The organism is Streptococcus sp. 27098_8_186 (assembly GCF_041432055.1).
GTDB classification, from domain to species: Bacteria; Bacillota; Bacilli; order Lactobacillales; family Streptococcaceae; genus Streptococcus; species Streptococcus dentalis.
The window spans coordinates 57,120-113,698 of the sequence record NZ_JAPVYV010000006.1; the positions used below are offsets into that span (position 1 = coordinate 57,120).

Consider the following 56,579-nt stretch of genomic DNA (forward strand, 5'->3'; position numbering starts at 1 on the left):
CGTAAACTCTTAGAAGAGGCCAAGGAAACCATCCTAAAAGAAGAGACTGCGCAAGAAGAGCGTTTGATCCAAGACAAACTCAATCAACGCTCCGAGCAGCTCAAGCGGATTCAACGTCAATTGCAACGTGAAACCCAACAAATCGAAAATAAAAAACGCCAATCAACCCTTGTCACCAAGCAACGAGTCTTAAAGGATCTCTTTGCAGATGCTTATGAAGCGATGGTGGCTTGGCCCCTTGAAAAGGAAATGCAGTTTGTAGATGCGGTCTTAGATCGCTATCAGGGACAAGTTGTGACCCTGACCTTCGGGGCGGTGAGCGCTGCTAAATTTGATTCAGCAGCTCTCGAGAGATTGAAGCAGACGCATCAGAATGTGACGGTTGCAGATGCAACAATCCCAGCTCAAGCAGGCTTTATCCTGTCGGTTGGGAAGATTGATGACAACTATCTCTACCGTGATTTGGTGGATTCCATTTGGGAGCAAGAAAGCTACCAGATGGCAGCCAGCATTTTCACAGATGAAGAGAACTAGGAGGTTGCAATGAGCGAACGGACCTATTCTCAAGTCAATACAGGAATCAGCGTACGTGAGGCTAGTTTTGTCAGTCCCAGTCAGTTCGAGCAGTTGCTTGCAAGTCCCTCCAGCGAGAGTCGAGAAGGCTTGTTGCAGGGGACGCCTTATGCTTTAGACAGCCACGAGATCAAGGATTTATCAGCTCTTGAAGCCCGCCTGATGGCAGCCTTGTTGGCAGAATACCAATGGGCTTTTGAGGTAAGCCCTCAGTCAGACCTGGTTAGCCTTTTTACCTTGAAATACACCTATCATAATCTCAAGGTTTATCTAAAACACAAGGCGACAGAGCGCAAGTTGGGGCACTTATTGATCCCTATCGGTCCTTATTCTCTCGATGTTCTCGAGCATTTGGTGGCGACCTTTTCTGCGGAGCATTGTCCGGCCTTTATGGCGGAAGAAGTGGCTGCAACCTGGCAAGAATTCCAAGATTATCAGGACTTGCGGGTTCTCGAAATCGGGATGGACTTAGCTTATTTTAAACACCTGCGATACTTAGGGGACAGCCTAGATCACCCGATTCTGAAGCAGTTGGTGGATGTGACCATTGACTTTTACAATGCGATTACGGTCAAGCGGGCCTTGGATCAGCAAAAACCGCATAGTTTTATGCACCAATTACTCTCAGATGAAGGGAGCCTCAGTGCCCATCAGGTGATCGACCTGCTAGAATCGGGTCAGTGGTTGACCTGGTTTTATCAAGTTAATCCGCTAGAGTACGATCTCGCCTTAGAAACTTATGAAGAAAAGATGCGCACCGGTCAATTAAAGACCGTGGAGTTGGAGTATTTAGAGAGTTTGGTGAAATTCAGTCTTCTAGACGCTGGCCGTTTTGAAGTCGATGGACCACTCCCTCTTGTTCGTTATCTTTACGGAAAAGAGTTAGAGGTGACCAACCTTCGTTTGGTCCTCTCTGGTTTGGACAATGGTTTTCCGCTAGCAGACATCAAAGAAAGGATGAGACCGATTTATGGACAAACAGACCTATAAGATCGCCGTTGTGGGTAATCGGGATGCCATCCTTCCTTTTCGACTGATTGGTTTTCAAACCTATCCGGTCACAGAGCCACAAGAAGCGATCAATACCTTGCGAAAACTCAGTCGGGAAAACTTCGGGATTATCTACCTGACAGAGGATATTGCTCAGGCCATTCCAGATACAGTGGCTTTTTACGACCAGCAGCTGACACCGGCTCTGATCCTTATCCCGACCCATAGAGGGACTACGGGACTGGGCCAACAGCGGATTCGTGATAATGTCGAAAAAGCAGTAGGACAGGATATTTTATGAGAACAAATGAATTTGGCCAAGCGATTGGCGATGCACTGCCGGAATTTACACCGGGTCGTCTACCAGCTATTGAGCGGATCGAAGGTCGCTATACCGTGATCGAGCGCCTCTCAAAAGAAAAACATGGAGCAGATCTTTATCAGGTCTACGGGCCGGACTCTCCAGCAGAGATGTGGACTTTTCTGTTCAAAGGCCCTGCCCGCAATGAAGAGGAGTGGGACTACCTATTAGATGATCTCATGACAGCCCAAGGTCGCTTTTACTATGCGATTGTAGACAAAGATTCAGGCAAGGCTTTGGGGACTTTCTCTCTCATGCGGATCGATCAAGCTAATCGGGTGATCGAAGTCGGAGCAGTGACCTACTCACCAGCGCTCCAAAAGACACGCATGGCTACGGAAGCCCAGTATCTGTTAGCGCGCTACGTGTTTGAAGATTTAGGCTACCGCCGCTATGAGTGGAAATGCGATGCCTTAAACCAAGCATCTCGCAAAGCAGCTGAGCGCTTAGGGTTTACCTATGAAGGCTGTTTCCGTCAGGCTGTTGTTTATAAAGGTCGTACCCGCGATACAGACTGGTTGTCTATCATTGACCAAGAATGGCCAGCTATCAAACAGCGACTAGAAGCTTGGTTGGATCCAAGCAATTTCGATGCCAATGGCCAACAAAAGCAAGCTCTAAGAGAGATAGCGCACAAGTAAAACAAAGAAACAAAGGATTCCCAGGAGGAATACATGACTCAAGGAAAAATTATCAAAGTTTCCGGTCCCTTGGTGGTTGCATCAGGGATGCAGGAGGCCAACATCCAAGACATTTGCCGGGTCGGCGATCTTGGTTTGATTGGCGAAATTATTGAGATGCGGCGGGACGAAGCCTCTATCCAAGTATATGAAGAAACGTCTGGAGTCGGACCAGGTGAACCGGTGGTAACAACCGGAGCTCCCCTTTCTGTTGAATTGGGACCAGGCTTGATCTCTCAGATGTTTGACGGGATCCAACGCCCCTTGGAACGTTTCCAAGAAGTGACTGCCAGTGACTTCCTCGTTCGTGGGGTGCAAGTTCCAAATCTAGATCGGGACACCAAATGGGCCTTCGAGCCAAGTGTGGCAGAAGGGACAGAAGTGGTCGCAGGAGACATCGTCGGTACGGTCCAGGAGACCAATATGGTGGAACACCGCATCATGGTACCCTTTGGTGTGAGTGGACGTGTAACCAAGATCGCAGCAGGTTCTTACACAGTAGAAGAGCCAGTCTATGAGATCGAGCAGGCAGATGGCAGTCTCTTTACTGGTACTTTGATGCAAAAATGGCCAGTTCGTCGAGGCCGTCCCTTTGCACAAAAACTGATTCCAGTAGAGCCTTTGGTCACCGGTCAACGGGTCATCGATACCTTCTTCCCTGTGACTAAGGGTGGAGCTGCAGCTGTTCCTGGTCCTTTCGGAGCTGGAAAGACAGTCGTGCAACACCAGGTGGCTAAGTTTGCCAATGTAGACATCGTAATTTACGTTGGTTGTGGGGAACGTGGAAATGAAATGACGGACGTTCTGAATGAATTTCCAGAATTGATCGATCCAACGACCGGTCAATCCATCATGCAACGGACCGTTCTGATCGCCAACACTTCGAACATGCCAGTAGCGGCGCGTGAAGCTTCCATCTACACAGGGATTACTATTGCCGAATACTTCCGTGATATGGGTTATTCCGTTGCCATCATGGCGGACTCTACTTCTCGTTGGGCAGAAGCTCTCCGTGAAATGTCTGGTCGTCTAGAAGAAATGCCAGGGGATGAAGGCTACCCAGCCTATCTTGGTAGCCGGATCGCCGAATACTACGAGCGTGCAGGTCGGGTCAAGACACTCGGAACCACTGCGCGTGAAGGCTCGATTACCGCTATCGGTGCCGTTTCCCCTCCGGGTGGAGATATTTCAGAGCCTGTAACGCAAAATACCTTGCGGATTGTCAAGGTCTTCTGGGGACTAGATGCTCAATTGGCGCAACGTCGTCACTTCCCGGCCATCAACTGGTTGAGTTCTTATTCCCTTTATCAAGATGAAGTCGGTCGCTATATCGATCTACATGAACAAATCAGCTGGTCTGAAAAAGTGACCCGCGCTATGAATTTGCTTCAAAAGGAAAGTGAATTGCAAGAAATCGTCCGCTTGGTTGGTCTAGATTCCTTGTCTGAAAAAGACCGCTTGACCATGAATGCGGCCAAGATGATCCGTGAAGACTACCTGCAACAAAATGCCTTTGATGAGGTCGATACCTATACCTCTTTCAGCAAGCAGGTGGCCTTGTTGACCAATATTTTGACCTTTGACCAAGAAAGTCAAAAAGCACTAGAATTAGGGGCTTACTTCACAGAAATCATGGAAGGAACCGTGGCTCTTCGAGACCGCATTGCCCGTAGCAAGTTCATCCATGAGGATCAGTTGGCAACCATTCAAGCCCTGAAAGAAGAAATCGTAGAAACCCTACACCAAATCGTCGCAAAAGGAGGAGTAGACAATGAGCGTGATTAAAGAATACCGTACTGTCAGCGAAGTTGTTGGTCCCTTGATGATTGTCGATCAGGTCGAAGGGGTTCACTACAATGAACTAGTAGAAATCAAGCTTCATGACGGAACGACCCGTCAGGGACAAGTCCTCGAAGTCCAAGAAGACAAGGCTATGGTCCAGCTCTTTGAAGGATCTAGCGGGATCAACTTGGAAAAAGCCAAAGTCCGCTTTACCGGACGTCCCCTAGAACTCCCTGTGTCTGAAGACATGGTCGGACGCATCTTTAACGGGATGGGCAAACCCATCGATGGCGGTCCAGAGATTATCCCAGAGAAGTACTTGGACATTGATGGGCAAGCTATTAACCCTGTTTCGCGGGACTATCCGGATGAATTTATCCAGACAGGGATCTCAGCCATTGACCATTTGAATACCTTGGTTCGGGGCCAAAAACTCCCAGTATTCTCAGGTTCTGGTCTTCCTCACAAGGAGTTGGCGGCTCAGATTGCTCGTCAAGCGACGGTTCTTAATTCTGAAGAAAACTTCGCCGTGGTCTTTGCGGCTATGGGAATTACCTTTGAAGAAGCCGAGTTCTTTATGAACGACCTTCGGGAGACAGGTGCAATTGACCGCTCTGTCCTCTTCATCAACCTAGCTAATGACCCAGCTATCGAACGGATTGCCACTCCTCGGATCGCCTTGACAGCCGCCGAATATTTGGCCTATGAAAAAGATATGCACGTCTTGGTTATCATGACGGATATGACCAACTACTGTGAAGCCCTTCGGGAAGTATCCGCTGCCCGCCGGGAGGTTCCAGGACGTCGGGGCTATCCAGGTTACCTCTATACTAACCTCTCAACCCTCTACGAACGTGCAGGACGCTTGGTTGGGAAGAAAGGATCTGTGACTCAGATTCCAATCCTCTCCATGCCAGAAGATGACATCACCCACCCCATCCCTGACTTGACAGGCTACATCACCGAAGGTCAGATTATTCTGTCCCGCGATCTCTACAATAGTGGTTACCGCCCACCGATCAATGTTCTTCCATCCCTTTCTCGTTTGAAGGACAAGGGTTCTGGTGAAGGCAAGACTCGGGAAGACCATGCGGCGACCATGAACCAGCTCTTTGCGGCCTACGCCCAAGGAAAACAAGCCAAAGAACTGGCTGTAGTACTTGGGGAGTCTGCCTTGTCAGATACGGACAAGCTCTATGTCAAATTTACCGATCGCTTTGAGCAGGAATACATCAATCAAGGTTTCACCACTAATCGTACGATTGAGGAAAGTTTGGATCTCGGTTGGGAACTCTTATCCATCCTTCCACGAACAGAGCTTAAACGGATCAAGGATGAGATGATTGACAAGTATCTGCCAAACAAAGAGGATTAGCCTATGGCACGATTAAATGTAAAACCAACTCGGATGGAGCTCAATATTCTCAAAGAGCGCCTCAAGACAGCAACCCGGGGGCATAAGTTGCTCAAGGATAAGCGGGATGAACTCATGCGCCGTTTTATTGAAGCTGTGCGTGAGAATAATCGTCTGCGCCAAAAGGTGGAGGCAGCACTGGTGGGCAATATGCAAGATTTCGTGATGGCCAAGTCCCTAGAGAGTGACCTCATGGTAGAAGAAATCTTTGCTGTACCCACTCGAGAAGTGATGCTCCATATCGAGGAAGAAAATGTCATGAGTGTGCGCGTGCCCAAGCTCCATGCCCGTATCGATAATCCATACGGAGATGATGAAGGGGACGTGGTTTATAGCTACCTTGCCTCCAATAGTCAAATGGACAGCACCATCCAAGAAATGGGGGATCTACTCCCAGATTTGCTCAAGTTAGCGGAAATCGAAAAAAGTTGCCAACTCATGGCAGATGAAATCGAGAAAACCCGCCGTCGAGTGAACGGACTCGAGTATGCGACCATCCCAGATCTCAAAGAGACTATCTATTATATCGAAATGAAACTCGAAGAAGCCGAACGCGCCAACCTCGTCAGAATCATGAAGGTGAAGTAAGATACAAAGCCCGTAAAATGCAAAGTGAAAATAGGAAATTCTTGCAGTGAGCGATGCTCACAAGAGAATTTATCTTTTTCACCCAGCATTTAGGGCGTGTTCAATTCATAAGATACAAAGCCGTTAAGCAACTCAAAGGAAAATAGGGAGCAGGACAGAAGCACTGTTGTATAGAATGCTTCGTTGTCCTGCCCCCACAAGGCTGATTAGGATTTTTCCGAGCTCTTAAAGCGAGAGAAAAATCCAATCAGCTAATGTGCCTTTGAAGTTAGTACTATTACAGTTTGCGTTTTTCACCCAGCATTTAGGGCGTGTTCAATTACTTAAAAAAGACAAGAACCTCATCAAGAAACCATTCCTAGATGAGGTTTTTTGCACCCTCGTACTCTTCTTCCACCACCCTCTTTTTATGTTACTAGTTTGTAACAATGTGACAAGAAAGACGAAATGTTACAAGAAAAATACAGTTTTGTTAAATAGCCCAAAAGTCCTTTTATTATTTTTTAATTGTGATAAGATAGAATAGTAGTTCATTTGTTCAAGAAAATCTTGAGCAAAAAACAAAGAAAAAAGAGGATAAAAGATGAAATTAAAAGTTAATACGAAAGCCTTGATCGCTTCAACAGTAGCTCTTGCAGTGATTCCATTTACAAAAGCCACTGCAGAAACACTTGAAGATTGGGTAGCTCGCTCAGTAGATGAAATCAAACATGATATCCAACAAAGCGGTGAAAACCAACAAACTTATACCATCAAATATGGTGATACATTGAGTTCGATCGCAGAAGCGCTTGGAATCGATGTTCATGTGTTGGCAAACTTGAACAACATCAGCAACATGGATTTGATCTACCCAGGTACTGTTTTGAAAACAACAGTGAATGATCAAAAAGAAGTAACTTCAGTTGAAATCCAAACTCCTCAAGCAGGTGCGACAGATGCAACCGTTGCAAGTGCTGACTTGACAACAAACCAAGTGACAGTTGATGACCAAACAGTTGCTGTCAACGATTTGTCAAAACCAGTTAACGAAGACAACAAAGCTGTTCCAGTTGCTCCAGCAGCGGAAACTCAAGAAGCCCCAGCGGAAGCTCCAGTAGTTGAAGTACCAGCAGCAGAAACACCAGCACAACCAGCTGTTCCAGAAACACCAAACTACGGTGCTCCAGCTGTCAATGTTGAAGTTCAAAATCAAGAAGTAGCGCCAGCTGCTCCTCAATCTGCTCCAGTAGCGGAAACACCTGCTGAAACACCAGCTTCTGCTCCTGAAGCTCCAGCAGAGGAAGCTCCAGCACAACCAGTAGCAGAAACGGCTGCTACACCTGAAGTGCAACCACTAGCATCAACTCCAACAGCTGCAAATGCCACTCCAACTGATCCACACCTTCAACCGCAAGCGGAAGCTTTCCGTCAAGAAATCGCTGCGAAATTCGGTATCACAAATATCGGTGGTTACCGTGAAGGGGATCCAGAAGACCACGGTAAAGGGCTTGCAGTAGACGTAATGGTTCCGACAAGTTCTGAACTTGGAGATCAAGTTGCCCAATATGCAATTGACAACATGGACCGTGCAGGTATCTCATACATCATCTGGAAACAACAATTCTACATGCCAGTCGACAACATTTACGGACCTGCTAACACATGGAACCAAATGCCAGACCGTGGTGGAGATACAGCAAACCACTACGATCACGTACATATCTCATTTAACGGATAATAAAATTTCGAACTAGGACAAGTGCCTAGTTCTTTTTTTGTATGCACAAAAAAGGCCGGAAGACGAATCTTCCAGCCAGACGATGGTTATAAAATATGATCAACTTTTTCCACCTGATAAAGGGCAATCGCCATGATAATGGTTAAGACCAGTAACATAAGAATGGCAGGTGTCCAAGAGTGGAAGAGAGATTTGCTATATCCAAAGAGGATGGGCCCAAAGGCTGCAAAGACGTAGCCTCCTGTTTGGGCAAGACCAGAAAGTTGAGCTGTTTTTTCAGGTGTACTGGATTTCATGGAGAAAGCGACCATGAGGTAAGGGAAGAGCGAACTAACGGAACTTCCAATCAGGGCATTTAATACCAACCAATAGAAGAAGTTGCTGGTCGGGATTAAGAGCATGGCTACCCCCAGAATCCCTGCTCCGACAACAATCGCAAGCATCAAGTGTCGATTGCGATCGGATAACCGTGTGGTTAAACTTGGGATCGTCAAGGAGAATGGGAGACTGATCAGGGTGAACACGGAGGCCAGTAGTCCAGATTCAACCTTTGAAAGGCCAGCTTGAACAGCCATGGTCGGAAGCCAGGTCATACTTGTGTAGAAAAGCAGTGACTGCAAGCCTCCAAAAATCATGATAGCCCAGACATATTTATTGGTATACCACTTGCTACTAGATTCCGTAGTGGTCGTCTTTTTTAGATGGTGGTTGTAGCGAATGTTAGGAATCCAGATGACCAAAGCAAGAGCACACAAGGCTGTCAAGATGTTGACCAAACCTTGCCAAGAAGTGGCTTTGGTGATCGGAACAGCGACAGAAGAGGCGATCGCTGTGGACATCCCCATAGAAGTGATGTACAAAGTGGTCAGAATGCCTAGTTGACGGGGTCTGTTCGCTTGAATCAGGCTTGGAAGCAGCACATTGAGAAAGGCGATGCCAGCTCCAATCAAGATGGTTCCCAGATAGAGGAAGGGGAGGTTGATAATCCGAATGGCAGATCCGATCGTAATCGCGATCAAAACTAGGAGAAAGAGGCGCTCAATCCCCAACCTTTTAGCAAATTGAATCGCAAAAGGTGAGAAAATGGCAAAGGTGAGCAGTGGCAAGCTAGTCAATAGTCCCAGAGAGTTCACATCTACCCCCAAACCAGCAGCGATGTCAGACAAGACCGTCGGAAGCGTAGTAAATGGTGTTCGTAAAACAATCCCAAGCATAATGATGCCCGGGACGAATAACATAGAATGTGTTTTTTTCATAAATCCTCCTCAGACAAAAATTCTCTTCATTATAACACAGATCGAGTATAAATTGGAGTATTGATACAAATGAAGGAGAAGGACCGTAGTTCTCACTGTTGTTCGAACTGCGTCAACGTACCTAAACTCGCTGATGCTCGTAAAGGAATAAGGAACGTAGTTCTCACTACCGTTCGAACTGCATCAACGTACCTAAGCTCACTAACGTTCACTAAGGTACGTAGAGAAAAAGCCACCGGTTTTGGTGGCTCTTATAGGGAGATTATTATGAAAAAGTTTAGGATTTTCTATCAAACAAAGTTAGGAGGTCTTTATTTGATGGTTTTATTATAAGGCGGTTTGCTTAAAGAAAACTTAAGAAAAGACGCTGTTTATAAGAATCGGTCTTAGGTCTGACAAAATGCATTAATCATCATTCCAAACAGTAAAATTACTTATTCCATTCTAAAGATCGTAGTTCTCACTGTCGTTCGAACTGCGTCAACTTACCTAAGTTCGTCTACGCCCCTATTGGACTTGACTCACTAAGGTACGTAGAAAAAAGCCACCGGTTTTGGTGGCTCTTATAGGGAGATTATTATGAAAAAGTTTAGGATTTTCTATCAAACAAAGTTGGGAGGTCTTCATTTGATGGTTTTATTATAAGGCTGATTTCTTAAAGAAAACTTAAGAAAAGACGCTGTTTATAAGAATCGGTCTTAGGTCTGATATTTTTTTACAACAGAAACTATTTAGAATTTTTTCTAAATAGAGTTGACAAACCTATCCGAAAGTACTAGAATCTATTTAGAAAGATTTCTAAATAGATTAGAGGAGATAGAGAATGAATTTTGCGCAAACATTTAAAGCTTTATCGAATCCGATAAGAAGAAGTATCTTAGAACTGCTAAAGGCGGGGAAATTATCTGCTGGAGATATCGCTGGCCACTTTGATGTAGCAGGAGCGACCATTTCCCATCATTTAAGCCTCCTTAAGCAGGCAGATTTAATTCGAGAGGAAAAAGAGAAGAATTTTATCTACCATGAACTCAATACTTCTGTCTTGGAGGATTTAATGGTCTGGCTCGTTGATTTGAAAGGAGACTCTACTGATGAAAACGAATAAAAAACTATTGCTATTAACTTCTATGGTGATCCTTTTCCCCATGCTTTGGGGGCTGATGATTTGGTCGCAATTGCCTAACCAAATCCCGATTCACTTCAATTTTGCTGGCCAGGCCAATAACTTCCAATCGAAACCCCTGGTTGTGTTTGGTCTTCCTATTTTCGATCTCATGGTGCATCTGTTTATGATCTTTATGATCGGACGTGATCCTAAGAATAGCGCTATGAATGAAAAAATGATTAGAGCGATTTACTGGTTGACCCCAATCGTTTCCTTAAGTACCTCCTATCTCATCTATAGCAAGGCGCTAGGATCTACTACCAATCCATCAGTTTTTGTTTCGGCTTTGCTAGGCCTCATCTTTGTGATCATGGGCAATTACATGCCGAAGCTAAAAGTGAACCATACGGTTGGAATCCGTCTGCCTTGGACCTTGCAGAGTGAAGATAACTGGCACAAAACCCATCGCTTGGCAGGGAAGTTGTGGGTCCTCGGAGGGTTAATCCTTCTACTTGAAGCAGGCCTTCAATTCGCGCTTTCTTATGTATTGGTGCTGGTCATCCTCGCCATTGTGTTTATCCCTATGATGTACTCTTATCAATTAAGTCGGAAAAATCGTTAGTATAAAAAACAACCAGAGAAGAAGCAGTCGTGAACTGTTTCTTTTCCGGTTGTTTTTGTTTGTTCATCGTTTCAAATTCAAAACATTCAGGAAAATACTTGTTTTTCGGAAAGTTATACAAAATAGTATGATGGATATGGTTATGATGGATTCATGAATTTTTAAAAGATATCGTAATTTGCTAATATTTAGTGTTATAATGAAATCAATAGAAAGAGGATAAAAAATGTGAGGAATAGACGTAAGTTACAAATGAGAACAGCAAAAGAACAACTTTATAGTGAAAAAAAGAGTTTATGTAAATTAGCTAACACGTACATTGAAAAATTGGGTGTAATTGAGAGTTCTTCTAAACTATTTCAGAAATATAGTCCGTGGGAAGACAAAAATGTAAATCCGCTAATTGATAATTTTTTGGAGTCTTTGAAAAACGACAGTACTACATTTTCTTGGTTGAATATTGAGGAAAATTTGCCCAATAGTACTGAAAAGAGTATTAGATATGGTATTCCAAATCATATAAGAGGAAATATTGATGAAGCAACACTCTTTCTTTGTTTAGTTAATCCTAATATTGCAAAGGTCAAAACCAATCGATCAAGTGGTATTCTCACATATTACAAAAATGCAAGAGAATTAGAAACCAAAGATGATTCTCTAAAAATTATTGATTCGGATGAGAATTTATTGAAGGATGATCAATATTTGAAGAAGCATATTGTGGATGTTGAGGATACCAGTAGCATTCTCTATAATGAGTTGAAAATTGTAAGAGAAACTAAGGTGAAAGAAAATGGTTATTATTTTAGTCATTATTTCCCACACTTTTTAATGGAGTCTTTAAATAGGAAAGGAACTCTAAAAAAGCTGATAGAAACGCTTGATATTGATGAATGGAATCACTTAGAAAAAATATCGAAGCAAATAGCTAATATTGAAGCATTTCCTTTTAGGAGTCAGAATCCAAATTATATTAGTGGCCCTAGAGGAGAAAAAAATTTTACAAACCAGCTGGTCAATTCAGATTCAAAAGTCAGTTTGTTAAGTGCAAGAATTATTATTTGGCGAATAGTCAGCCATATACTTACTTCAAAAAATAAGCCTATTTTTATTTTTAGAAGATTTAATACGTTCTGGTTACCATCTCTATCAAAGGTTTTAAAATATGATCTGGGCTTAACGTCAGAAGAAATAGATAATATCCTGTATGATTTACATGAAGATTATTTTATAACTGTTAGAAAAAAAGAATATGATGGACAAAGTGGTTATTTTGGAAGAAATTTTTGTAAAAATAATTTAAGACTAAGTGATAATGAATTCAAGGATCTGGTTGAAACCACTTTAGGAAAGTATCAAAAAGATAACAATTTGTAATTGTTTAAATATTTTTTGGAAAGTTAAGAATGTCATAAATTTTTAACAAAAAATAAGATGTTCTATCCATTGAAAAAAGAAATTCAATTTACTAGGAGATTATTATGACCAAAAATATTCTACATGCAGCAGGTATCGATAAAAGTAAAAATGAACTATCAAAAATTACTGCTAATGCACTTTTTAATTTTATGAGGGAGTATTCCTATTTAGAGAATATTCTACTTAATATGTATATTTGTCCGAGATATTATCCAGAGGAAGTCGAATATTTAGATCTAAAATATAACTCAGAACCTTTAACTGAATGGTATATCCCTATGACGTGTTTTTGTGATATACCGTTACACCAAATTAGTTATCATGCTGAGGGTAACCCTTTGGATCCTAATGATTTAGGCTATGGGAAGTTTTCAATAGCATTTCACAAAGAATTTGGTATAAAGAAAGGTATTCAACCTATCCATTATTTAAACGAGAATTCAATTAATGTGAAAGAACTAAGTAGTACAATGAATTTTCTGATTGACCAATATTCTTATGAAACAAGTGAAAATGTTGATGTTAGTGTTTTAACAAATTTTATTTTTGAATATATTAAAATAATTAAACCATATTGTGGAGTGATGAAACGTAAAGATCATAATAACAAGACAATAAAGGTTAAGAAAAATTTTCAAGATGAACATGAGTGGAGATATATCCCTAATATTAATCAGGCCGAACTACCTTTAATGCTTATTGATGAGAATAATAAAAAAGCAGAAGAACTGAGCCATATTTATACTGATAGTATTCTAAATACAAAAGAAGGAGTTTTGAAATTTGAAGTTGAGGATATAAGATATATATTTGTAGATAGTGTTCAGAATAGGGATAGATTAATTAACTTTATTAGAAGAAAAAAGAAGGGGAGGAGACTCTCTTTACAAGAAAAAGATGTTTTAATCTCTAAAATAATGGTTTTTGATGAATTAAAGGAGGATTGGTAAATGATTAATTCAAAATTTCAATCAGTCTTTTCAAAAAGTGATTCTAAGAAAATTAAGGCTCCTAGAGCTTTAAAAAAGCATTTAAACGAAAATGCCCCCAAAGGTTATTCATATGAATTACTTGAGGGCAGCAAAGATATATACGTTTTACGGCCTAAAAGTAATAAAGAAAAAAATAGCTTTCAAATAAGAATAAAGTTTCCATTAATATTTGAAGGTATAGAAATTAAAAGTATCGAAGAATTACTTGAAGCTATGTACCGAACACAAAAATGTTTTAAATTAGATGAAGAATTACAAAATGATCCTCCGACCATTATTCATATAGGTGGTGATAAGATTCTTAATCAATTTATTGCTTCAACAGAAGAATTTCCTGAATTACCTTCTTTGAAAATTAAAGTGGGAGGAAATGAAGTTGAGGTACCTATTAAAAGGATTCCATATCCAAGTCTTGATGAATTAAAAATAGTTTCAGATAAGAACAGTCTTTTCAAAGTAGAAATGTTGATTAATGAAAGTTCAAGTGTAATGGAACTTACTGTGAACTTAAATTATGATATCATTGAAACTGTAGATCAATATTTCGATAATTTTGGGTATATTAGTTCTTTTAATAAAGAAGGTGTAACTATATTTGGTAAAGTTTTTCTTCCAGAAAAACATCAAACAAATGTATTTGAAAAAAACAACGAATTCTTAAATGCATTAAGAAAACTACAAGAATATTTTGGAATTAAGTTTAATTTTCCCCATGAATTAGAGAAGGATGATATTTATTATACTCAAATATTATTTGAATCTTTTGTAAATAACAGAATGGTATCCATTGGAAATAATGATCAAGTTAGTTTTCTATTTGAAAAAGAAAAATTTGATTTTAGTAACCCTTATTTAGAAAAAGATAAAGAACTAGGTGTGGTTCTTCATAATGAATTATCACTAGAGTTGTTTGGTACAAATATCAAAATAATGGAGTACAAAGTTTATCCTAGAATGAATTTTGAAAAAATAATAACTGAGAATGAAGAAGTGAGAGTTATATTTAATCTACCTCCTAATAGCAGATATTATATAAGATACTACCCTGATGCAATATGTGAAGATGAAACAAAAGAAATTGACAACCTATTATTTGAGTTGACTAAAACTGCAATTGAAATTGAAAGAATCAACTTCTCTTAAAATGTAACCAGCGTGTAATAAGGGATTATGTTATATAGTCTGATACGGTCGAAATCATTTTAATTATCTACAACAAACAGAAATGTAAATTTCCCTTTTTTAATGAAACTTATATAAATTTTATGAAATAATAGCGCAGAAATTAGCTATTGAAAGTTGATATAAAGTTATTCTTTAACTGTATGAAATTTAACCTTGTCAAACCAGGTCTTAAGAAAGCTCGTAAAGCATCACAATTATCAAAACGTTAATCAACACGCTTATATCAACGTTTACAGACATTTAAGAAATTTCTCTTGGATGTCTTTTTTTGTCTAGCTAAATTTTACAAATTGGGCAATTTAGGTTACTCAATAATATAAAAAAGATAAAAATTTAAAGTTCGAATTTTAATTTTAAAAAAAGTAATTATTATTGAATATCTGTTCAAACATTTTTTCTTTTCTAAGGTTAATATAAGTATATATACTTTAAAAAAGGAAGTCAAACATCTTGCTCATAGATTTTTGCATTTTTAAAAGATACATTTTGTCATATAATAATGTGGAAAATTGACGGATTCCTTAAATAATCATATAATATGAAAATGTAAACCCTTACATACTATTCTACTTATACTTGATAAAATGCAAGTTCTTGAGGATCTATAAATATATAGACACTCTTCTATTTATAAAGTGAAATAAAGAATCACGGAGAAAGTTTATGGATATTAAAGAGACATTCAACCAGCTAGACAATACAAAATTTAATGATTTCAATAATCGCCTTGAAGGTTTTGAGAAACTTTTTAAAGACAAATATTATTTTACCCATCCCGAAGATTTTAGCTCAATCTTTAGCATTTTGGTAAAGTATGGAAAAAGTACAAGTAAATATATTTTATCGAAAGGAGAGATATATGAGTGAAATAGTTATTAATGCTCAGAATTTATCTAAAAATTTTTATAATTTTGATTCAAGACTCCCATTTATCAAGAGATTTTTGAAACGTAATCAAATAACGATTCGAGCTGTTCAAGATATTAGTTTTACGATTAAGAGAGGGAGTATAGTTGGCTTTATTGGGAGTAATGGAGCTGGTAAATCCACAACGATTAAAATGTTGACTGGGACTCTTTATCCTAGTTCCGGAAAATTAGAAGTGAATGGAGAAATTCCATTTAAAAGAAGTATAAATTTTAGAAAAAAAATTTCAATAGTAGTAGGAAATAAATTACAGTTATTTCAAGATGTTTCGGCTATGGATTATTTTCAATTGATTGGTACTTTATATGAGGTAGAACCGGCGATTTTACAAGAACGAATTCAGGAATTAAGCAATTTGTTGAATGTAAAAGATCAGCTTTACCAGCAGGTCCGGACCCTCTCTCTTGGACAAAAAATGAAAATGGAGTTTATCGCGGCATCTTTAACAAGTCCGGAAATATTATTTTTAGACGAGCCTACTATAGGGTTAGATATACAGTCTAAAAAAGATATCAGAACATTTTTAAAGAAAATGAATGAAGAATGTCATACTACTATTATTTTAACGAGTCATGATATGGATGATATTTCGTCTGTTTGTGACGAATTAATCGTCATTGACAAAGGAAAAATTATTTTGCAGGAGTCAATGGATGTTATTTTATCTAAATTTTCTGATTTTAAATATTTAAAGATAAAAATGACATTAGATTTGGTACCAGAGTTATGCTCTGTTAAAGGAGTAGTAGTCATTTCTCAAACAAAATCGGAATGTATACTAAAAATACCTAGAGATTTTGTCTTTGAGACATTAGAATCAATCAATAAGCTTGTAGATATAGAAGATTTTGAAATATCAAATCTTTCTTTAGAAGAAATTATTTTACAAAACTATTTTACAAAAAAGGAGCACAATTGAAAAAAGAAATGTCTATTATTCTGATATCATTTCGATCTATTTTGAACTATAAATCAAGTGTACTATTGTTAATGTTACAGGCAAGTATACAAATTATGATATCAGTATTTTTATGGACGTATATATATCAGAGTAACCAGATAAATATAGCAGGATATGATTTTACCTCAATGGTTCAATACTATTTGGGGACTATAATTTTTTCATATTTTGTTTTTTATCCAGTTGATTGGGAAATCAATGACGATGTTCATTCAGGAAATTTTTTTAGCATATTAATAAAACCTGTTACTTTTTATAAGTATTATTTTTGTAAAATGCTTGGAGATAGGCTTGCTCATTTATTATTTATCATCATTCCTGTCATTTTATTCTCCAGTGTTTATTACAAGAATGAGTTATTAACCATTGAAATTCTTATTTTAGGAAGTATTGCAATTATTCTATCTATGGTTCTATGGTTTTTAATATCATGTTGTGTAGGTATGCTTTCTTTTTGGTTAGAAAATATATTTTTTGTCCTTACTGTTAAAGAAATAGTAATTCAGTTTTTATCAGGAATATTATTGCCTTTAAGTTTTTTTTCAAATAATTTTCGTCTGTTTTTAGATGTATTACCTTTTAAATACTTAGTATATGAACCGCTTCAGATGTTTAGTAATGATACATATAAATTAATAGACTATTTGAGAATTATTTGTATTCAATTGATTTGGTGCATCATTTTTTATATTATATCAAGATTCATATTGAGAAAAGGAGTGGAGCACTTCTCAAATGTGGGAGGATAAAATGTTTAGAATAAAAGTAATTTTTAGGCTACTTCATTTTGGTTTTAAATCTGATATGAATTTTCATTTTGACTTCTTTTGTGGTCTATTTTCGTCGATACTGTGGATTGGTTTACCTATTGTATTTTTTAGATTGATTTTCTTAAACATAGACTCTTTTAATGGTTGGGACTATTATCAAATTTTATTTTTGGTAGGTTCCTACACTATTGTAGATGGAGTTATGATGGGATTGTTAATTAGAAGTATGGGAATTTTAGAATCAGATATTTTGAGTGGTAACTTGGATCAAATTTTATTGAGGCCGTTTGATACTCAGTTGTTCTATATTTTTAGATCATTTAATTTAGTTCAATTCGTGAATACTTTTTTTGGTCTTGCGATCATTTTTATAAGTTATGGAAATTTAAATGTACATTTAAATTCATTAAAAATATTATTTTATATCCTTTCTTTAATGTGTGGTTGTATTATATATTATTCAATTTGGTTTCTAATAACGATTAGTTCATTTTGGTTCCCAACTAAATTTTCAAAAGTAGATGTATTTTTGAATTATATTGGAATTTCTAAGTATCCATATAATATTTTTACAGGTATTAACAGATTGATCACTATGTTATTTGTTCCCAATTTATTAATTGCCAATCCTGCAGTATTAATATTTTTAGGGAAAGATACATTGAACCTATTTTTCTATCAAATAGTTTTTACAGTTTTTTTGATTATTATCAGTCGTACAATTTTTAGAAAAGGATTGAAAAAATATGAAAGTGCAGGAAGATAAACAATGTTGTTCAGTTATATGTTTGACTAAAGGAAGTGATTCGCTGTACTTTGTTTTGTGGTCATTGAAACATCAGATAATTATAAACTATAATTTAAAGAATAGTATTATTAACTTATAGGTGCTAAGAAAAAATTTAAAGAAATTCCCTCATTCAATCAAACTTATTCATATTTTTTAAAATAAGAAAATAGTTGGATTTTGATGATGGTTGATATAAAGCTAAACTGAAAGTACCTGAAATCCAACTGTGTCAAACCAGGTCATACGATCTGTGAGAAAAAGAACACATAACAAAAAGAGGAGCTTCACAATAAAGTTCCTCTTCTTTTATATATCCGAATCATTATTCTTATTTCAAAAAAGGTAGTGAAAAAGGTAGTGATTCGGTTGATTTATATTGCAATGTAGTGAAATTTAGAATTTCAAGAATCGCTTAAAATCAAGGTTTCTAACATCTATTGACGTGTAGTGAACCCCTATTTCACCTCTGTAAACACAACGTGTTTGCGAAGTTTTGGTGAGTATTTCTTCAATTGAAGACGGTCTGGAGTGTTACGTTTGTTTTTAGAAGTAAGGTACAAGCGTTCACCAGATTCTTTGTGTTCAAGTGTAATATTTACGCGCATGGTATCTCCCTTCTATTATTCAGCTGATGCAGCTTTAGCGATCTTACGTCCTTTGTAGTATCCTTTAAGTGATACACGGTGTGAACGTGAGTAATCTCCAGTTGCTTCGTCAAAGTTTACAGATGGAGCTGTTACTTTGTAGTGCGTACGACGTTTGTTTTTCTTCGCTTTTGATGTGCGACGTGCAGGTACTGCCATTTCGTTTTTCTCCTTTTAAGATATAAATTCAATTAGGTTTGATTTTCATCAACTTTAACAGTATAACAAAACTTTTTTGTAAAGTAAAGTTACTTGACAAAAAATTGTTAAAAAAATCTCCCGCCCCATCAAATGGAACAGGAGTTCTCCTTAAAGGTCTATTTCAAATGGCTCATCAATCGTTTCCGAAACGTATTTGCCATCCTTTTTTCGTTGTTTGACACATTCTGTCAGCAGGTACTCGATCTGCCCATTGACCGATCGAAAGTCATCTTCTGCCCATGATGCGATAGCAGCATATAACTTGGCTGACAATCTAAGTGGAATCTGTTTTTTCTTTTGGTCAGCCATTCTTAATAGAGACTTCCCGTATTAACAATTGGTTGTGCATCATGATTGCCACAGAGAACGACAAGAAGGTTCGAAACCATGGCAGCCTTCCGTTCTTCGTCTAGCTCTACAATCTCTCCTTCGCTCAGGCGTTCAAGGGCCATTTCAACCATCCCAACTGCTCCGTCGACAATCATCTTCCGCGCATCGATAATGGCAGAAGCTTGTTGGCGTTGAAGCATGACAGCTGCTATTTCTGGAGCATAGGCCAAGTAGGTAATACGAGCTTCAAGAATTTCGAGCCCAGCATCTTTTACACGTGCTTGAATCTCTTCTCGAATACGACTGGCCACAATTTCACTGGAACCTCTTAGACTACCCTCATCTGCCTGGCCGTCTCCTGTCGTATCGACATTAGGAGCTACATCATAAGGATAGATGCGGACAATATTACGAAGAGCACTATCACACTGCAATGAGAGATATTCTTTGTAGTTATCCACATTGAAGACTGCTTTAGCCGTATCCACTACACGCCAAGTGACTGCAATACCGATTTCTACAGGATTTCCCAAACAGTCATTAATCTTCTGACGAGAGTTATTCAAGGTCATCACTTTTAAGGAAATATTCTTTTTACCTGTCTCGATAGAAATATTGTTACCTTCTGCTGTTTTTCTGACAGACATGGGTGACTTGGTGGTGACATCACCACTTTGGCCCAAGCGGGTGTTATTGGCAGGATTGACAGCGACACAGAAGGTATTGACAAAGTAAATACCCGCTTCTCGAATGGTTCCAATATAGTTCCCAAACAAGGTCAAAACCAAGGCCTCTTGCGGTTTAATAATTTTGATCCCCGCATAGCACACCAGACTAGCAATAAAGAGAAAAATACAGGTAATAACTGCAATCGCAAGTGGAAAACCTTCTGGTAGACTAGCAATCGCACTAATAAAGGCTAAAACTAAGACAAGATCCCCAACTAGCAAGCCTATAAGGGCAGCTAAGCCGTTTTTCTTTTGGGTTAAAATTTTTTCTTCCATGGGATGAACCCTTCTTTCTTTGTGATATCTAAATGATATCACTTTGCTTACAAAAGTCAAGATATAACTGTAAATTATTTTAGCAAGAAACCGAGCAAGCTGAATTGTCTGAAAATTCAAGAATTTTCTTCTGTCGTTGGGCCTTCTTTTATGCTATAATGGTAAAAAATGGAACGAGAGGAATGACATGACAGAATTAGACAAACGCCATCGTAGTAGTGTCTACGACAGCATGGTTAAATCACCTAATCGGGCTATGCTTCGAGCAACTGGGATGACAGATGAAAACTTTGAAAAACCAATCGTAGGGGTAATCTCTACTTGGGCTGAAAACACACCTTGTAATATGCACCTCCATGATTTTGGGAAATTGGCCAAAGAAGGTGTAAAAGATGCAGGAGCTTGGCCAGTCCAATTCGGAACCATTACGGTTGCGGATGGGATTGCTATGGGAACGCCTGGGATGCGCTTCTCCTTGACTTCTCGTGATATCATAGCAGACTCTATCGAAGCTGCTATGGGCGGTCACAACGTGGATGCCTTTGTAGCCATCGGGGGTTGTGACAAGAACATGCCTGGTTCGATGATTGCCATTGCCAATATGGATATCCCTGCGATCTTCGCTTATGGTGGTACCATTGCTCCTGGTAATCTGAACGGCAAGGATATCGACTTGGTTTCTGTTTTCGAAGGGATCGGGAAATGGAACCACGGTGATATGACTGCTGAAGAAGTGAAGCAACTAGAATGTAATGCCTGCCCTGGCCCTGGTGGCTGTGGTGGTATGTATACGGCCAACACCATGGCGACAGCGATCGAGGTCCTTGGTATGAGCTTGCCAGGTTCCTCTTCTCACCCTGCTGAATCAGCTGATAAAAAAGCCGATATCGAAGAAGCAGGTCGTGCAGTTGTCAAAATGCTTGAAATGGGACTGAAGCCATCTGATATCTTGACTCGTGAAGCCTTTGAAGATGCGATTACCGTGACCATGGCGCTTGGTGGTTCTACCAATGCCACTCTGCACTTGCTCGCGATTGCTCACGCAGCCAATGTGGACTTGACCCTTGAAGACTTCAATGATTTCCAAGAGCGCGTGCCTCACTTGGCAGACTTAAAACCTTCTGGTCAATACGTCTTCCAAGACCTTTACAATGTCGGTGGTGTGCCAGCCGTCATGAAATACCTTCTTAAGAATGGTTTCCTTCATGGGGATCGCATCACCTGTACTGGTAAAACAGTAGCTGAAAACTTAGAAGCCTTTGCTGATTTGACACCAGGTCAAAAAGTTATCATGCCACTTGAAAATCCAAAACGTGCGGATGGTCCATTAATCATCTTGAAAGGGAACTTGGCTCCAGAAGGGGCGGTTGCCAAAGTATCAGGTGTGAAAGTTCGTAACATCACTGGTCCTGCTAAGGTCTTTGACTCAGAAGAAGCTGCCATTGAAGCGGTTCTTTCGGATGAAATCGTGGATGGCGACGTTGTTGTTGTTCGTTTCGTAGGTCCTAAGGGTGGTCCTGGTATGCCGGAAATGCTGTCTCTGTCATCTATGATCGTTGGGAAAGGCCAAGGAGACAAGGTAGCCCTCTTGACAGACGGGCGCTTCTCAGGTGGGACTTATGGTCTCGTTGTTGGTCACATTGCGCCTGAAGCTCAGGTCGGTGGTCCGATTGCCTACCTCCACACAGGAGATCTGGTAACGGTTGATCAAGATACCAAAGAAATCACCATGCACGTCTCAGACGAAGAGTTGGCGAAACGGAAAGCTGAAACAACCTTGCCACCACTGTATAGCCGTGGGGTTCTGGGTAAATACGCCCACATCGTTTCTTCAGCATCACGTGGTGCAGTGACCGACTTCTGGAATATGGAACAGTCTGGTAAACAATAATTGCAAGGACGATTTCGTCGCCCCACCTCCGCACAGTTGAGTAGGGCTGTAAAAGCTGATGAAATCAGCGTAGTAGAGCCCACTCAACCACTGCGTCTTGCTCGACAATCCAAAAACAATTGAGAGGCTAGGACTTTTGTCCCAGCCTCTTTTTTTGGCTCAAAGTAGCTATTTTCGACCCTGTCGCTGAAACGTATGAATATTACTTTTTGGTGGATTTGAGTGTATCATCTGTCATTTTTTCTTGTAAATCAGTCTATAATTTGCTATAATTGTGACTAATCGAATCAATCCTTTAATACTGTCCAGAGAGGCAGGCAAGGAGCTATGGAAATGAAAGGTCTGGGAAAACCAGCCTATATTTTGTGTATCTCCTTGTTGTGGGGGATTTTTTTGTATATTGAAAAGTGGTTTGATAAAAAAAGAAATCGTCGATGATGGAAGTAGGGAGTGCATCCTTACGATTTGGTCATCGAGGGTAGACGTTTTTGTTCAGCCATAGCTTGTCGCATCTTAATTTTAGGAGGTTTTTACGATCGTGAATGACGTTAAATATGATGTGAATGATATGCCAAAACCTGGTTTATTGATTGGTTTATCTTTCCAGCATTTGTTTGCCATGTTTGGGGCGACAGTGCTGGTGCCGATTTTGGTTGGGATTGATCCTGCCATTGCTTTGTTCTCATCTGGTTTGGGAACCTTGGCTCACTTAACCGTTACCAAGTATAAGATTCCAGCCTACATGGGATCTAGTTTTGCTTATATTGCAGCGATGCAAATGCTGATGAAGTCAGATGGGATCGCGGCAGTTGCCCAGGGTGCTATGGCGGGTGGTTTGGTCTACTTGTTTGTAGCTCTGATTGTTAAGCATGCGGGTAAAGATTGGATTAATAAGGTCCTTCCACCAATCGTGGTTGGTCCCATTATCATGGTCATTGGTTTGAGTCTTGCGGCAAATGCAGTCACTGATGCGACAACCTTAAATAAAAGCTATAGTGGTTATGCTCTATTGATTTCGATGGTGACCCTCTTTGCGGTTATCCTCTTTAACATGTATGGCAAGAAGATTGTCGGTGTCGTCCCAATTTTACTTGGATTAATTGTGGGCTATATTTTCTCATTGGTTCTTGGTTTGATGACAGGACATAGTTTTGTCAATTTCTCAGAGGTAAGTGCGGCGCATTGGATTCAAGTTCCAAACTTTGACATTCCATTTGTGGATTATAGCTTTAAGCTCTATCCAAGTGCGATTTTGACCATGGCTCCGATTGCCTTTGTGACCATGACGGAACATTTTGGCCACCTCATGGTTTTAAATAGTTTGACTGAGCGTGATTACTTCAAGGATCCAGGGCTAGACCATACGCTTACTGGTGATGGCTTGGCACAGATTATTGCTGGATTCTTTGGAGCTCCTCCGGTAACTTCTTATGGGGAAAACATTGGGGTGATGGCCCTTAGTAAGGTCTACTCAGTTTACGTTATTTCAGGCGCAGCAGTGATTGCGGTTGTCATGAGCTTTATTGGGAAGCTATCAGCACTCTTGCACTCTATTCCAACTCCTGTATTGGGAGGTTTGTCTATTGCCCTCTTTGGGGTTATCGCTGCTAGCGGTTTGAAAATTTTAGTTGAACATAAGATTGATTTTGATAATAAAAAGAATCTCTTGATTGCAAGTGTGATCTTGGTATCAGGGATCGGTGGTTTGATGATTGACCTCGGTGGTCTTCAAATCACGGGTGTCGCAACGTCAACCATTCTTGGAATTGTGTTGTATCAAATCCTTCCAGAACCAAAAGCTGATGAGGCTTAGTCCATTCTGGTAGTGAAAAAGTTTGAATGGATTTAAACATTATAAAAACGAGGAACAAACTCTGATGGCAGAGTTGGTGTTCCTCGTTTTTTTATTATGGATTGGATTTCCAAAGAGGCTTTCCTTCATTAGTTGACTGTGTTTCTTAAATGGTAATGATTGTTATCGTGGTGGAAGGCCAAGGGCGATGCGCCCGTATCGGCTGATTCGTGTAATTTTCCAAGCGGGTGACCAAGTTACTTCAACCTTGACATCTTCGATCCCCTCGATTTCTTTTAGGCGAGCGACGATTTCGATCGGAAGGCTCTCAGCACAGCTACAAGCCGTATCGGTAAAGGTCATAACCACCTTGCAAGTGCCGGCTTCATCTAGATGGATCTCGTAGATCAGTCCTAGGTTATATACATCTAACTCAACATCGGTATCAAATACAAGCTCCAATTTTTCGATTAACGGCTTCTCTAGTGCCAGGGCGCGGTCATTGATTTTGATATCCTCTCTCATCGCAAGATCCTTTCAGTGTAGTATGGCTTCCATTTTCTCATAATTCGGCTGATAAGGCAAGAAGAGAAAGAGGTTTTGAACGTGTCGAACGAAGGAAATTCGGTCCAGCCTCCATTTCTCTTCGAATTTGTGGTAAAATAGAGGCAAAAGTAAGACAAAGGATGAAGGCTATGAAATTACAAAAACCAAAAGGGACCCAGGATATCCTTCCTGGCGATTCAGCGAAATGGCAATATGTAGAAGGCTTTGCACGCAAGGTCTTTGCGCGATACAATTATGATGAAATCCGCACACCGATCTTTGAACATTATGAAGTCATCAGCCGTTCAGTAGGGGATACGACAGATATCGTTACCAAAGAAATGTATGACTTCTATGACAAGGGAGACCGTCATATCACGCTTCGTCCAGAAGGAACAGCTCCTGTTGTCCGCTCCTATGTTGAAAATAAACTCTTTGCGCCTGAGGTACAAAAACCAAGTAAGTTCTATTACATAGGCCCAATGTTCCGCTATGAGCGTCCTCAAGCAGGTCGTTTGCGTCAATTCCACCAAATTGGGGTAGAATGCTTTGGATCGAGCAATCCTGCAACGGATGTTGAAACCATTGCCATGGCAGCGCAATTCCTGAAAGAACTAGGGATTGATAATGTGACCTTGCACTTGAACACCTTGGGAAGCCCTGCCAGTCGTCAGGCTTATCGTCAAGCCTTGATTGATTATCTCTTGCCAATGAAGGATCAATTGTCTAAGGACAGCCAACGTCGCTTAGAAGAAAATCCGCTTCGTGTCTTGGATTCAAAAGAAAAAGAAGACAAGGCCGCGGTTGAACAGGCTCCTTCCATCCTAGACTATCTGGATGAAGAAAGCCAAGCGCATTTTGATGCGGTTCGTCGGATGTTAGAAGACTTGGGGGTAGCCTATGTCATCGATACCAATATGGTGCGTGGCCTGGATTACTACAACCACACGATTTTTGAGTTCATTACAGAAATTGAAGGCAATGAATTGACAGTCTGTGCAGGTGGTCGCTATGATGGTTTGGTTGAATACTTCGGTGGCCCTGCGACAGCTGGTTTTGGATTTGGTATCGGTGTGGAACGGATCCTTCTCGTCCTTGAAAAGAAAGGCATAGAATTGCCGATCGAAACAGGCCTAGATGCCTATATCGCCGTCCTAGGAGATGAGGTCAATGAAGCAGCGCTTAGCTTGGTTCAAGCCCTTCGAATCCAAGGTTTCAAGGCAGAACGTGACTATCTTGGACGCAAACTCAAGGCCCAATTTAAGTCAGCAGATGTCTTTGCGGCCAAAGCCTTGATTACCTTAGGAAGTAGTGAAGTTGAGAGCGGTCAAGTTACTGTGAAAAATAACCAAACTCGACAAGAAGTAACGGTAGCTCTTGAAAGCTTGAAGAAAGACTTCCCATCTGTTTTAGCAGAGTTGGGATTGGCTTGATCAAGTCTTACAGACACCTGTAAAACAGATTCGCATGGGAGTGGGAGCAAAGTCGTTGCGCCTGCTCTCTTTTATCTAGCTTCTGTTTACCGACCTTTGCCAAGATTTGGCGAAAAGCCGTTAAATTTTCTGACATTTATGATATAATGAGAAGACTACTAGTAAAGGAATGAATCAGTCATGACATTAGTTTATCAATCAACACGAGATGAAAAGAATACTGTAACAGCTAGTCAAGCCATCCTTCAAGGATTGGCGACAGATGGCGGTTTGTTTACTCCAGTCTCTTATCCTCAAGTAGAGCTGGATTTTGATACCCTCAAAGATGCCTCTTATCAAGAAGTGGCCAAGCTTGTTTTGTCAGCCTTTTTGGGCGACTTTACAGCAGAAGAGTTGGACTACTGTATTTCTCATGCTTATGACAGCAAGTTTGATACTCCAGCTATTGCTCCGCTTGTCAAACTCGATGGGCAATACAATTTGGAACTCTTCCATGGTTCCACCATTGCCTTTAAAGATATGGCTTTGTCGATCTTGCCTTACTTTATGACAACAGCAGCTAAAAAGCACGGTTTGGAAAATAAAATTGTCATCTTGACGGCGACTTCTGGAGATACTGGAAAAGCTGCGATGGCAGGTTTTGCTGATGTTCCAGGAACAGAGATCATTGTCTTTTATCCAAAAGATGGTGTCAGCAAGGTGCAAGAATTGCAAATGACGACTCAGACTGGAGACAATACCCATGTCATCGCGATCGATGGAAATTTTGACGATGCCCAAACCAATGTCAAACACATGTTCAATGATGTGGCGCTCCGTGAAAAATTAGCAGCCAATAAGATGCAATTCTCATCAGCCAACTCTATGAACATTGGCCGTTTGGTGCCTCAGGTTGTCTATTACGTATACGCCTATGCTCAATTGGTTAAGACAGGCCAAATCACAGCGGGAGAAAAAGTCAACTTTACCGTCCCAACAGGAAACTTTGGAAATATCTTGGCAGCTTTCTATGCCAAACAAATCGGTCTTCCAGTTGGGAAATTGATCTGTGCGTCAAATGAAAACAATGTCTTGACAGACTTCTTCAAAACACATGTCTATGATAAGAAACGTGAGTTCAAGGTGACCACCAGTCCATCGATGGATATCTTGGTCTCTTCAAACTTGGAACGCTTGATTTTCCACTTGGTTGGCAATGATGCCACAAAGACTAAAGAGTTGATGGAAAGCCTCGTTGCAACAGGTCAGTACCAGTTGTCCAACTTTGATGCAGACATCTTAGATTTGTTTGCGGCTGCATACGCAGATGAAGCAGAAACTGCTGCAGAGATCAAGCGGGTCTATGAAGCGTCTGATTACATCGAAGACCCTCATACAGCCGTAGCATCAGCCGTTTATCAAAAATACCGGACCCAAACAGGGGATACTGCTAAAACAGTCATTGCCTCTACAGCAAGTCCTTATAAATTCCCAGTGGTAGCAGTAGAAGCGGTGACAGGCGAGACAGGTCTAGGCGATTTCGAAGCCTTGGCTAAATTACACACACTCTCAGGTGTTCCTGTACCACCGGCTGTAGACGGCCTTGAAACTGCACCGGTTCGCCATCGTACAAGCGTGGCAGCCAAAGACATGCAAGCAGCCGTAGAAGACTACTTGGGACTTTAATTCTCTGTATTAGAAAGATCAAAAGAGCCGTTTGGCTCTTTTATATACTCATGAATTCATACAAAAAAATCTTAAACATCGCCCTTCCTGCCATGGGTGAAAATTTCTTACAAATGCTGATGGGCATGGTGGACTCTTATTTAGTGGCTCACCTGGGCTTGATTGCCATTTCAGGTGTTTCCGTCGCAGGAAACATCATCACCATCTATCAGGCTATCTTTTTGGCACTGGGTGCGGCAGTTGCCAGTGTCATGTCCAAAAGCTTGGGCGAAAAAGATCAAGATAATATTGCCTACCATGCGACAGAGTCACTGAAGGTGACCTTACTGTTGAGTGCTCTCTTAGGAGGGGCTTCGCTGTTATTTGGACGCCAGATGATTTCGCTGTTGGGGACTGAAGCTGCAGTAGCCGAAAGCGGGGGGATTTACCTTTCCTTGGTTGGCGGGACCATAGTTCTCTTAGGATTGATGACGACCTTGGGCTCCTTGGTTCGGGTGGCCAACAATCCACGTATTCCTATGTATGTGAGCTTGTTGACCAATGTTTTGAATGCTCTATTCTCCTCTGTGGCCATTTTCCTTTTTGGTTGGGGCATTGTCGGAGCAGCTTTGGGGACGGTGCTGGCCCGTCTGGTGGGCGTCATCCTCTTGTGGCAAAAGGTCCAGCTACCTTTTGCACCCCTTGGTTGGGGATTGGATCGTAAGCTCTTGAACTTAGCACTTCCAGCTGCCGGAGAGCGGCTGATGATGCGGGCTGGAGATGTGGTAATCATTGCGATCGTGGTTGCTTTTGGGACCGAGGCAGTCGCAGGAAATGCCATCGGAGAGACCTTGACCCAGTTTAACTACATGCCTGTGTTTGGGGTGGCCACAGCGACGGTCATGCTCGTAGCACGGAGCCTGGGTGAAGGTGATCTTGAGCAGATTGCCCGCTTTCGAAAGCAGTCTTACTGGTTGTCCTTCGTGTTCATGTTACCCATTGCCTTGGGAATCTTTTTCGGTGGCACTCTTCTAACCCATCTCTACACACAAGATACAAAAGCAGTAGAAGCTAGTTTATCGGTTGTCCTCTTTTCTTTGTTGGGAACGCCGTTTACAGCAGGAACGGTCATCTATACAGCTGTTTGGCAAGGCTTGGGAAATGGGAAGCTTCCATTTTATGCGACGACGATTGGCATGTGGGTCATTCGAATTGGAGCCGGTTATCTGCTTGGAGTAACCCTTGGCTTTGGCCTTCCAGGGGTCTGGACGGGGACACTGCTCGACAATGGTTTCCGTTGGCTATTTTTGAGTCAGCTATATAGACGAAAAGTAGGAGAGAAGAAAAAATGACAAAACGAGCCTTTATTTGGGATTTGGACGGAACTTTGCTGGATTCCTATGATGCTATTTTAGCAGGTCTTGAGGAGACCTATGCAACTTATCAGCTTCCCTTTGATCGAGCCAGCATTAAAGACTACATCTTGAAGCATTCGGTTCAAGATCTTTTAGTAGCTGTGGCGGAGGAGTATCATCTGGATGTGACCGACTTGAATCATCGCCGAGCAGAAAGTCTAGCGGAGAAAAATGCCCAGGTCCTTCTGATGGATGGGGCGCGTGATGTCCTATCCTGGGGACAAGAAGCTGGAATTGAGCAGTTTGTCTATACTCATAAGGGAGAGAATGCCTTTGTCATCCTACGGGATTTGGGTTTGGAATCTTTTTTTACAGAGATTTTGACCAGTCAAAGTGGTTTTGCCCGCAAGCCTGACCCAGAAGCTGCTAGGTATCTGATGGAGAAGTACGGGTTGGAGCCAGAAAATACCTACTATATTGGGGATCGGAGCCTGGATATTGACTTTGCAAGAAATAGCCAGATTCAGAGTATCAATTTCTTGACGTCTGACTATCAAGGCAACCATCAGATGAACACCTTACTAGATATCCCAGGTATTTTAAACGCTGAAAAGAATCTGTAAAGAATTTGTTTTCATTTTGAAATAAAGTCGTAAGCTTTCTTTAAGAAATGTCCGCTATAATAAAAGCATAAACAAAGACCTCCTAACTTTGTTTAGAAAAATCCTAAAACTTTTCTTTTTCATAATAATCTCCCTAAGAGTCGCCAAATCAGGCGGCTTTTTTTGTGTGAAAGAATAGTGCAAGTTCTTTTTCTTGCAAGAGGATATGAAATATTTTATAATTGATTAGTCAATTATTGATTTATCAAAAATGAATAGAGGAAGGGACATGGCAGAAATAAATGATTTGCTCTACCAACTACGTTTGGCAGATCAATCAACTACGCAACTTTTTGAAAAGCGCCTAGGGATTAGCTTAACACGTTATCAAATTTTGCAGGATTTATTAGAACAAGCACCTTGCAATCAGATCGCGGTTCAGGAGCGCTTGCGGATTGATCCAGCGGCTTTAACGCGGCATTTCAAAATATTAGAAAAGGAAGGATTTGTCCATCGGAGTCGAAATCCAAAGAATCAGCGGGAAATCTTAATTCATTTGACGGATATGGCCTATAATCGTTTGGTCAAACATCCCCCTCGCCATCATGTGGCGGTGAAAGAACAGATGAGTCGGATTTTGACTGCTCAAGAACAAGAGCAATTTTCTTACCTGCTGGACAAATTAGTATCTGGCATTGAACAAATAACAGTTGAATAAAAAGGAGAATCTACGATGTCATTACTGACGATTATTTTAGCAAGTCTTGCTGCACTGGAGCATTTATATATTTTTTATTTGGAGAGCATCAAAACCACATCTGATACCACAAGTCGGGTTTTCAACATGGATAAAGAAGAACTCGCTCGCCCATCTGTGACCTCTTTATTTAAGAATCAAGGGATATACAATGCCTTGATTGGGGTGTTCCTCTTGTATGGATTGTTTGTCTCTAAAAATAGTGAAGTTGTTACGATTTTTGTACTCTTTATTATTGGAGCTGCAGCCTACGGTGCGATGACAGCTAATAAAAAGATTATCTTGACCCAAGGTGGCCCTGCAATTTTGGCTTTGTTGAGTATCTTATTTTTGGGGTAAAAAGGACGGGCTGCTAGGGCTCTTTGAGCTGATTTTATTAAATTAGTGTAGAAAAAAGTATAAAAAAAGACTAAAATTTTTATTGACTTTCTAAGAAAAAGGGTTATAATGGTAGCAACAGAAAAGTAATGAGTCAGCTATTTCCAGGGAGCTTGTGGGAATTGTGAACAAGCAATAGCGACTGATGAAAATTGGACTGTTATGATCAATGAATTTTAACCCATGTGAATTCGGTTGGCACCCCTTACCGTGCAACTCCTTGATAGAGGAGATAGAGATGTAGGGAAAGACCAGCTATTTTTCCCTATAAAAGAGGTGGCACCGCGGACACTACGCCCTCACACAGTTTTTGTGTGAGGGCTTTTCTATGTGCCTTAGCGAGCGAAGCGAGCTTAGGCACATTGATCCCAAAGCGCAAACAGAGCGATGGGATAACCTTAATAGCCTTAGCAAGCGAAGCGAGCTTAGGCACATTGATCCCAAAGCGCAAACAGAGCGATGGGATACCCTTGATCGCCTTAGCAAGCCAAGGTGCGGTTGAATTTATTAGAATAAAAGAGTTGTAGAAGAGAGGTTTCTGATATGAAAAAAGTTTTATCTGCTGATGTGTTGAGTCCAATTTTGGCTTATATGCGTTTGGATGCGCCCCATAAAATGATCTTAGAGTCAATTCCTCGTGAAAAAGAGAATGCGCGTTTTTCAATTGTAGCCTATCGGCCAGTCAGTGAAGTCAAGTTTGAACATGGCGTCCTCTATTACAATGATCAAATTGTTGAAGAGGATCCTTTAGACTTTTTGAACCGCATCACGGTCAAAACGAAAACTTCTGAAGAGCTTCCTTTTAACGGTGGGGCGATTGGATTTGTCAGTTATGACTTGATTGGCCTCTATGAGAACATTGGTTCCATTCCTGAAGATACGATTGGCACACCAGATCTTCACTTTTTCTTATATGAAAGCTATGTGATTTTTGATCACAAAAAGGAAAAGGTCTATGTGGTGGAAGAGAACCTCTATAGTGGACGGAGTGAAGCAGAGCAAGCGTCGAGCTTGGAGCAAGTGTTAGCACAATTGGCAAGACCTGCAAAGGAAGAGTTTCAGGACAAGGACCTGCATGCGCTTCATTTCCACAATCATTTGGAGCAAAAAGAGTTTGAGGAAATGGTGGCCTTAGCCCGGGACTATATTCGAAAAGGAGATATGTTCCAATGCGTGCTCAGTCAACGTTTTTCAGCTGATTTTTCAGGGAAACCGCTAGATTATTACCGCAATTTGCGCGTGACCAATCCTTCGAATTATCTCTACTTTTATGATTTTGGGGAGTACCAAATTATCGGTGCTAGTCCAGAAAGTCTGGTGTCGGTCAAGGATCGAGTGGTGACAACCAATCCCATTGCTGGCACACGTCCCAGAGGGATCGATGAAGAGACTGATCGGCAATTGGCAGCTGAGTTGACAGGGGATCCAAAAGAAGTCGCAGAACACCGAATGTTGGTGGATCTAGGGCGAAACGATATTGGGCGTATCGCTCAAAATGGGTCAGTTGAAGTGACCAAATATATGGAAGTGGAATTCTTTCGTTATGTCATGCACCTGACGAGTGTGGTCAAGGGGCAATTACTTCCTGGACTAGCCTCTATTGAGGCTCTGAAGGCAACTCTTCCAGCTGGGACCGTTTCGGGTGCTCCCAAGATTCGAGCCATGAAGCGAATCTATGAGGCAGAAAAAGAGAAACGCGGGGTCTATGCGGGGGCTATTGGCTATCTCTCTGTGACGGGGGATCTTGATTTTGCTATTGCGATTCGAACCATGATCCTCAAAAATAAGAAGGCTTATGTGCAGGCCGGAGCAGGAATCGTTTATGATTCGATCGCTGAAAATGAATACCAAGAAACCGTCAATAAGGCAAAATCGATGACAAGGATTGGAGAAGAAGGATGATTTTATTAGTAGATAATTACGATTCATTTACCTACAATTTAGCACAGTATATCGGAAAATTTGATGAGGTCCAGGTGCTTCGAAATGATGATCCGGATTTGTACCAAGTTGCCCAAGAAGCAGATGCCTTGGTCTTTTCTCCAGGTCCAGGTTGGCCAAAGGACGCGGGTAAGATGGAGGAGATGATCCGAGATTTCGCAGGGGTCAAACCAATCTTGGGGATTTGCTTGGGGCATCAAGCGATTGCGGAAGTTTTTGGAGGGCGCTTGGGATTGGCACCACAGGTCATGCATGGCAAACAAAGCCAGATCCAGCTAGAAGCTCCCTCTCCGCTATACGCGGGTGTCGCAAAAGAGGTCCCAGTCATGCGCTACCATTCACTGACGATTGAAGACATGCCAGAGGATTTTGTCATTACCTCTCGGACGACGGATGATCAAGCGATTATGGGGATTCAACACCGCAGCTTACCAATTTATGGTTTTCAATACCATCCAGAAAGTATCGGGACGCCAGATGGGCTCAAGACCATCGAAAATTTTGTCAAACTCGTCAAGGAGCGGAAGATGAAACAAGTGCTTGCAAAAGTAGCGGAAGGAATGGATCTAACCGGTGCAGAGTTAGAAGCTGCCATGGAGGAAGTCGTTGCTGGTCGTGCTTCAGAAGCACAGGTAACGGCCCTTCTTCTAGGTCTCAAAATGAAGGGAGAAACGGTTGAAGAGCGGACGGCTATTGCAAAAGTGATGCAGGCCCATGCGGTCGTTATTCCCACAGAAGTTCAAGGAGCAATGGACAATTGTGGAACGGGGGGCGATCGTTCGTATAGTTTCAACATTTCAACAACAGCTGCCTTCGTCCTTGCTGGTGGTGGCATCAAGATGGCGAAACACGGAAATCGTTCGATCTCTTCCAAATCCGGTTCTGCGGATGTACTAGAAGCTCTAGGGATTAACCTTGATTTGGGTCCAGAAGACTTGGGACGAGTTTTTGAAAAGGCGGGCATTGTCTTTCTGTTCGCCAAAAATCTGCATCCTGGTATGCGCTATATTATGCCAGCTCGCTTGGCATTAGGAGTTCCAACCGTGATGAATTTGACTGGTCCTCTTATCAATCCAGTTCCTCTAGAAAGCCAGCTATTGGGAACCAGTCGTCCAGATATGCTAGAAAGTACGGCGGAGATTCTAAAGAATTTGGGAAGGAAACGGGCAGTGGTGGTGAGTGGTCCACAAGGTTTGGACGAGGCAGGCCTTGATGGAGCAACTCAGCTCGCTATTCTGGAAGATGGACAGGTTACCTTATCCAGCTTTCAACCAGAAGATATAGGAATGGAGCGCATTGAAATTGATCAAGTACGAGGTGGAGACGCCAAACGCAATGCGGAAATTTTGCTCAGTGTCTTGAAGAATGAAGCGAGTCCCTTCTTAGAGGTGACGGTCTTGAATGCTGGCCTTGGTTTTTATGCCAACGGCAAGGTAGATTCTATCAAGGAGGGAATTACCTTGGCACGTGAAGTGATTGCCAGTGGGGCTGCCCTTGAGAAATTGAGATTATTACAGGAGTATCAAAAATGAGTCAAGAATTCTTGCCAAAGATTCTAAAGGAAAAGGCGCGTGAAGTGGCTGCGATGAAAGAAGAGGAACTCCAACCTTTGCGCGAGACCTACCGCCTGTATGATTACCTAAAGAGTCATCCAGAAAAGCTTCAGGTCATTGCGGAGGTGAAAAAGGCTAGCCCGAGTCTGGGAGATATTCATGTCGATGTGGATATCGTCGCGCAGGCTAAGACTTACGAAGAAAATGGGGCCGTGATGATTTCTGTCTTGACTGATGAAGTGTTTTTCAAGGGCAGTATCGAGTATCTCCGCGAAATATCTAGTCAGGTGCGTATTCCCACCCTCAACAAAGATTTCATTGTGGATGAAAAGCAAGTGATTCGGGCGCGAAACGCAGGGGCGACCGTGATCTTGTTGATAGTTGCAGCCTTACCAGAGACTCGTCTGAAAGAGCTCTATGATTTTGCGACCCATCTTGGCCTGGAGGTCTTGGTGGAGACTCATAATCTGACAGAACTAGAGGTCGCTCACCGGATTGGGGCTCAGATCATCGGGGTGAATAATCGCAACTTGGTGACCTTTGAGACAGATCTTCATACTAGCCTTGAATTGGCGACCAGTTTTGAACAAGAACCGGTTTACATCTCTGAGTCTGCTATTTTCACAGTAGCAGACGCGCGCATGCTGGCTCCTTATTTTAATGGCATTCTCGTTGGGACAGCCCTCATGAAGGCAGACAATGTGGCTGAAAAAGTAAAGGAGTTGCAGATTGACAAAGGTTAAAATTTGCGGATTGTCCACTCCAGAAGCTGTCCAGACAGCTGTTGAATCCGGTGCGGACTACATTGGTTTTGTTTTTGCACCAAGCAAACGGCAAGTCACGCTGGAGCAAGCCCGGGAGTTGGCTACAGGCATTCCAAAGAGGGTTCAAAAAGTCGGTGTTTTTGTATCACCACAAAGAGAAGAAGTGGAGCAAGCTTGCCAAGTTGTGGGCTTGGACCTGATACAGGTGCATGGGCCGATAGATGAAACCATCTTGCAAGAGTTTCCCCAACAAACGATTCGCGCTGTTCAAGTGGGAAAAGACGCAGCTCTTCCTGAGACCAGTGCCGATTATCTGCTCTTTGATGCTCCTGTAGCAGGAAGTGGAGAGACTTTTAACTGGCAAGAACTCGAAACCCAAAACTTCACAAAGCCCTTCTTTATTGCAGGAGGCTTGACGGAAGACAATGTAGCAGATGCCATTCGCTTCTTTCATCCTTATGCGGTGGATGTATCCAGTGGGGTCGAGACAAATGGAATAAAAGATCAAGAAAAAATAAAACGATTTATAGAAAGGGTCAAGCATGGCATATAAACAACCAGATAAAAACGGATTTTATGGGCGGTTCGGGGGACGATTTGTCCCTGAAACCTTGATGACAGCAGTTTTAGAATTAGAAGAAGCCTACAGAGAAAGTCAAGCAGATCCTTCTTTTCAAGCAGAATTGGATCAGCTTCTGAAACAATATGTCGGTCGGGAAACACCGCTCTATTACGCTAAGAATCTAACCAAGTATGTCGGTGGAGCCAAGATCTTTCTTAAAAGAGAAGACCTCAACCACACAGGGGCTCATAAAATTAATAATGCCCTAGGACAGGTTTTATTGGCACACCGGATGGGCAAAAAGAAGATCATCGCAGAAACAGGGGCTGGACAGCACGGTGTTGCAACAGCAACAGCTGCTGCTTTATTTGATATGGAATGTACCATCTACATGGGGGAAGAAGATGTCAAACGCCAAGCCCTCAATGTCTTTCGGATGGAGTTATTGGGCGCCAAGGTTCAATCAGTAACAGATGGGTCACGTGTCCTCAAGGATGCGGTCAATGCTGCCCTTAGAGCCTGGGTAGCAAATGTGGAGGATACCCACTATATCATGGGTTCTGCTCTAGGACCTCACCCATTCCCAGAGATTGTCCGTGATTTTCAAAGTGTCATCGGTCGAGAAGCCAAACGCCAATTTGCAGAGCAAAATGACGGGGCTCTACCAGATGCAGTCCTAGCCTGTGTAGGAGGCGGATCGAACGCCATTGGCCTCTTTTATCCTTTTGTTGAGGATACCTCTGTTGCCATGTATGGGGCAGAAGCTGCTGGCCTTGGGGTAGATACAGACCAGCATGCAGCAACCTTGACCAAGGGACGTCCGGGAGTCCTTCACGGAGCCTTGATGGATGTTTTACAGGATGCCCATGGACAGATTTTAGAAGCCTTCTCGATTTCAGCAGGTCTCGATTATCCAGGAATTGGGCCAGAGCATTCTTATTTCCATGACATCAAGCGGGCAACCTATGTGCCTGTGACAGACCAAGAAGCCCTAGAATCCTTTCAATTGCTTTCGAAAGTAGAAGGAATCATTCCAGCTCTGGAATCGAGCCATGCTATCGCCTATGCGGTGAAATTGGCCAAGGAGATGGGGCCTGAAAAATCCATGATTGTTTGCTTATCAGGTCGTGGGGATAAAGATGTGGTACAAGTCAAAGACCGCCTAGAACAAGAGAGAGGAGAGTAAGATGGGAAAGACCTTAACAGAGCATTTACAAAAGCTGAAAGACCAGCAGCAAGGGATCTTTGTTCCTTATATCATGGCAGGAGATCATGAAAAAGGCCTGGCAGGTTTGCAGGAAACCATCCAATTTTTGGAGGAGCTTGGTGTCTCAGCCATTGAAGTTGGCATTCCTTTTTCAGATCCGGTGGCAGATGGCCCTGTGATTGAAGAGGCAGGATTGCGCAGTTTAGCCCATGGGACAACGACAGAGGGTCTGGTGCAAACGATCCAGCACTTGGAGACAAGTGTTCCTTTGGTTATCATGACCTATTTCAACCCCTTGTTCCAATATGGGCTCGAAAACTTTTTTAGAGATGTAGAAGGAACAGCGGTCAAGGGAGTGATTATTCCGGATCTTCCTCATGAGCATGCGGATCTGGTAGAGCCTCTATTAGTGGATAAAGACATCGCTTTGGTGCCGCTAGTGAGCCTAACCACAGGAATCGAGCGCCAAAAGAAATTGATCCAAGATGCAGAAGGATTTATCTATGCCGTTGCTGTCAATGGAGTGACGGGGAAAGCTGGTAGCTATCGAGATGATTTGGATCACCACTTGGCCCAATTACACGAAATAGCATCCATTCCTGTTTTAACAGGTTTTGGAGTTTCCAGCATGGAGGATGTTCACCGTTTCAACAAGGTCTCAGATGGGGTTATTGTGGGGTCTAAAATCGTTAAGGCTCTCCACCAAGGGGAGACAGACGCCATCGCACGTTTTATTTCTCAAGCAGTGAAGGGCTAGAAGGTTCATTCCATTCATCATCAGCTTGATTCTCCTAGATCAAGCTCTTTGTCTACTATTTTAAACATTCCCCTCGTTTGTCTTTACAAACGAGGCTTTCTCGTTACAATAGAGGTAGTAACAAGAAAAGAGGAGAAGAGAATGATAAGCCTTGAAGAGATTGATCAAGTTGTCCAGTCAGGTCCTTTTGAACCAACCTGGGACTCTCTTAGCCATCAAGTCTGTCCAGATTGGTATCGAGATGCCAAATTTGGAATATTTATCCACTGGGGGGTCTACAGTGTACCTGCCTTTGGTTCGGAATGGTATTCGCGAAATATGTATATCCAAGGGAATCCTTGCTATGACTATCATCGAGAGCATTTTGGAGACCAGGCTAGCTTTGGTTATAAGGATCTCATTCCTCTATTTACAGCCGATCGTTTTGATCCGGCATCTTGGCTAGATCTCTTTCAAAAAGCGGGAGCTCAGTATCTTTTCCCAGTTGCGGAGCACCACGATGGCTTTCAGATGTATGCCTCTACTCTCTCGTCTTATAATAGCTTAGAAATGGGGCCGAGACGAGATGTTTTAGGGGAGTTGAGGGAGGAAGCAGAAAAACGTGGCCTGCACTTCTGTACGTCCTCTCACCGGGCAGAACACCAGTTTTTCTTTTCACATGGCAAGGAATTCACTAGTGACATTCCGCAAGAAGTCCCAAGAGACAGCCTTTATTGGCCAGCCAAGCCAGAGCCCAAGGATCATTTTGATCTGACTTCCAAGCCTTATCCAAGTAAAGAATTCTTGGAAGACTGGCTTTTGCGAACCTGTGAACTGGTGCGGGACTACCAGCCAGAGCTCCTTTATTTTGACTGGTGGATCCAGCATGAGAGCTTCCGTCCCTACTTGATGCGCTTTTTGGCTTATTATTACAATCTAGCAGCACAAGAGGATCGCAAGGTGGCTGTTTGTTACAAACAGGATGCCCTCCCTTTCGGTTCAGGAATCGTCGAGATGGAGCGGGGAGGATACGGAGAGACGCAAGCCTTTCCGTGGCAAATGGATACCGCGATCGCCCGTAATTCTTGGTGCTATACCCAGGAACTAGCCTACAAGAACAGTAAGGAATTGCTGCAAAATTTAGTTGATGTTGTGGCAAAAAATGGCAATCTTCTGCTCAATATTGGGCCCAAGGCAGATGGCACTATCCCTGAGCAAGACCAAGACATCCTCACAGAGATCGGGGACTGGCTGGCGGTAAATGGAGAAGCCATTTATCAGAGTCGGCCTTGGCGGGTGTCATCGGACGGACCGACCGAGGCCCAGGAAGGTTCCTTCTCAGACGGGCAAGCGCCACTCTATACCAGCCAAGATTTCCGCTATACCATGCGTGAAGGCCTGCTTTATGCTATCCAGCTGGAACCAAGTGGAAGGACAGAAGAGCTGACCTTGCCGTCTCTCGCCTATGATCTCAAGCAACCGAGAATTCTTCATGCGCGCATTCAAAAGGTAGAGCTCCTTGGAGAAAGTCAGCTTCTTTCTTGGAGCCAAGATGAGACAGGGCTCCATCTTCAGTTACCAGCTTGCAGCAAAAAACAACCGCGTGTTTTGCGCCTCAGCTTTTAGTTTTCTTGAAGCTTTCTATAAGGAATCGTTTAGGTTTCTCTTGTATACTGTACTCATCCAATAAGAAATGAGGTACAGAAAATGAAAATCTCAGTTAATTATCCAAAACGCTTTAAGAAATTGCCACAACAAGGTTCTTGTTACGGCGAATAAACACTTCTCTTCATTTTTCATAAGAAACTCCTAAAGAAGGCTCTACCCGAAAGGGTAGAGTTTTTATGTACCAGAGACCTTATGATTCGTGGTATAATAGGCCTATGGAAAAAAAGAATAAATTACTACTCATCGACGGGTCTTCCGTCGCTTTTCGTGCCTTTTTCGCACTCTATCATCAAATTGATCGCTTCAAAAATGCCAATGGTTTGCATACCAATGCGGTCTATGGCTTTAACCTCATGTTGAGTCATCTCTTGGAGCGCATCCAACCGACCCATGTCCTCGTTGCTTTTGATGCAGGAAAGACGACTTTTCGGACGGAGATGTATGCCGACTACAAAGGGGGCCGTGCAAAAACTCCAGATGAGTTCCGTGAGCAGTTTCCTTTCATTCGTGAACAACTGGATCATTTGGGGATCCGCCATTATGAGCTAGCTCAGTATGAAGCGGATGATATTATTGGAACGCTGGATAAGATGGCAGAAACTACCTCGGTGCCATTTGATGTGACTATTGTCTCTGGGGATAAGGATTTGATCCAGCTGACAGATGACAATACGGTGGTTGAAATCTCTAAAAAAGGGGTAGCGGAGTTTGAGGAATTCACTCCAGCCTATCTCAAAGAAAAGATGGGGCTGACACCCGAGCAATTTATCGACCTCAAGGCCTTGATGGGAGATAAATCGGATAATATCCCAGGTGTTACTAAGATCGGAGAAAAGACCGGGATCAAACTACTCCTAGAGTACGGTTCTCTCGATGGCATTTACGAGCATATCGACGAGATGAAGGCTTCTAAGATGAAGGAAAACCTCATCAACGACAAGGAGCAGGCCTATCTGTCTAAGACTCTCGCAACCATCGATACTAATGCGCCCATTGAAATTGGCCTGGACGATATCACCTATACAGGCCCTCATCTAGAAAATCTCGCCAAGTTTTATGAGGAGATGGGCTTTAAGCAACTCCGTCAGGCCTTGGATCTCAGTGGAGAAGAAGCAGCTCCTGTAGCTATTGACTATACAGAAGTCGAGCAAGTCACTTCAGATATGCTCACGGAAGATAGTTTCTTCCATTTTGAGATTTTTGGGGACAATTACCATACAGAACCCATTATCGGTTTCGCATGGGGGACCAAAGGTCAGCTCTACGCGAGTACAGATACTGGTCTTTTACAAACACCGATTTTCAAAGAATTTCTCGAAAAAACGCCCCTCAAGGTCTATGACTTTAAACGGGCCAAGGTCTTGCTCAGCCACTTGGGCATTACCCTTCAAAATCCCGCGTTTGACAGTCGATTGGCCAAGTATCTCTTGTCGACCGTAGAGGACAATGAGATTTCAACCATTGCGAGTCTCTATAGTCAGATTGCGCTGCCGCTGGACGAAGTCGTTTATGGCAAGGGAGCAAAAAAAGCTATCCCAGAAAAGGCAGTCCTATTAGAGCATTTGGCACGGAAAGTTGCTGTTCTACTGGATACCGAAGAGCCTATGATGGAGCAGTTGCAAGCCCATGACCAGCTAGATTTGCTCTATGATATGGAGCAACCACTAGCAGCTGTTTTGGCCAAGATGGAAATCGCGGGGATCAAGGTAGAGCGCCAGACCCTAGAAGACATGCAGGTGGAAAACGAAGTGGTCTTGGAGCGCTTGACCCAAGAAATCTACGAGCTTGCAGGAGAAGAGTTCAACATCAATTCTCCAAAACAATTGGGCGTCATCCTCTTTGAAAAATTGGAACTCCCTCTTGAATATACTAAGAAGACCAAAACCGGCTATTCAACAGCTGTTGATGTCTTGGAACGCCTGGCTCCAATTGAACCAATCGTGTCTAAGATTCTTGAATACCGCCAAATTGCTAAGATCCAGTCAACCTATGTCATCGGTCTTCAAGATTGGATTTTGGAAGATGGGAAGATCCATACCCGTTATGTACAGGATTTGACGCAGACAGGCCGCTTGTCCAGCGTGGATCCCAACCTGCAAAACATTCCTGTCCGTTTGGAGCAAGGCCGTCTTATTCGTAAGGCCTTTGTCCCAGAAGAGGAAAACAGTGTCTTGTTGAGTTCGGACTATTCACAGATCGAACTGCGCGTCTTGGCCCATATTTCAGGAGATGAGCATTTGATTGATGCCTTTAAGCATGGGGCAGATATCCATACATCGACTGCTATGCGCGTCTTCAACATTGAAAAACCAGAAGATGTGACGCCAAATGACCGCCGCAATGCAAAAGCAGTAAACTTCGGTGTGGTTTATGGAATTTCCGACTTTGGCCTGTCTAACAACCTGGGGATCAGTCGAAAAGAAGCCAAGGCCTACATTGAGACCTATTTCGAACGCTACCCTGGCATCAAGGACTATATGGAGAGAGTGGTACGGGAAGCGCGTGACAAAGGCTATGTAGAAACCCTCTTCAAGCGTCGTCGGGAGATTCCAGATATCAATTCTCGCAACTTCAATGTTCGAGGCTTTGCGGAGCGGACAGCTATCAACTCACCCATCCAAGGATCGGCAGCAGATATCTTGAAAATTGCCATGATCCACTTGGACCAAGCGCTAGAAAGAGGAGCATACAAGACCAAGATGCTTCTTCAGGTGCACGATGAAATCGTTCTGCAGGTACCAAGTGATGAACTGGCAGCGATTAAAGAACTCGTCAAAGAGACTATGGAATCCGCTATCGAACTTGCAGTTCCACTAGAAGCTGATGAGAATGAAGGCAAAACATGGTATGAAGCCAAATAAAATTGAGTTTGTTCAAAACAGAAAGCGGTAGGAGACTTTTCAGTTTCCTACCGCTTTTAACGACAAACACTTGCAATGCCTTCCGTATTGTTATACTATTTAAAGAAAGGAAACGCATACAAAAGGAGATTCTTATGGCTTATTCATTTCGCAATCCTAGTGATGGCATTATCAAACATTACCTAGAAACCAGCAAGATCATCGCTGTGGTTGGATTATCTGACCATGAAGATACGACCAGTCATCGTGTTAGCAAGGAGATGCAAGAGCGGGGCTATCGGATTATTCCTGTCAACCCTCGTGCAGCCGGTGGTCAGATCCTTGGGGAGACGGTTTATGCTAGCCTACAGGAAATTCCTTTCCCAGTAGATATCGTTGATGTGTACCGTCGCAGTGAGTTTTTACCAGATGTGGCACGTGATTTTATTGAGACGGATGCGAAAATTTTCTGGGCACAATTGGAGCTGGAAAATCAAGAAGCAGAAGAAATCCTTCGTGGAGCTGGACGAGAAGATATCGTCATGAACCGCTGTATCAAACGGGAACACACCCGACTGCTCTTAGGAGACTCCCTATACGGTTTATAAATGATAAACAATTGAATAGAAGAAAACCCCAGCTTGTTGGGGTTTTCTTCTTACTCTTATTCAGTTTCATGGTTTGGATGGCCTGTAAAATGGCGCGGCCCTTGTTTAATCTGCTTGATTTGATCATAAAAGGCAATTTGGCAGTTGATAAAGTAAGGCATGGTATAAAAGCCGATGACATCGCGCGTGAAGTAATTCAAGAAGTACCAACCAACCAAGGTTAGATCGAGCACCAAGCGATTGCTGCGGAACCCTTTCATGGTTTCACGACTTTGGCGAAGGACTCCAAAGGCTCCCTTGTAGTCGCCGTCTCGTAATTGCTCATAGAGGATCAATTCGACCAAGCTGAGACTGTAGTATTGTGGCAGATAAAAGAGGAGGCCAATCAGGCCAAGTACAACACCAGCAGTCATCAGAGGCATTTGTTGCATGAGAGATTGGAATTCAGGACTAGAAGCACTCAGGGTGCTAGGGTTGCTCACCTTATCGTAGATCGCCAAAAATCGAATGCTAGCGTAGGTGCTGATGAGACTCCCCACATAGAGGATGATTCCCCATAAAAAGAGGACGACTTGCTTTAAGATCAAGGTGGCAAATACAGAGGTAAAGCGGTCTTGTTTAAAGATATCTAAGACGCGTGTTCGGTGTTCGATCTTGGGATTAATCGTATCTAAATAGCTAAAAGTCGCACCAACCACTAAAATGGAGATGACAAAGGAGACGACAGAAGGAAAGAGCTGCCGCTGGATCATGTAGATACTTGCTTGCAGCAAGGTCATATCCGGTAGTAGATCGATCAGATCTTGCCCACTTAAGAGAAAGTTAGCAAGAATGGTCAACAGGACCGGAAGAGCAAAAAGGATAGCTAAGCCCGGTTGCTGGACTTGCATGGTACGTGCCCGGAGGCGAATCAGTTTAAGGTTCATAGATGACACTCTCTTCATAGTAGTACTTTTTATTATAACATAAGTCCGTGACAGAGCCGGTAAAATTTGGTACAATCGTACAGGTGCTCACAGGAAAACTGTGACAGGAATAAGAAGGCTGGGACTGTTTTTCCCAGTACGGAGGTAACCATGACAGATTCACCGATTCAATATCGATTAATCAAAAAAGAAAAGCATACAGGTGCTCGTCTGGGAGAAATTATCACCCCTCACGGGACCTTCCCGACCCCAATGTTTATGCCTGTAGGGACTCAGGCAACCGTTAAGACCCAATCGCCAGAAGAACTCAAGGAAATGGGCTCCGGAATTATCTTGGCCAACACCTACCATCTCTGGCTTCGTCCCGGGGATGATCTAGTCGCAAAAGCAGGAGGACTGCACCAGTTCATGAACTGGGACCAGCCCATTTTGACAGATAGTGGAGGCTTTCAGGTCTATTCATTAGCGGATACCCGCAATATCACCGAAGAAGGGGTAACCTTTAAAAATCACCTCAACGGCTCGAAGATGTTCCTCTCTCCAGAAAAAGCCATCTCCATCCAAAACAATCTAGGGAGCGACATCATGATGTCCTTTGATGAATGCCCTCAGTTCTATCAGCCCTATGATTATGTGAAAAAATCGATCGAACGGACCAGTCGTTGGGCAGAACGTGGCCTGAAGGCTCACCGTCGCCCTCATGATCAAGGTCTTTTCGGGATTGTCCAAGGGGCTGGATTTGAAGACTTGCGCCGTCAGTCTGCCCAAGATTTGGTCAGCATGGACTTCCCAGGTTATTCCATCGGTGGCTTAGCTGTTGGGGAAAGCCATGAAGAGATGAATGCCGTGCTTGATTTCACTACTCCGCTCTTACCAGAAAACAAGCCACGCTATCTCATGGGAGTAGGAGCTCCAGACAGTCTGATTGATGGCGTTATTCGTGGAGTGGACATGTTTGACTGTGTCTTGCCGACGCGGATTGCGCGAAATGGTACCTGTATGACTAGTCAAGGACGCCTAGTAGTGAAAAATGCGCAATTTGCAGAAGACTTTACACCGCTAGATCCCGAATGTGATTGCTACACTTGTAAGAACTATACCCGAGCTTACCTTCGCCACCTCCTCAAGGCAGATGAGACCTTCGGCATTCGCTTGACAAGCTACCACAACCTGTACTTCTTGATCAACCTCATGAAGCAGGTTCGTCAAGCCATCATGGATGACAATCTCTTAGAATTCCGTGAGCATTTCGTCGAAAAATATGGCTATAACAAATCAGGACGGAATTTCTAGAAATAGATAATAGGAAGAAAAAAGACTACAGCCATCTGAGAATAATAGGAATAACTGCTAGACGCAGTGGTTGATTGGTATCTTTGTTCGCTTGTTAAGCTCTAAAGATAACCTAATCAACTGTGCGGGGGCGAGACGACGAACAAATTGGATATAAATTTGTTCTGTCTCGCTCCCTTTTTCCTATATAATAGCAACTTTTTTAGTACTCAATTTCTTTCGAAAACACTTTCATCAAAAAAACGAAAAAAATCTTCTCAAATCCCTTGCATTGGGCCTCTGTTTGTGTTAAACTACTATGGTGCTGTGAAAAACAGCTATTAGCTTTGATGCAAGAGGTTGCGACACGCTCGGTTGCATTGCCACGCAACGCGCGTCGGTTTTCTTGTGGAGCTAGCCTATTATCTTAAATAGACGAAAAGGAGAAAAAGATGGCAAACAAAAAAATCCGCATCCGTTTGAAAGCGTACGAACACCGTACACTCGACACAGCGGCTGCAAAAATCGTAGAATCAGCTACTCGTACAGGTGCACAAGTTGCGGGTCCAATCCCACTTCCAACTGAGCGTAGCCTCTACACAATCATTCGTGCGACTCACAAATACAAAGATTCTCGCGAACAATTCGAAATGCGTACACACAAACGTTTGATCGACATCATCAACCCAACTCAAAAAACAGTTGACGCTTTGATGAAATTGGATCTTCCAAGTGGTGTAAACGTAGAAATCAAACTTTAATCTAAAGCTTGATCCAGAGCATAAAAAACGCTCGTTAAAAACTTTTTGAATAAAAAACTATAGAAAAGGAACTATTTTCTCATGACAAAAGGAATCTTAGGGAAAAAAGTGGGAATGACTCAAATCTTCACTGAAGCTGGCGAATTGATCCCTGTAACAGTTATCGAAGCAACTCCAAACGTTGTTCTTCAAGTTAAAACTGTTGAAACAGATGGTTACAACGCTATCCAAGTTGGTTTCGATGACAAACGCGAAGTATTGAGCAACAAACCTGCTAAAGGACATGTAGCAAAAGCTAACACGGCTCCTAAGCGCTTCATTCGTGAATTCAAAAACGTTGAAGGCTTGGAAGTTGGTGCTGAAATCACAGTTGACACTTTCGAAGCTGGAGACATTGTTGATGTAACTGGTACTTCTAAAGGTAAAGGTTTCCAAGGTGTTATCAAACGCCACGGACAATCACGTGGACCAATGGCTCACGGTTCTCGTTACCACCGTCGTCCAGGTTCTATGGGACCTGTTGCACCTAACCGCGTATTCAAAGGTAAAAACCTTGCAGGACGCATGGGTGGCGATCGTGTAACAATTCAAAACCTTGAAGTTGTACAAGTTGTTCCAGAAAAGAACGTTATCCTTATCAAAGGTAACGTACCAGGTGCTAAGAAATCTCTTATCACTATCAAGTCAGCAGTTAAGGCTGGTAAATAATAAGGAAAGGGGAATACAGTCAAAATGGCAAATGTAACATTATTCGACCAAACTGGTAAACAAGCGGGCGAAGTTGTTCTTAACGATGCGATCTTTGGTATCGAACCAAACCAAGCAGTTGTATTTGATGTGATCATCAGCCAACGTGCTAGCCTTCGTCAAGGAACTCACGCAGTTAAAAACCGTTCAGCCGTTTCAGGTGGCGGACGCAAACCATGGCGTCAAAAAGGAACTGGACGTGCGCGTCAAGGTTCTATCCGCTCTCCACAATGGCGTGGTGGTGGAATCGTCTTCGGACCAACTCCACGTAACTATGCGTACAAACTTCCTCAAAAAGTTCGTCGCCTTGCACTTAAATCTGTTTACTCAGAAAAAGTTGCTGAAAACAAATTTGTAGCCGTTGATTCTCTTGAATTTACAGCTCCAAAAACTGCTGAATTTGCAAAAGTTCTTGCAGCTTTGAGCATCGATTCTAAAGTCCTTGTTATTCTTGAAGAAGGAAATGAATTCGCAGCTCTTTCAGCTCGTAACCTTCCAAACGTGAAAGTTGCGACTGCTACAACTGCAAGTGTTCTTGACATCGCAAATAGTGACAAACTTCTTGTTACTCAAGCAGCTATCTCTAAAATCGAGGAGGTTCTTGCATAATGAATTTGTATGATGTTATCAAAAAACCTGTTATCACTGAAAAGTCAATGGCTCAACTTGAAGCAGGCAAATATGTATTCGAAGTTGACACTCGCGCTCACAAACTTTTGATCAAACAAGCTGTTGAAGCTGCGTTTGAAGGTGTAAAAGTTGCGAATGTGAACACTGTAAACGTAAAACCTAAAGCAAAACGCGTTGGACGTTACACTGGTTTTACTTCAAAAACTAAAAAAGCTATCATCACGCTTGCAGCTGATTCTAAAGCAATCGAGTTGTTTGCTACTGAAGCTGAATAATCTAAGGAGGAAATATCGTGGGAATTCGTGTTTATAAACCAACAACAAACGGTCGCCGTAATATGACTTCTTTGGATTTCGCTGAAATCACAACAAACACACCTGAGAAAACTTTGCTTGTTTCTCTTAAAAACAAAGCAGGTCGTAACAACAACGGTCGTATCACTGTTCGTCACCAAGGTGGTGGACACAAACGTCATTACCGTTTGATCGATTTCAAACGTAATAAGGATGGAGTTGAAGCAGTCGTTAAAACGATCGAATACGATCCAAACCGCTCAGCTAACATCGCGCTTGTACACTACACTGACGGTGTGAAAGCTTACATCGTCGCCCCTAAAGGCCTTGAAGTAGGTCAACGCATCGTATCAGGACCAGAAGCAGATATCAAAGTCGGAAATGCTCTTCCACTTGCTAACATCCCAGTTGGTACTTTGATCCACAACATCGAATTGAAACCTGGTAAAGGTGGAGAATTGGTACGTGCTGCTGGAGCTTCTGCTCAAGTATTGGGTTCTGAAGGTAAATATGTACTTGTTCGTCTTCAATCAGGCGAAGTTCGTATGATTCTTGGAACTTGCCGTGCTACAGTTGGTGTTGTCGGAAACGAACAACATGGACTTGTAAACCTTGGTAAAGCGGGACGTAACCGCTGGAAAGGTGTTCGCCCTACAGTTCGTGGTTCTGTAATGAACCCGAATGATCACCCACACGGTGGTGGTGAAGGTAAAGCACCAGTTGGACGTAAAGCGCCATCTACTCCTTGGGGTAAACCTGCGCTTGGTCTTAAAACTCGTAACAAGAAAGCGAAATCAGACAAACTTATCGTTCGTCGTCGCAACCAAAAATAATCATAAGCAACTAGCTTACACTTTCCGCCAGCTCGGTAGCGCTGCCTAGCAGCGCAAGCCGCTGTGGTACTAAATTTTAAAGGAGAAAATTACAAAATGGGACGTAGTCTTAAAAAAGGACCTTTCGTCGATGAGCATTTGATGAAAAAAGTTGAAGCTCAAGCAAACGACGAAAAGAAAAAAGTAATTAAAACTTGGTCACGTCGTTCAACGATCTTCCCAAGTTTCATCGGATACACTATCGCAGTTTATGATGGACGTAAACATGTACCTGTTTACATCCAAGAAGACATGGTAGGTCACAAGCTTGGTGAATTTGCACCAACTCGTACTTACAAAGGTCACGCGGCAGACGACAAGAAGACACGTAGAAAATAAGGAGAACATAAATGGCAGAAATTACTTCAGCTAAAGCAATGGCTCGTACAGTGCGTGTTTCACCTCGTAAATCACGTCTTGTTCTTGACAACATCCGTGGTAAAAGCGTAGCCGATGCCATCGCTATTTTGACATTCACACCAAACAAAGCTGCAGGGATCATCCTTAAAGTGTTGAACTCAGCAGTAGCAAACGCTGAAAACAACTTTGGTTTGGAAAAAGCTAACTTGGTAGTATCTGAAGCATTCGCAAACGAAGGACCAACAATGAAACGTTTCCGTCCACGTGCGAAAGGTTCAGCTTCACCAATCAACAAACGTACAGCTCACATCACAGTAGCTGTTGCAGAAAAATAAGGAGGTAAACTCGTGGGTCAAAAAGTACATCCAATTGGTATGCGTGTTGGTATCATCCGTGATTGGGATGCCAAATGGTATGCTGAAAAAGAATACGCGGATTACCTTCATGAAGATCTTGCAATCCGTAAATTCATTCAAAAAGAATTGGCTGACGCAGCCGTTTCAACTATTGAAATCGAACGCGCAGTAAACAAAGTTAACGTTTCTCTTCACACTGCTAAACCAGGTATGGTTATCGGTAAAGGTGGAGCAAACGTTGATGCACTTCGTGCAGCTCTTAACAAATTGACTGGTAAACAAGTACACATCAACATCATTGAGATCAAACGTCCTGACTTGGATGCTCACCTTGTTGGTGAAGGAATCGCTCGTCAATTGGAACAACGTGTTGCTTTCCGTCGTGCACAAAAACAAGCAATCCAACGTGCTATGCGTGCTGGAGCTAAAGGGATCAAAACTCAAGTATCAGGTCGTTTGAACGGTGCAGATATTGCCCGTGCAGAAGGATACTCTGAAGGAACTGTTCCACTCCACACACTTCGCGCTGATATCGATTACGCTTGGGAAGAAGCAGACACTACTTACGGTAAACTTGGTGTTAAAGTATGGATCTACCGTGGTGAAGTTCTTCCGGCTCGTAAAGACGCTAAAGGAGGTAAATAACCAATGTTAGTACCTAAACGTGTAAAACACCGTCGCGAATTCCGTGGTAAAATGCGCGGTGAAGCAAAAGGTGGAAAAGAAGTAGCATTCGGTGAATACGGTCTTCAAGCTACAACTAGCCACTGGATCACAAACCGTCAAATCGAAGCTGCTCGTATCGCCATGACTCGTTACATGAAACGTGGTGGTAAAGTTTGGATTAAGATTTTCCCACACAAATCATACACCGCTAAAGCTATCGGGGTACGTATGGGATCTGGTAAAGGGGCTCCTGAAGGTTGGGTAGCACCAGTTAAACGTGGTAAAGTGATGTTCGAAATCGCTGGTGTATCTGAAGAGATCGCACGCGAAGCACTTCGTCTTGCTAGCCACAAATTGCCAGTTAAAACTAAATTTGTGAAACGTGAAGCAGAATAAGGAGAGGTCATGAAACTTACAGAAGTAAAAGAATTTGTTAAAGAACTTCGTGGTCTTTCTCAAGAAGAACTCGCGAAGCGTGAAAATGAATTGAAGAAAGAATTGTTTGAACTTCGTTTCCAAGCAGCTGCTGGTCAATTGGAACAAACTGGACGTTTGAAAGAAGTGAAAAAACAAATCGCTCGTATCAAAACTGTTCAATCAGAAGCTAAATAATAGACTAGGGAAGGAGAATTTCAATGGAACGCAATAATCGTAAAGTTCTTGTTGGACGCGTTGTGTCTGACAAAATGGACAAAACAATCACAGTTGTAGTTGAAACTAAACGTAACCACCCAGTCTATGGTAAACGTATCAACTATTCTAAAAAATACAAAGCTCATGATGAAAACAATGTTGCTAAAGAAGGCGATATCGTTCGTATCATGGAAACTCGTCCGCTTTCAGCTACAAAACGCTTCCGTCTTGTAGAAGTCGTTGAAGAAGCGGTCATCATCTAATCATACCTGAAAGGAGAAAACGTAAATGATTCAAACAGAAACTCGTTTGAAAGTCGCTGACAACAGTGGCGCACGCGAAATCTTGACAATCAAAGTTCTTGGTGGTTCAAAACGTAAATTCGCGAGCATCGGTGATGTAATCGTTGCATCTGTAAAACAAGCTACTCCTGGTGGTGCGGTTAAGAAAGGTGACGTTGTAAAAGCTGTTATCGTTCGTACTAAATCAGGTGCTCGTCGTAAAGATGGTTCATACATTAAGTTCGACGAAAATGCAGCAGTGATCATCCGTGACGACAAAACTCCTCGTGGAACTCGTATCTTTGGCCCAGTTGCACGTGAATTGCGTGACGGTGGTTTCATGAAGATCGTATCACTTGCTCCAGAAGTACTTTAATCAATAAAAAAACAAACACAGTCCCCTGGCTTAGCCAGGGTGCCCATCGGGCGTAAGAATAAAAGGAGAATAAAATGTTTGTAAAAAAAGGCGACAAAGTTCGCGTTATCGCTGGTAAAGACAAAGGCGTAGAAGCTGTTGTTCTTACTGCTCTTCCAAAAGTAAATAAAGTTGTTGTAGAAGGTGTAAACATCATCAAGAAACACCAACGTCCAAATAACGAAAACCCTCAAGGTGCAATCGTTGAAAAAGAAGCTCCAATCCATGCTTCTAACGTTCAAGTTTTGGACAAAAACGGTGTTGCTGGACGTGTTGGCTACAAATTTGTAGACGGCAAAAAAGTTCGCTACAACAAAAAATCAGGCGAAGTGCTTGACTAATCACGAAGGAAAGGAGAAGTATAATGGCTAATCGTTTAAAAGAAAAATACCTTAATGAAGTAGTACCATCATTGACTGAACAGTTCAACTATTCATCAGTTATGGCTGTGCCAAAAGTTGATAAAATCGTTTTGAACATGGGTGTTGGTGATGCAGTGTCAAATGCTAAAAACCTTGAAAAAGCTGCTGAAGAGCTTGCTTTGATCTCAGGTCAAAAACCATTGATCACTAAGGCTAAAAAATCAATCGCCGGCTTCCGTCTTCGTGAAGGTGTTGCGATCGGTGCAAAAGTTACCCTTCGTGGTGAACGTATGTACGAATTCTTGGATAAATTGGTAACAGTTTCACTTCCACGTGTACGTGACTTCCATGGTGTTCCAACAAAATCATTTGATGGACGCGGAAACTACACACTTGGTGTGAAAGAACAATTGATCTTCCCAGAAATCAACTTTGATGATGTTGATAAAACTCGTGGTTTGGATATCGTAATCGTAACTACAGCGAACACAGACGAAGAATCACGTGCATTGCTTACTGGCCTCGGTATGCCGTTTGCAAAATAATATAGGAGGTAAAACTAATGGCTAAAAAATCTATGATTGCTAAGAACAAACGCCCAGCGAAGTTCTCTACTCAAGCATACACTCGCTGTGAACGTTGTGGACGTCCACACTCAGTTTACCGCAAGTTTAAACTTTGCCGTGTTTGCTTCCGTGAATTGGCATACAAAGGTCAAATTCCAGGTGTCACAAAAGCATCTTGGTAATAGCATGATACAAAGAGCGTAACAACCCCAGCAAAAATAGGAGATTTGGTGCAGGAGCTCTGCTCAAAGACAAATCTATCTTTTTTGCCCAGGTTGTAGCTCGTGTTCAAATGAGAAATGCTCATTTGTATGTATCAAAACTTTCTGAGCCTAGCTCAATCATTAACTAGCAAGTGCAACTTGCAAACTACTAGTAAGAGGAGAAATTATAATGGTTATGACTGACCCAATCGCAGACTTCCTTACACGTATTCGTAACGCTAACCAAGCAAAACACGAAGTACTTGAAGTACCTGCATCAAACATCAAAAAAGGGATTGCTGAAATCCTTAAACGCGAAGGTTTTGTAAAAAACGTTGAATTCATCGAAGATGACAAACAAGGCATCATCCGTGTATTCTTGAAATACGGACAAAACGGTGAAAAAGTTATCACAAACTTGAAACGTGTATCAAAACCAGGTTTGCGTGTTTACAAAAAACGTGAAGATCTTCCAAAAGTTCTTAACGGACTTGGAATTGCTATCCTTTCAACTTCTGAAGGTTTGCTTACTGATAAAGAAGCTCGCCAAAAGAACGTTGGTGGAGAAGTTATCGCTTACGTTTGGTAATATTTAGCTCCCAATTTCGTTGTGACTCTTCGTTATTGTCTCTTGTCTAACCCAAAGTTATGTCTGCGAGACAATGCCTCGATTCGCTTAGAAATTGAGACCTAAACATTAACTTTTAAATCAAAAAGATTTAAACCCCGTGAAAACTGGCCCGCAAAGGCCTGACAATTTAACAGGAGAATAAAAAACATGTCACGTATTGGTAATAAAGTTATCGTGTTGCCTGCTGGTGTTGAAATCACTAACAATGACAACGTTGTAACTGTAAAAGGACCTAAAGGAGAACTTACTCGTGAGTTCTCAAAAGATATTGAAATCCGTGTGGAAGGTACTGAAGTAACACTTCACCGTCCAAACGATTCAAAAGAAATGAAAACAATCCACGGAACAACTCGTGCCCTTTTGAACAACATGGTTACTGGTGTATCAGAAGGATTCAAGAAAGAACTTGAAATGCGCGGGGTTGGATACCGTGCACAACTTCAAGGATCAAAACTTGTTTTGGCTGTTGGTAAATCACACCCAGACGAAGTTGAAGCTCCAGAAGGAATTACTTTTGAACTTCCAAACCCAACAACAATCGTTGTTAGCGGAATTTCAAAAGAAGTAGTTGGTCAAACAGCTGCTTATGTACGTAGCCTTCGTTCACCTGAACCATACAAAGGTAAAGGGATCCGTTATGTTGGTGAATACGTTCGCCGCAAAGAAGGTAAAACAGGTAAATAATGTAGTTTGGTTGTTTTTCAACCAACCTTCATCTTACCAACTCAGTGCTTAGCACATGATTTTAAAATTAAGAGGTGAAAATTGTGATTTCGAAACCAGATAAAAACAAAATCCGTCAAAAACGCCACCGTCGCGTTCGCGGAAAACTCTCTGGAACTGCTGATCGCCCACGTTTGAACGTATTCCGTTCTAATACAGGCATCTACGCTCAAGTAATTGATGACGTAGCGGGTGTAACGCTCGCAAGCGCTTCAACTCTTGACAAAGAAGTTTCAAAAGGAACTAAAACTGAACAAGCCGTTGTTGTCGGCAAACTCGTTGCTGAACGTGCAGTTGCTAAAGGTATTTCTGAAGTGGTGTTCGACCGCGGTGGATATCTATATCACGGACGTGTTAAAGCTTTGGCTGATGCAGCTCGTGAAAACGGATTGAAATTCTAATAGGAGGACACTAGAAAATGGCATTTAAAGATAATGCAGTTGAACTTGAAGAACGCGTAGTTGCCATCAACCGTGTAACAAAAGTTGTTAAAGGTGGACGTCGTCTTCGTTTTGCAGCTCTTGTAGTTGTTGGTGACCGTAATGGCCGTGTTGGATTTGGTACTGGTAAAGCTCAAGAAGTTCCAGAAGCAATCCGTAAGGCTGTTGAAGATGCTAAGAAAAACTTGATCGAAGTTCCTATGGTTGGAACAACAATTCCACATGAAGTAACATCAGTATTTGGTGGAGCTCGTGTATTGTTGAAACCAGCTATCGAAGGGGCTGGGGTTGCTGCAGGTGGAGCAGTTCGTGCCGTTGTCGAATTGGCAGGTATTGCAGATGTTACATCTAAATCACTTGGATCAAACACTCCAATCAACATCGTTCGTGCAACTGTTAACGGTTTGGCACAATTGAAACGCGCTGATGAAGTTGCTGCCCTTCGTGGTATTTCAGTTTCTGACTTGGCTTAAGAAAGGAGATTCAAATGGCTCAAATTAAAATTACTTTGACTAAGTCTCCAATCGGACGCATCCCGTCACAACGTAAAACTGTTGTAGCACTTGGACTTGGCAAATTGAACAGTTCTGTTATTAAAGAAGATAACCCAGCGGTACGTGGTATGATCACTGCTGTATCTCACTTGGTAACAGTTGAAGAAGTAAAATAATCTATTTAAAATAGAAACAAAGTTTTCAGGGGTATGAGAGGTTCTCATCCCCTAAAACTAAATATAAGTATAGGCGAGTTTGTAGTTAGGACACCTTTTCCTGATTACATGCGTTAGCAATTTACAAAAGAGGAGAAAATAAATAATGAAACTTCATGAATTACAACCTGCTACAGGTTCACGTAAAGTCCGCAACCGTGTTGGTCGTGGTACTTCATCTGGTAATGGTAAAACTTCTGGCCGTGGTCAAAAAGGTCAAAAAGCTCGTAGCGGTGGCGGTGTACGTCTTGGTTTTGAAGGTGGACAAACTCCATTGTTCCGTCGTCTTCCAAAACGTGGATTTACAAACATCAACGCTAAAGAATATGCTATTGTGAACCTTGATCAATTGAACGCCTTTGAAGATGGTGCTGAAGTAACTCCAGTAGTACTTGTAGAATCAGGAATTGTAAAAGCTGAAAAATCAGGTATCAAAATTCTTGGTAACGGAGAATTGACTAAGAAGTTGACTGTTAAAGCAGCTAAATTTTCTAAATCAGCTGAAGAAGCTATCACTGCTAAGGGTGGTTCAGTTGAAGTCATCTAAGTGAGGTGACCTATGTTTTTTAAATTATTAAAAGATGCTTTTAAGGTAAAACAGGTACGATCAAAGATTTTGTTTACAATCTTTATCATTCTTGTTTTCCGCATTGGAACTACGATTACAGTGCCTGGCGTAAATGCGAAAATTCTGAACAACCTTCAAGATGTGTCCTTCTTGAACATGCTCAGTTTGGTTTCTGGGAATGCCATGAGGAACTTCTCAGTTTTCGCATTAGGGGTTAGCCCATACATCACAGCTTCGATCGTCGTGCAACTTTTGCAAATGGATCTGTTACCTAAGTTTGTTGAATGGGGCAAACAAGGGGAAGTTGGTCGAAGAAAGCTCAACCAAGCAACACGCTATATTTCTTTGGTTCTAGCCTTTGTTCAATCCATCGGGATTACAGCAACCTTCCACACCTTGTCTCAGGCGAAATTAGTCGCAACTCCAAATACTAAGACTTATCTATTAATCGGTGCGATTCTGACGACCGGTTCCATGATTGTGACTTGGCTTGGAGAACAAATCACAGATAAAGGATACGGAAATGGTGTTTCAATGATTATCTTTGCGGGGATTGTGTCATCAATTCCTGAGATGATTAAAGAAATCTATGAAAATGCATTTGTGAACGTTCGTTCTGGTCAAATGACCAATTCCCTCATTTTTGTTGGGGTATTAATCCTTGCGGTCTTGGTTATTGTTTACTTTACAACCTTTGTAGAGCAAGCACAATACAAGATTCCAATCCAATATACAAAGATTGCACAAGGAGCTCCATCAAGTTCTTACCTTCCTTTGAAAGTAAACCCAGCAGGAGTTATTCCTGTCATCTTCGCTAGTTCGATTACAGCAGCGCCTGCTGCAATTTTCCAAGTGATTAGCGCTATGGGGTACAATGCAGGATGGGTGAGAACAGCTCAAGCCATGTTGGCTACAAACACACCAACTGGTGTTGCAATGTATGCCTTATTGATCATTCTCTTCACCTTCTTCTACACGTTTGTTCAGATCAATCCTGAAAAAACGGCGGAAAACCTTCAAAAGAGTGGTGCCTATATCCCAGGCGTTCGACCTGGTAAGGGGACAGAAGAGTTTATGTCTCGTTTGCTACGTCGTTTAGCAAGTGTCGGATCAGTATTCCTTGGCTTTATTACCATCATTCCAATCCTAGCTCGAGATTTATTTGGTTTGACAGATGCAGTTGCTCTTGGAGGAACTAGTTTGTTAATCATTATTTCAACAGGTATTGAGGGAATGAAACAATTAGAAGGCTACTTATTAAAACGTAAGTATGTCGGATTTATGGACACAACAACAGAATAGAATAAGGTTGACTTTGTCAGCCTTCTATTTTGTTTTTAAATGGAAATAGGAATTCGCTCCTGCTTCCATTTAAAAACAAAATAAGGAGAATTCATCATGAATCTTTTAATTATGGGGTTGCCTGGAGCAGGTAAAGGAACTCAAGCAGCTAAAATCGTTGAAGAGTTTCACGTAGCGCACATCTCCACTGGAGATATGTTCCGCGCAGCGATGGCTAACCAAACTGAAATGGGTGTGCTTGCAAAATCATACATTGATAAAGGTGAGTTGGT

General features: G+C 42.1%; 65 protein-coding genes and 1 pseudogene (2 of these 66 cut by a window edge). 59 read left to right on the forward strand and 7 right to left on the reverse strand.

Annotation, left to right across the window (positions count from 1 at the left end):
* The 8 genes from O3602_RS06730 to O3602_RS06765 form a co-directional block, all read left to right on the forward strand.
* Nucleotides 1-534, forward strand: the 3' portion of a protein-coding gene (locus tag O3602_RS06730; RefSeq protein WP_004219592.1) for a hypothetical protein. The gene continues 57 nt to the left of window position 1, outside the view; 534 of the gene's 591 nt are visible here — the last part of the coding sequence; the start codon falls outside the window, past its left edge; the stop codon is at nt 532-534.
* Nucleotides 535-543: 9 nt separating this feature from the next.
* Nucleotides 544-1,563, forward strand: coding sequence for a V-type ATPase subunit (locus O3602_RS06735; protein ID WP_371611404.1), 1,020 nt, complete (start codon nt 544-546; stop codon nt 1,561-1,563).
* Nucleotides 1,544-1,864, forward strand: coding sequence for a V-type ATP synthase subunit F (locus tag O3602_RS06740; protein WP_003009443.1), 321 nt, complete (start codon nt 1,544-1,546; stop codon nt 1,862-1,864). Before O3602_RS06735 ends, O3602_RS06740 begins: the two co-directional genes overlap by 20 nt.
* On the forward strand, nt 1,861-2,565 hold the full coding sequence (locus tag O3602_RS06745) for a GNAT family N-acetyltransferase (RefSeq protein ID WP_371611405.1): 705 nt from the start codon (nt 1,861-1,863) through the stop codon (nt 2,563-2,565). Before O3602_RS06740 ends, O3602_RS06745 begins: the two co-directional genes overlap by 4 nt.
* A 33-nt stretch (nt 2,566-2,598) precedes the next feature.
* Nucleotides 2,599-4,389 carry a V-type ATP synthase subunit A gene (locus O3602_RS06750; RefSeq protein ID WP_061455900.1) on the forward strand — a complete coding sequence of 597 codons (1,791 nt, stop codon included), beginning with the start codon at nt 2,599-2,601 and terminating at the stop codon, nt 4,387-4,389.
* Entirely contained in the window at nt 4,376-5,761 is a 1,386-nt protein-coding gene (locus O3602_RS06755) for a V-type ATP synthase subunit B (protein WP_003002370.1), read from the forward strand. Before O3602_RS06750 ends, O3602_RS06755 begins: the two co-directional genes overlap by 14 nt.
* A gap of 3 nt (nt 5,762-5,764) precedes the next feature.
* Nucleotides 5,765-6,388, forward strand: a complete 624-nt coding sequence (locus O3602_RS06760; RefSeq protein WP_003002380.1) for a V-type ATP synthase subunit D — start codon at nt 5,765-5,767, stop codon at nt 6,386-6,388.
* 583 nt (nt 6,389-6,971) lie between these two features.
* On the forward strand, nt 6,972-8,108 hold the full coding sequence (locus tag O3602_RS06765) for a LysM peptidoglycan-binding domain-containing protein (RefSeq protein ID WP_371611406.1): 1,137 nt from the start codon (nt 6,972-6,974) through the stop codon (nt 8,106-8,108).
* 86 nt (nt 8,109-8,194) lie between these two features.
* Here O3602_RS06765 and O3602_RS06770 read toward each other — a convergent pair whose 3' ends face one another.
* A complete protein-coding gene (locus O3602_RS06770; protein WP_195190050.1) occupies nt 8,195-9,364 on the reverse strand; it encodes an MFS transporter in 1,170 nt (389 codons plus the stop codon).
* Between the two features lie 823 nt (nt 9,365-10,187).
* Between O3602_RS06770 and O3602_RS06775 the strand changes: the two genes are divergently transcribed.
* The 9 genes from O3602_RS06775 (at nt 10,188) to O3602_RS06815 (ending at nt 18,111) form a co-directional block, all read left to right on the forward strand.
* On the forward strand, nt 10,188-10,469 hold the full coding sequence (locus tag O3602_RS06775; protein WP_371611407.1) for an autorepressor SdpR family transcription factor: 282 nt from the start codon (nt 10,188-10,190) through the stop codon (nt 10,467-10,469).
* Nucleotides 10,456-11,091: an SdpI family protein gene (locus tag O3602_RS06780; protein ID WP_003013944.1), complete on the forward strand. Its 636-nt coding sequence runs from the start codon at nt 10,456-10,458 to the stop codon at nt 11,089-11,091. Before O3602_RS06775 ends, O3602_RS06780 begins: the two co-directional genes overlap by 14 nt.
* Before the next feature lie 252 nt (nt 11,092-11,343).
* Nucleotides 11,344-12,468: a hypothetical protein gene (locus O3602_RS06785; RefSeq protein WP_050807270.1), complete on the forward strand. Its 1,125-nt coding sequence runs from the start codon at nt 11,344-11,346 to the stop codon at nt 12,466-12,468.
* Nucleotides 12,469-12,572: 104 nt separating this feature from the next.
* Nucleotides 12,573-13,460, forward strand: a complete 888-nt coding sequence (gene abiGI, locus O3602_RS06790) for an abortive phage resistance protein AbiGI (protein ID WP_003014061.1) — start codon at nt 12,573-12,575, stop codon at nt 13,458-13,460.
* Nucleotides 13,461-14,645 carry an abortive infection system toxin AbiGii family protein gene (locus tag O3602_RS06795; RefSeq protein WP_003013866.1) on the forward strand — a complete coding sequence of 395 codons (1,185 nt, stop codon included), beginning with the start codon at nt 13,461-13,463 and terminating at the stop codon, nt 14,643-14,645.
* Nucleotides 14,646-15,350: 705 nt separating this feature from the next.
* Nucleotides 15,351-15,554 carry a hypothetical protein gene (locus O3602_RS06800; RefSeq protein WP_003010127.1) on the forward strand — a complete coding sequence of 68 codons (204 nt, stop codon included), beginning with the start codon at nt 15,351-15,353 and terminating at the stop codon, nt 15,552-15,554.
* The gene (locus O3602_RS06805) at nt 15,547-16,533 is read left to right on the forward strand and encodes an ATP-binding cassette domain-containing protein (RefSeq protein WP_003010129.1); all 987 of its coding nucleotides are present in this window, start codon (nt 15,547-15,549) and stop codon (nt 16,531-16,533) included. The genes O3602_RS06800 and O3602_RS06805 overlap by 8 nt, the downstream gene beginning before the upstream one ends.
* Nucleotides 16,530-17,324, forward strand: coding sequence for an ABC-2 family transporter protein (locus tag O3602_RS06810; RefSeq protein WP_003013825.1), 795 nt, complete (start codon nt 16,530-16,532; stop codon nt 17,322-17,324). The genes O3602_RS06805 and O3602_RS06810 overlap by 4 nt, the downstream gene beginning before the upstream one ends.
* Before the next feature lies 1 nt (nt 17,325).
* Nucleotides 17,326-18,111 carry an ABC transporter permease gene (locus tag O3602_RS06815; RefSeq protein ID WP_003013947.1) on the forward strand — a complete coding sequence of 262 codons (786 nt, stop codon included), beginning with the start codon at nt 17,326-17,328 and terminating at the stop codon, nt 18,109-18,111.
* A gap of 479 nt (nt 18,112-18,590) precedes the next feature.
* On the opposite strand, the gene rpmG is transcribed toward O3602_RS06815, so the two are convergent.
* The 4 genes from rpmG to O3602_RS06835 all read right to left on the reverse strand — a co-directional run bounded on the left by rpmG (nt 18,591) and on the right by O3602_RS06835 (nt 20,314).
* On the reverse strand, nt 18,591-18,740 hold the full coding sequence (gene rpmG / locus O3602_RS06820) for a 50S ribosomal protein L33 (RefSeq protein ID WP_001265622.1): 150 nt from the start codon (nt 18,738-18,740) through the stop codon (nt 18,591-18,593).
* A 15-nt stretch (nt 18,741-18,755) separates the two neighbouring features.
* Nucleotides 18,756-18,938 (reverse strand): 50S ribosomal protein L32, encoded by a 183-nt coding sequence (rpmF, locus tag O3602_RS06825; RefSeq protein WP_003009516.1) that lies wholly within the window; start codon nt 18,936-18,938, stop codon nt 18,756-18,758.
* Nucleotides 18,939-19,088: 150 nt separating this feature from the next.
* On the reverse strand, nt 19,089-19,289 hold the full coding sequence (locus tag O3602_RS06830) for a PTS ascorbate transporter subunit IIC (RefSeq protein WP_003011522.1): 201 nt from the start codon (nt 19,287-19,289) through the stop codon (nt 19,089-19,091).
* 2 nt (nt 19,290-19,291) lie between these two features.
* Entirely contained in the window at nt 19,292-20,314 is a 1,023-nt protein-coding gene (locus tag O3602_RS06835; protein ID WP_371611408.1) for an SPFH domain-containing protein, read from the reverse strand.
* Nucleotides 20,315-20,501: 187 nt separating this feature from the next.
* Here O3602_RS06835 and ilvD point away from each other — a divergent pair, with 187 nt between their 5' ends.
* Nucleotides 20,502-22,205 (forward strand): dihydroxy-acid dehydratase, encoded by a 1,704-nt coding sequence (ilvD, locus tag O3602_RS06840; protein ID WP_195190054.1) that lies wholly within the window; start codon nt 20,502-20,504, stop codon nt 22,203-22,205.
* 538 nt (nt 22,206-22,743) lie between these two features.
* Nucleotides 22,744-24,018, forward strand: coding sequence for a uracil-xanthine permease family protein (locus O3602_RS06845; RefSeq protein WP_371611409.1), 1,275 nt, complete (start codon nt 22,744-22,746; stop codon nt 24,016-24,018).
* A 162-nt stretch (nt 24,019-24,180) separates the two neighbouring features.
* Here the strand turns inward: O3602_RS06845 and O3602_RS06850 are convergent, their stop codons facing one another.
* Nucleotides 24,181-24,522 carry a metal-sulfur cluster assembly factor gene (locus O3602_RS06850; protein WP_003010891.1) on the reverse strand — a complete coding sequence of 114 codons (342 nt, stop codon included), beginning with the start codon at nt 24,520-24,522 and terminating at the stop codon, nt 24,181-24,183.
* Nucleotides 24,523-24,692: 170 nt separating this feature from the next.
* Here O3602_RS06850 and hisS point away from each other — a divergent pair, with 170 nt between their 5' ends.
* From hisS to O3602_RS06930, 16 genes and pseudogenes are all read left to right on the forward strand, one after another.
* Nucleotides 24,693-25,976, forward strand: a complete 1,284-nt coding sequence (gene hisS, locus O3602_RS06855) for a histidine--tRNA ligase (RefSeq protein WP_003010893.1) — start codon at nt 24,693-24,695, stop codon at nt 25,974-25,976.
* A 180-nt stretch (nt 25,977-26,156) separates the two neighbouring features.
* Nucleotides 26,157-27,641, forward strand: a complete 1,485-nt coding sequence (gene thrC / locus O3602_RS06860) for a threonine synthase (protein WP_003010885.1) — start codon at nt 26,157-26,159, stop codon at nt 27,639-27,641.
* A gap of 50 nt (nt 27,642-27,691) precedes the next feature.
* Entirely contained in the window at nt 27,692-28,972 is a 1,281-nt protein-coding gene (locus tag O3602_RS06865; RefSeq protein ID WP_371611410.1) for an MATE family efflux transporter, read from the forward strand.
* Nucleotides 28,969-29,598 carry an HAD-IA family hydrolase gene (locus O3602_RS06870; protein ID WP_003010895.1) on the forward strand — a complete coding sequence of 210 codons (630 nt, stop codon included), beginning with the start codon at nt 28,969-28,971 and terminating at the stop codon, nt 29,596-29,598. Before O3602_RS06865 ends, O3602_RS06870 begins: the two co-directional genes overlap by 4 nt.
* Nucleotides 29,599-29,866: 268 nt before the next feature.
* Nucleotides 29,867-30,295 carry a MarR family winged helix-turn-helix transcriptional regulator gene (locus tag O3602_RS06875; RefSeq protein ID WP_003010887.1) on the forward strand — a complete coding sequence of 143 codons (429 nt, stop codon included), beginning with the start codon at nt 29,867-29,869 and terminating at the stop codon, nt 30,293-30,295.
* 15 nt (nt 30,296-30,310) lie between these two features.
* Nucleotides 30,311-30,673, forward strand: coding sequence for a DUF1304 domain-containing protein (locus tag O3602_RS06880; protein ID WP_371611411.1), 363 nt, complete (start codon nt 30,311-30,313; stop codon nt 30,671-30,673).
* 582 nt (nt 30,674-31,255) lie between these two features.
* Entirely contained in the window at nt 31,256-32,614 is a 1,359-nt protein-coding gene (gene trpE / locus O3602_RS06885; RefSeq protein WP_371611412.1) for an anthranilate synthase component I, read from the forward strand.
* Nucleotides 32,611-33,171: pseudogene (locus O3602_RS06890) on the forward strand (aminodeoxychorismate/anthranilate synthase component II); the annotation flags it as partial. The gene trpE and the pseudogene O3602_RS06890, both read left to right, overlap by 4 nt.
* 9 nt (nt 33,172-33,180) lie before the next feature.
* A complete protein-coding gene (gene trpD / locus O3602_RS06895; RefSeq protein WP_371611417.1) occupies nt 33,181-34,185 on the forward strand; it encodes an anthranilate phosphoribosyltransferase in 1,005 nt (334 codons plus the stop codon).
* On the forward strand, nt 34,182-34,949 hold the full coding sequence (gene trpC, locus O3602_RS06900; protein ID WP_371611413.1) for an indole-3-glycerol phosphate synthase TrpC: 768 nt from the start codon (nt 34,182-34,184) through the stop codon (nt 34,947-34,949). Before trpD ends, trpC begins: the two co-directional genes overlap by 4 nt.
* The gene (locus O3602_RS06905) at nt 34,936-35,523 is read left to right on the forward strand and encodes a phosphoribosylanthranilate isomerase (protein WP_371611414.1); all 588 of its coding nucleotides are present in this window, start codon (nt 34,936-34,938) and stop codon (nt 35,521-35,523) included. Before trpC ends, O3602_RS06905 begins: the two co-directional genes overlap by 14 nt.
* Nucleotides 35,513-36,718 carry a tryptophan synthase subunit beta gene (trpB, locus tag O3602_RS06910; protein ID WP_371611415.1) on the forward strand — a complete coding sequence of 402 codons (1,206 nt, stop codon included), beginning with the start codon at nt 35,513-35,515 and terminating at the stop codon, nt 36,716-36,718. The genes O3602_RS06905 and trpB overlap by 11 nt, the downstream gene beginning before the upstream one ends.
* A 1-nt stretch (nt 36,719) precedes the next feature.
* On the forward strand, nt 36,720-37,496 hold the full coding sequence (gene trpA, locus O3602_RS06915) for a tryptophan synthase subunit alpha (protein WP_151379391.1): 777 nt from the start codon (nt 36,720-36,722) through the stop codon (nt 37,494-37,496).
* A gap of 141 nt (nt 37,497-37,637) precedes the next feature.
* Nucleotides 37,638-39,101, forward strand: coding sequence for an alpha-L-fucosidase (locus O3602_RS06920; protein ID WP_155173226.1), 1,464 nt, complete (start codon nt 37,638-37,640; stop codon nt 39,099-39,101).
* A gap of 257 nt (nt 39,102-39,358) precedes the next feature.
* Nucleotides 39,359-42,004, forward strand: a complete 2,646-nt coding sequence (gene polA, locus O3602_RS06925) for a DNA polymerase I (protein WP_003010861.1) — start codon at nt 39,359-39,361, stop codon at nt 42,002-42,004.
* Between the two features lie 134 nt (nt 42,005-42,138).
* Nucleotides 42,139-42,591: a CoA-binding protein gene (locus O3602_RS06930; RefSeq protein ID WP_003010889.1), complete on the forward strand. Its 453-nt coding sequence runs from the start codon at nt 42,139-42,141 to the stop codon at nt 42,589-42,591.
* Between the two features lie 56 nt (nt 42,592-42,647).
* Here the strand turns inward: O3602_RS06930 and O3602_RS06935 are convergent, their stop codons facing one another.
* Complete coding sequence (locus O3602_RS06935) at nt 42,648-43,517, reverse strand: DUF975 family protein (RefSeq protein ID WP_151379389.1); 870 nt, start codon at nt 43,515-43,517, stop codon at nt 42,648-42,650.
* 150 nt (nt 43,518-43,667) lie between these two features.
* On the opposite strand from O3602_RS06935, the gene tgt reads away from it, so the two are divergent.
* From tgt to O3602_RS07055, 24 genes are all read left to right on the forward strand, one after another.
* The gene (tgt, locus tag O3602_RS06940; RefSeq protein ID WP_003010858.1) at nt 43,668-44,810 is read left to right on the forward strand and encodes a tRNA guanosine(34) transglycosylase Tgt; all 1,143 of its coding nucleotides are present in this window, start codon (nt 43,668-43,670) and stop codon (nt 44,808-44,810) included.
* Nucleotides 44,811-45,241: 431 nt separating this feature from the next.
* On the forward strand, nt 45,242-45,550 hold the full coding sequence (gene rpsJ / locus O3602_RS06945; protein ID WP_003009585.1) for a 30S ribosomal protein S10: 309 nt from the start codon (nt 45,242-45,244) through the stop codon (nt 45,548-45,550).
* An 81-nt stretch (nt 45,551-45,631) separates the two neighbouring features.
* Nucleotides 45,632-46,258, forward strand: a complete 627-nt coding sequence (rplC, locus tag O3602_RS06950; protein ID WP_003010846.1) for a 50S ribosomal protein L3 — start codon at nt 45,632-45,634, stop codon at nt 46,256-46,258.
* Nucleotides 46,259-46,282: 24 nt separating this feature from the next.
* Nucleotides 46,283-46,906 (forward strand): 50S ribosomal protein L4, encoded by a 624-nt coding sequence (gene rplD, locus O3602_RS06955; protein WP_003010827.1) that lies wholly within the window; start codon nt 46,283-46,285, stop codon nt 46,904-46,906.
* A complete protein-coding gene (locus tag O3602_RS06960; RefSeq protein WP_003009593.1) occupies nt 46,906-47,202 on the forward strand; it encodes a 50S ribosomal protein L23 in 297 nt (98 codons plus the stop codon). The genes rplD and O3602_RS06960 overlap by 1 nt, the downstream gene beginning before the upstream one ends.
* Nucleotides 47,203-47,219: 17 nt before the next feature.
* The gene (gene rplB / locus O3602_RS06965) at nt 47,220-48,053 is read left to right on the forward strand and encodes a 50S ribosomal protein L2 (RefSeq protein WP_270300032.1); all 834 of its coding nucleotides are present in this window, start codon (nt 47,220-47,222) and stop codon (nt 48,051-48,053) included.
* 96 nt (nt 48,054-48,149) lie between these two features.
* Complete coding sequence (rpsS, locus tag O3602_RS06970) at nt 48,150-48,431, forward strand: 30S ribosomal protein S19 (protein ID WP_000533766.1); 282 nt, start codon at nt 48,150-48,152, stop codon at nt 48,429-48,431.
* A gap of 11 nt (nt 48,432-48,442) precedes the next feature.
* Nucleotides 48,443-48,787: a 50S ribosomal protein L22 gene (rplV, locus tag O3602_RS06975; RefSeq protein ID WP_000818139.1), complete on the forward strand. Its 345-nt coding sequence runs from the start codon at nt 48,443-48,445 to the stop codon at nt 48,785-48,787.
* 12 nt (nt 48,788-48,799) lie between these two features.
* Nucleotides 48,800-49,453, forward strand: coding sequence for a 30S ribosomal protein S3 (gene rpsC, locus O3602_RS06980; RefSeq protein WP_003002336.1), 654 nt, complete (start codon nt 48,800-48,802; stop codon nt 49,451-49,453).
* Between the two features lie 3 nt (nt 49,454-49,456).
* The gene (rplP, locus tag O3602_RS06985; protein WP_000960947.1) at nt 49,457-49,870 is read left to right on the forward strand and encodes a 50S ribosomal protein L16; all 414 of its coding nucleotides are present in this window, start codon (nt 49,457-49,459) and stop codon (nt 49,868-49,870) included.
* 9 nt (nt 49,871-49,879) lie between these two features.
* Nucleotides 49,880-50,086 (forward strand): 50S ribosomal protein L29, encoded by a 207-nt coding sequence (rpmC, locus tag O3602_RS06990; protein ID WP_003002350.1) that lies wholly within the window; start codon nt 49,880-49,882, stop codon nt 50,084-50,086.
* Between the two features lie 23 nt (nt 50,087-50,109).
* Nucleotides 50,110-50,370 (forward strand): 30S ribosomal protein S17, encoded by a 261-nt coding sequence (gene rpsQ, locus O3602_RS06995; RefSeq protein ID WP_000440801.1) that lies wholly within the window; start codon nt 50,110-50,112, stop codon nt 50,368-50,370.
* Nucleotides 50,371-50,395: 25 nt separating this feature from the next.
* Nucleotides 50,396-50,764, forward strand: a complete 369-nt coding sequence (gene rplN, locus O3602_RS07000; RefSeq protein WP_003002384.1) for a 50S ribosomal protein L14 — start codon at nt 50,396-50,398, stop codon at nt 50,762-50,764.
* 74 nt (nt 50,765-50,838) lie between these two features.
* Entirely contained in the window at nt 50,839-51,144 is a 306-nt protein-coding gene (rplX, locus tag O3602_RS07005; protein WP_003002315.1) for a 50S ribosomal protein L24, read from the forward strand.
* Nucleotides 51,145-51,167: 23 nt separating this feature from the next.
* Complete coding sequence (gene rplE, locus O3602_RS07010; RefSeq protein WP_003009606.1) at nt 51,168-51,710, forward strand: 50S ribosomal protein L5; 543 nt, start codon at nt 51,168-51,170, stop codon at nt 51,708-51,710.
* Nucleotides 51,711-51,727: 17 nt separating this feature from the next.
* The gene (locus O3602_RS07015; protein WP_001085699.1) at nt 51,728-51,913 is read left to right on the forward strand and encodes a type Z 30S ribosomal protein S14; all 186 of its coding nucleotides are present in this window, start codon (nt 51,728-51,730) and stop codon (nt 51,911-51,913) included.
* Between the two features lie 211 nt (nt 51,914-52,124).
* Nucleotides 52,125-52,523 (forward strand): 30S ribosomal protein S8, encoded by a 399-nt coding sequence (rpsH, locus tag O3602_RS07020; RefSeq protein ID WP_003010897.1) that lies wholly within the window; start codon nt 52,125-52,127, stop codon nt 52,521-52,523.
* Nucleotides 52,524-52,712: 189 nt separating this feature from the next.
* Nucleotides 52,713-53,249, forward strand: coding sequence for a 50S ribosomal protein L6 (gene rplF, locus O3602_RS07025; RefSeq protein ID WP_003009612.1), 537 nt, complete (start codon nt 52,713-52,715; stop codon nt 53,247-53,249).
* Nucleotides 53,250-53,332: 83 nt separating this feature from the next.
* On the forward strand, nt 53,333-53,689 hold the full coding sequence (gene rplR, locus O3602_RS07030; RefSeq protein WP_003010871.1) for a 50S ribosomal protein L18: 357 nt from the start codon (nt 53,333-53,335) through the stop codon (nt 53,687-53,689).
* 17 nt (nt 53,690-53,706) lie between these two features.
* Nucleotides 53,707-54,201, forward strand: a complete 495-nt coding sequence (gene rpsE, locus O3602_RS07035; protein WP_003009617.1) for a 30S ribosomal protein S5 — start codon at nt 53,707-53,709, stop codon at nt 54,199-54,201.
* A gap of 14 nt (nt 54,202-54,215) precedes the next feature.
* Entirely contained in the window at nt 54,216-54,398 is a 183-nt protein-coding gene (rpmD, locus tag O3602_RS07040) for a 50S ribosomal protein L30 (protein WP_002894509.1), read from the forward strand.
* A gap of 145 nt (nt 54,399-54,543) precedes the next feature.
* The gene (gene rplO / locus O3602_RS07045) at nt 54,544-54,984 is read left to right on the forward strand and encodes a 50S ribosomal protein L15 (RefSeq protein WP_003002405.1); all 441 of its coding nucleotides are present in this window, start codon (nt 54,544-54,546) and stop codon (nt 54,982-54,984) included.
* Nucleotides 54,985-54,996: 12 nt separating this feature from the next.
* Entirely contained in the window at nt 54,997-56,307 is a 1,311-nt protein-coding gene (gene secY, locus O3602_RS07050; RefSeq protein WP_003010849.1) for a preprotein translocase subunit SecY, read from the forward strand.
* Between the two features lie 96 nt (nt 56,308-56,403).
* Nucleotides 56,404-56,579, forward strand: partial view of an adenylate kinase gene (locus tag O3602_RS07055; protein WP_003010875.1) — the 5' end (the start) only. Its footprint extends 481 nt past the window's final position; 176 of the gene's 657 nt are visible here — the first part of the coding sequence; it begins with the start codon at nt 56,404-56,406; its stop codon lies beyond the right edge, outside the window.

Bases quoted from the DNA above. Each gene is read 5' to 3' on its own strand.
- O3602_RS06815 (WP_003013947.1), top strand. From the start codon at position 17,326: ATGTTTAGAATAAAAGTAATTTTTAGGCTACTTCATTTTGGTTTTAAA.
- rplF (WP_003009612.1), top strand. From the start codon at position 52,713: ATGTCACGTATTGGTAATAAAGTTATCGTGTTGCCTGCTGGTGTTGAA.
- O3602_RS06835 (WP_371611408.1), bottom strand. From the start codon at position 20,314: ATGGAAGAAAAAATTTTAACCCAAAAGAAAAACGGCTTAGCTGCCCTT.
- O3602_RS06930 (WP_003010889.1), top strand. From the start codon at position 42,139: ATGGCTTATTCATTTCGCAATCCTAGTGATGGCATTATCAAACATTAC.
- O3602_RS06770 (WP_195190050.1), bottom strand. From the start codon at position 9,364: ATGAAAAAAACACATTCTATGTTATTCGTCCCGGGCATCATTATGCTT.
- secY (WP_003010849.1), top strand. From the start codon at position 54,997: ATGTTTTTTAAATTATTAAAAGATGCTTTTAAGGTAAAACAGGTACGA.
- rplX (WP_003002315.1), top strand. From the start codon at position 50,839: ATGTTTGTAAAAAAAGGCGACAAAGTTCGCGTTATCGCTGGTAAAGAC.
- trpC (WP_371611413.1), top strand. From the start codon at position 34,182: ATGAGTCAAGAATTCTTGCCAAAGATTCTAAAGGAAAAGGCGCGTGAA.
- tgt (WP_003010858.1), top strand. From the start codon at position 43,668: ATGACAGATTCACCGATTCAATATCGATTAATCAAAAAAGAAAAGCAT.
- O3602_RS06920 (WP_155173226.1), top strand. From the start codon at position 37,638: ATGATAAGCCTTGAAGAGATTGATCAAGTTGTCCAGTCAGGTCCTTTT.
- O3602_RS06805 (WP_003010129.1), top strand. From the start codon at position 15,547: ATGAGTGAAATAGTTATTAATGCTCAGAATTTATCTAAAAATTTTTAT.
- O3602_RS06960 (WP_003009593.1), top strand. From the start codon at position 46,906: ATGAATTTGTATGATGTTATCAAAAAACCTGTTATCACTGAAAAGTCA.
- rpmD (WP_002894509.1), top strand. From the start codon at position 54,216: ATGGCTCAAATTAAAATTACTTTGACTAAGTCTCCAATCGGACGCATC.
- rpsJ (WP_003009585.1), top strand. From the start codon at position 45,242: ATGGCAAACAAAAAAATCCGCATCCGTTTGAAAGCGTACGAACACCGT.
- thrC (WP_003010885.1), top strand. From the start codon at position 26,157: ATGACATTAGTTTATCAATCAACACGAGATGAAAAGAATACTGTAACA.
- O3602_RS06785 (WP_050807270.1), top strand. From the start codon at position 11,344: ATGAGAACAGCAAAAGAACAACTTTATAGTGAAAAAAAGAGTTTATGT.
- O3602_RS06870 (WP_003010895.1), top strand. From the start codon at position 28,969: ATGACAAAACGAGCCTTTATTTGGGATTTGGACGGAACTTTGCTGGAT.
- O3602_RS07015 (WP_001085699.1), top strand. From the start codon at position 51,728: ATGGCTAAAAAATCTATGATTGCTAAGAACAAACGCCCAGCGAAGTTC.
- O3602_RS06800 (WP_003010127.1), top strand. From the start codon at position 15,351: ATGGATATTAAAGAGACATTCAACCAGCTAGACAATACAAAATTTAAT.
- rpmC (WP_003002350.1), top strand. From the start codon at position 49,880: ATGAAACTTACAGAAGTAAAAGAATTTGTTAAAGAACTTCGTGGTCTT.
- rplD (WP_003010827.1), top strand. From the start codon at position 46,283: ATGGCAAATGTAACATTATTCGACCAAACTGGTAAACAAGCGGGCGAA.
- O3602_RS06875 (WP_003010887.1), top strand. From the start codon at position 29,867: ATGGCAGAAATAAATGATTTGCTCTACCAACTACGTTTGGCAGATCAA.
- O3602_RS06745 (WP_371611405.1), top strand. From the start codon at position 1,861: ATGAGAACAAATGAATTTGGCCAAGCGATTGGCGATGCACTGCCGGAA.
- rplP (WP_000960947.1), top strand. From the start codon at position 49,457: ATGTTAGTACCTAAACGTGTAAAACACCGTCGCGAATTCCGTGGTAAA.
- O3602_RS06775 (WP_371611407.1), top strand. From the start codon at position 10,188: ATGAATTTTGCGCAAACATTTAAAGCTTTATCGAATCCGATAAGAAGA.
- trpE (WP_371611412.1), top strand. From the start codon at position 31,256: ATGAAAAAAGTTTTATCTGCTGATGTGTTGAGTCCAATTTTGGCTTAT.
- rplN (WP_003002384.1), top strand. From the start codon at position 50,396: ATGATTCAAACAGAAACTCGTTTGAAAGTCGCTGACAACAGTGGCGCA.
- rpmF (WP_003009516.1), bottom strand. From the start codon at position 18,938: ATGGCAGTACCTGCACGTCGCACATCAAAAGCGAAGAAAAACAAACGT.
- rpmG (WP_001265622.1), bottom strand. From the start codon at position 18,740: ATGCGCGTAAATATTACACTTGAACACAAAGAATCTGGTGAACGCTTG.
- O3602_RS06935 (WP_151379389.1), bottom strand. From the start codon at position 43,517: ATGAACCTTAAACTGATTCGCCTCCGGGCACGTACCATGCAAGTCCAG.
- O3602_RS06780 (WP_003013944.1), top strand. From the start codon at position 10,456: ATGAAAACGAATAAAAAACTATTGCTATTAACTTCTATGGTGATCCTT.
- O3602_RS06735 (WP_371611404.1), top strand. From the start codon at position 544: ATGAGCGAACGGACCTATTCTCAAGTCAATACAGGAATCAGCGTACGT.
- O3602_RS06830 (WP_003011522.1), bottom strand. From the start codon at position 19,289: ATGGCTGACCAAAAGAAAAAACAGATTCCACTTAGATTGTCAGCCAAG.
- rpsE (WP_003009617.1), top strand. From the start codon at position 53,707: ATGGCATTTAAAGATAATGCAGTTGAACTTGAAGAACGCGTAGTTGCC.
- rplC (WP_003010846.1), top strand. From the start codon at position 45,632: ATGACAAAAGGAATCTTAGGGAAAAAAGTGGGAATGACTCAAATCTTC.
- trpA (WP_151379391.1), top strand. From the start codon at position 36,720: ATGGGAAAGACCTTAACAGAGCATTTACAAAAGCTGAAAGACCAGCAG.
- rplV (WP_000818139.1), top strand. From the start codon at position 48,443: ATGGCAGAAATTACTTCAGCTAAAGCAATGGCTCGTACAGTGCGTGTT.
- O3602_RS06765 (WP_371611406.1), top strand. From the start codon at position 6,972: ATGAAATTAAAAGTTAATACGAAAGCCTTGATCGCTTCAACAGTAGCT.
- O3602_RS06755 (WP_003002370.1), top strand. From the start codon at position 4,376: ATGAGCGTGATTAAAGAATACCGTACTGTCAGCGAAGTTGTTGGTCCC.
- hisS (WP_003010893.1), top strand. From the start codon at position 24,693: ATGAAATTACAAAAACCAAAAGGGACCCAGGATATCCTTCCTGGCGAT.
- O3602_RS06865 (WP_371611410.1), top strand. From the start codon at position 27,692: ATGAATTCATACAAAAAAATCTTAAACATCGCCCTTCCTGCCATGGGT.
- rpsS (WP_000533766.1), top strand. From the start codon at position 48,150: ATGGGACGTAGTCTTAAAAAAGGACCTTTCGTCGATGAGCATTTGATG.
- O3602_RS06850 (WP_003010891.1), bottom strand. From the start codon at position 24,522: ATGAGAGAGGATATCAAAATCAATGACCGCGCCCTGGCACTAGAGAAG.
- rpsH (WP_003010897.1), top strand. From the start codon at position 52,125: ATGGTTATGACTGACCCAATCGCAGACTTCCTTACACGTATTCGTAAC.
- trpB (WP_371611415.1), top strand. From the start codon at position 35,513: ATGGCATATAAACAACCAGATAAAAACGGATTTTATGGGCGGTTCGGG.
- O3602_RS06750 (WP_061455900.1), top strand. From the start codon at position 2,599: ATGACTCAAGGAAAAATTATCAAAGTTTCCGGTCCCTTGGTGGTTGCA.
- trpD (WP_371611417.1), top strand. From the start codon at position 33,181: ATGAAACAAGTGCTTGCAAAAGTAGCGGAAGGAATGGATCTAACCGGT.
- O3602_RS06795 (WP_003013866.1), top strand. From the start codon at position 13,461: ATGATTAATTCAAAATTTCAATCAGTCTTTTCAAAAAGTGATTCTAAG.
- O3602_RS06760 (WP_003002380.1), top strand. From the start codon at position 5,765: ATGGCACGATTAAATGTAAAACCAACTCGGATGGAGCTCAATATTCTC.
- O3602_RS06880 (WP_371611411.1), top strand. From the start codon at position 30,311: ATGTCATTACTGACGATTATTTTAGCAAGTCTTGCTGCACTGGAGCAT.
- ilvD (WP_195190054.1), top strand. From the start codon at position 20,502: ATGACAGAATTAGACAAACGCCATCGTAGTAGTGTCTACGACAGCATG.
- abiGI (WP_003014061.1), top strand. From the start codon at position 12,573: ATGACCAAAAATATTCTACATGCAGCAGGTATCGATAAAAGTAAAAAT.
- rplO (WP_003002405.1), top strand. From the start codon at position 54,544: ATGAAACTTCATGAATTACAACCTGCTACAGGTTCACGTAAAGTCCGC.
- O3602_RS06740 (WP_003009443.1), top strand. From the start codon at position 1,544: ATGGACAAACAGACCTATAAGATCGCCGTTGTGGGTAATCGGGATGCC.
- rpsQ (WP_000440801.1), top strand. From the start codon at position 50,110: ATGGAACGCAATAATCGTAAAGTTCTTGTTGGACGCGTTGTGTCTGAC.
- polA (WP_003010861.1), top strand. From the start codon at position 39,359: ATGGAAAAAAAGAATAAATTACTACTCATCGACGGGTCTTCCGTCGCT.
- rplE (WP_003009606.1), top strand. From the start codon at position 51,168: ATGGCTAATCGTTTAAAAGAAAAATACCTTAATGAAGTAGTACCATCA.